General features: G+C 43.4%; 46 protein-coding genes and 1 other RNA gene (1 of these 47 running past the window's edge). 14 read left to right on the plus strand and 33 right to left on the minus strand.

All coding sequences use genetic code 11. From position 1 onward, the window contains the following. A partial coding sequence (gene nudC, locus BN161_RS21605; RefSeq protein ID WP_052356390.1) for an NAD(+) diphosphatase occupies positions 1–801 on the plus strand: 801 nt, incomplete at its 5' end. A 477-nt stretch (positions 802–1,278) separates the two neighbouring features. Here the strand turns inward: nudC and BN161_RS21610 are convergent. The 3 genes from BN161_RS21610 to BN161_RS21620 all read right to left on the minus strand — a co-directional run bounded on the left by BN161_RS21610 (position 1,279) and on the right by BN161_RS21620 (position 6,550). Next, a complete protein-coding gene (locus tag BN161_RS21610) occupies positions 1,279–3,021 on the minus strand; it encodes a phospho-sugar mutase (protein WP_044270175.1) in 1,743 nt (580 codons plus the stop codon). Between the two features lie 169 nt (positions 3,022–3,190). After that, positions 3,191–4,834 carry a C69 family dipeptidase gene (locus BN161_RS21615; RefSeq protein ID WP_044270177.1) on the minus strand — a complete coding sequence of 548 codons (1,644 nt, stop codon included), beginning with the start codon at positions 4,832–4,834 and terminating at the stop codon, positions 3,191–3,193. 51 nt (positions 4,835–4,885) lie between these two features. Next, positions 4,886–6,550 carry a M23 family metallopeptidase gene (locus tag BN161_RS21620; RefSeq protein WP_044270229.1) on the minus strand — a complete coding sequence of 555 codons (1,665 nt, stop codon included), beginning with the start codon at positions 6,548–6,550 and terminating at the stop codon, positions 4,886–4,888. 118 nt (positions 6,551–6,668) lie between these two features. Between BN161_RS21620 and BN161_RS21625 the strand changes: the two genes are divergently transcribed. Together BN161_RS21625 and ald are read left to right on the plus strand one after the other, a co-directional pair. Further along, positions 6,669–7,352: a fimbrillin family protein gene (locus BN161_RS21625; RefSeq protein WP_044270179.1), complete on the plus strand. Its 684-nt coding sequence runs from the start codon at positions 6,669–6,671 to the stop codon at positions 7,350–7,352. A gap of 195 nt (positions 7,353–7,547) precedes the next feature. Continuing rightward, a complete protein-coding gene (gene ald / locus BN161_RS21630) occupies positions 7,548–8,654 on the plus strand; it encodes an alanine dehydrogenase (RefSeq protein ID WP_044270181.1) in 1,107 nt (368 codons plus the stop codon). Between the two features lie 94 nt (positions 8,655–8,748). Here ald and BN161_RS21635 read toward each other — a convergent pair whose 3' ends face one another. From BN161_RS21635 to BN161_RS21655, 5 genes are all read right to left on the minus strand, one after another. Further along, a complete protein-coding gene (locus BN161_RS21635; RefSeq protein ID WP_044270182.1) occupies positions 8,749–9,525 on the minus strand; it encodes a LytR/AlgR family response regulator transcription factor in 777 nt (258 codons plus the stop codon). After that, on the minus strand, positions 9,522–10,559 hold the full coding sequence (locus BN161_RS21640) for a sensor histidine kinase (protein WP_025835767.1): 1,038 nt from the start codon (positions 10,557–10,559) through the stop codon (positions 9,522–9,524). The genes BN161_RS21635 and BN161_RS21640 overlap by 4 nt, the downstream gene beginning before the upstream one ends. Before the next feature lie 71 nt (positions 10,560–10,630). Next, the gene (locus BN161_RS21645; protein ID WP_044270231.1) at positions 10,631–11,536 is read right to left on the minus strand and encodes an efflux RND transporter periplasmic adaptor subunit; all 906 of its coding nucleotides are present in this window, start codon (positions 11,534–11,536) and stop codon (positions 10,631–10,633) included. Positions 11,537–11,546: 10 nt separating this feature from the next. Beyond that, entirely contained in the window at positions 11,547–15,863 is a 4,317-nt protein-coding gene (locus BN161_RS21650; RefSeq protein WP_044270184.1) for a CusA/CzcA family heavy metal efflux RND transporter, read from the minus strand. Between the two features lie 125 nt (positions 15,864–15,988). Then, positions 15,989–17,230: an MFS transporter gene (locus BN161_RS21655; RefSeq protein WP_044270186.1), complete on the minus strand. Its 1,242-nt coding sequence runs from the start codon at positions 17,228–17,230 to the stop codon at positions 15,989–15,991. A 458-nt stretch (positions 17,231–17,688) separates the two neighbouring features. On the opposite strand from BN161_RS21655, the gene BN161_RS21660 reads away from it, so the two are divergent. Further along, the gene (locus tag BN161_RS21660; RefSeq protein ID WP_044270187.1) at positions 17,689–19,134 is read left to right on the plus strand and encodes a glutamate decarboxylase; all 1,446 of its coding nucleotides are present in this window, start codon (positions 17,689–17,691) and stop codon (positions 19,132–19,134) included. An 89-nt stretch (positions 19,135–19,223) separates the two neighbouring features. After that, entirely contained in the window at positions 19,224–20,189 is a 966-nt protein-coding gene (gene glsA / locus BN161_RS21665; RefSeq protein ID WP_007216361.1) for a glutaminase A, read from the plus strand. A gap of 600 nt (positions 20,190–20,789) precedes the next feature. Here the strand turns inward: glsA and BN161_RS21670 are convergent. Further along, a complete protein-coding gene (locus BN161_RS21670; protein ID WP_044270188.1) occupies positions 20,790–21,518 on the minus strand; it encodes a potassium channel family protein in 729 nt (242 codons plus the stop codon). A gap of 190 nt (positions 21,519–21,708) precedes the next feature. On the opposite strand from BN161_RS21670, the gene gadC reads away from it, so the two are divergent. Further along, complete coding sequence (gene gadC / locus BN161_RS21675; protein ID WP_007216359.1) at positions 21,709–23,298, plus strand: putative glutamine/gamma-aminobutyrate antiporter GadC; 1,590 nt, start codon at positions 21,709–21,711, stop codon at positions 23,296–23,298. A 142-nt stretch (positions 23,299–23,440) separates the two neighbouring features. Here the strand turns inward: gadC and BN161_RS21680 are convergent, their stop codons facing one another. The 9 genes from BN161_RS21680 to BN161_RS21720 all read right to left on the minus strand — a co-directional run bounded on the left by BN161_RS21680 (position 23,441) and on the right by BN161_RS21720 (position 30,351). After that, positions 23,441–24,382: an NAD(P)H-dependent flavin oxidoreductase gene (locus tag BN161_RS21680; protein WP_044270189.1), complete on the minus strand. Its 942-nt coding sequence runs from the start codon at positions 24,380–24,382 to the stop codon at positions 23,441–23,443. Between the two features lie 181 nt (positions 24,383–24,563). Further along, entirely contained in the window at positions 24,564–25,247 is a 684-nt protein-coding gene (locus BN161_RS21685) for a DUF4858 domain-containing protein (protein ID WP_044270190.1), read from the minus strand. Between the two features lie 12 nt (positions 25,248–25,259). Continuing rightward, the gene (locus BN161_RS21690; protein ID WP_007209683.1) at positions 25,260–25,802 is read right to left on the minus strand and encodes a DUF4943 family protein; all 543 of its coding nucleotides are present in this window, start codon (positions 25,800–25,802) and stop codon (positions 25,260–25,262) included. An 18-nt stretch (positions 25,803–25,820) separates the two neighbouring features. Then, on the minus strand, positions 25,821–26,951 hold the full coding sequence (locus BN161_RS21695; protein WP_044270191.1) for an outer membrane beta-barrel protein: 1,131 nt from the start codon (positions 26,949–26,951) through the stop codon (positions 25,821–25,823). Beyond that, the gene (locus BN161_RS21700; RefSeq protein WP_007209685.1) at positions 26,938–27,489 is read right to left on the minus strand and encodes an RNA polymerase sigma factor; all 552 of its coding nucleotides are present in this window, start codon (positions 27,487–27,489) and stop codon (positions 26,938–26,940) included. Before BN161_RS21700 ends, BN161_RS21695 begins: the two co-directional genes overlap by 14 nt. Positions 27,490–27,597: 108 nt before the next feature. After that, positions 27,598–28,296: a hypothetical protein gene (locus BN161_RS21705; RefSeq protein WP_044270192.1), complete on the minus strand. Its 699-nt coding sequence runs from the start codon at positions 28,294–28,296 to the stop codon at positions 27,598–27,600. A 6-nt stretch (positions 28,297–28,302) separates the two neighbouring features. Next, complete coding sequence (locus BN161_RS21710; RefSeq protein WP_044270193.1) at positions 28,303–29,013, minus strand: hypothetical protein; 711 nt, start codon at positions 29,011–29,013, stop codon at positions 28,303–28,305. A 104-nt stretch (positions 29,014–29,117) separates the two neighbouring features. Beyond that, a complete protein-coding gene (gene nadC / locus BN161_RS21715) occupies positions 29,118–29,966 on the minus strand; it encodes a carboxylating nicotinate-nucleotide diphosphorylase (RefSeq protein ID WP_044270194.1) in 849 nt (282 codons plus the stop codon). Beyond that, positions 29,959–30,351 (minus strand): DUF4783 domain-containing protein, encoded by a 393-nt coding sequence (locus BN161_RS21720; protein ID WP_007209689.1) that lies wholly within the window; start codon positions 30,349–30,351, stop codon positions 29,959–29,961. The genes nadC and BN161_RS21720 overlap by 8 nt, the downstream gene beginning before the upstream one ends. Positions 30,352–30,445: 94 nt before the next feature. On the opposite strand from BN161_RS21720, the gene rlmH reads away from it, so the two are divergent. Beyond that, positions 30,446–30,919 (plus strand): 23S rRNA (pseudouridine(1915)-N(3))-methyltransferase RlmH, encoded by a 474-nt coding sequence (rlmH, locus tag BN161_RS21725; RefSeq protein ID WP_033160743.1) that lies wholly within the window; start codon positions 30,446–30,448, stop codon positions 30,917–30,919. Positions 30,920–30,928: 9 nt separating this feature from the next. On the opposite strand, the gene BN161_RS21730 is transcribed toward rlmH, so the two are convergent. The 10 genes from BN161_RS21730 to BN161_RS21775 form a co-directional block, all read right to left on the minus strand. After that, positions 30,929–33,763 (minus strand): bifunctional fucokinase/fucose-1-phosphate guanylyltransferase, encoded by a 2,835-nt coding sequence (locus BN161_RS21730; protein ID WP_044270195.1) that lies wholly within the window; start codon positions 33,761–33,763, stop codon positions 30,929–30,931. Positions 33,764–33,874: 111 nt separating this feature from the next. Further along, a complete protein-coding gene (locus BN161_RS21735) occupies positions 33,875–34,237 on the minus strand; it encodes a MarR family winged helix-turn-helix transcriptional regulator (protein ID WP_044270196.1) in 363 nt (120 codons plus the stop codon). 35 nt (positions 34,238–34,272) lie between these two features. After that, entirely contained in the window at positions 34,273–36,771 is a 2,499-nt protein-coding gene (locus BN161_RS21740) for an FAD-dependent oxidoreductase (RefSeq protein ID WP_044270197.1), read from the minus strand. Positions 36,772–37,026: 255 nt separating this feature from the next. Next, positions 37,027–38,214, minus strand: a complete 1,188-nt coding sequence (locus tag BN161_RS21745; protein WP_044270198.1) for a clostripain-related cysteine peptidase — start codon at positions 38,212–38,214, stop codon at positions 37,027–37,029. 55 nt (positions 38,215–38,269) lie between these two features. Continuing rightward, positions 38,270–38,674, minus strand: a complete 405-nt coding sequence (locus BN161_RS21750; protein WP_022210741.1) for a hypothetical protein — start codon at positions 38,672–38,674, stop codon at positions 38,270–38,272. 196 nt (positions 38,675–38,870) lie between these two features. Continuing rightward, positions 38,871–39,731 (minus strand): sigma-70 family RNA polymerase sigma factor, encoded by an 861-nt coding sequence (locus BN161_RS21755; RefSeq protein ID WP_007209697.1) that lies wholly within the window; start codon positions 39,729–39,731, stop codon positions 38,871–38,873. Positions 39,732–39,919: 188 nt separating this feature from the next. Further along, positions 39,920–41,494 (minus strand): trypsin-like peptidase domain-containing protein, encoded by a 1,575-nt coding sequence (locus BN161_RS21760; protein ID WP_007216346.1) that lies wholly within the window; start codon positions 41,492–41,494, stop codon positions 39,920–39,922. A gap of 344 nt (positions 41,495–41,838) precedes the next feature. Then, the gene (locus tag BN161_RS21765; RefSeq protein ID WP_044270199.1) at positions 41,839–43,173 is read right to left on the minus strand and encodes a transglutaminase-like domain-containing protein; all 1,335 of its coding nucleotides are present in this window, start codon (positions 43,171–43,173) and stop codon (positions 41,839–41,841) included. A gap of 58 nt (positions 43,174–43,231) precedes the next feature. Further along, a complete protein-coding gene (locus BN161_RS21770) occupies positions 43,232–44,398 on the minus strand; it encodes a dipeptide epimerase (RefSeq protein ID WP_044270200.1) in 1,167 nt (388 codons plus the stop codon). Between the two features lie 111 nt (positions 44,399–44,509). Next, positions 44,510–45,712, minus strand: a complete 1,203-nt coding sequence (locus BN161_RS21775; RefSeq protein WP_044270201.1) for a C40 family peptidase — start codon at positions 45,710–45,712, stop codon at positions 44,510–44,512. 320 nt (positions 45,713–46,032) lie between these two features. Between BN161_RS21775 and rnpB the strand changes: the two genes are divergently transcribed. Beyond that, an RNA gene (gene rnpB, locus BN161_RS28275) (RNase P RNA component class A) lies at positions 46,033–46,434 on the plus strand. A 111-nt stretch (positions 46,435–46,545) separates the two neighbouring features. Then, complete coding sequence (locus BN161_RS21780; protein ID WP_007209704.1) at positions 46,546–47,862, plus strand: YihY/virulence factor BrkB family protein; 1,317 nt, start codon at positions 46,546–46,548, stop codon at positions 47,860–47,862. Between the two features lie 80 nt (positions 47,863–47,942). On the opposite strand, the gene BN161_RS21785 is transcribed toward BN161_RS21780, so the two are convergent. From BN161_RS21785 to phoU, 3 genes are all read right to left on the minus strand, one after another. Then, on the minus strand, positions 47,943–48,479 hold the full coding sequence (locus BN161_RS21785; protein WP_044270203.1) for a nitroreductase family protein: 537 nt from the start codon (positions 48,477–48,479) through the stop codon (positions 47,943–47,945). Between the two features lie 97 nt (positions 48,480–48,576). Continuing rightward, positions 48,577–49,179 (minus strand): riboflavin synthase, encoded by a 603-nt coding sequence (locus BN161_RS21790; protein ID WP_044270208.1) that lies wholly within the window; start codon positions 49,177–49,179, stop codon positions 48,577–48,579. Between the two features lie 425 nt (positions 49,180–49,604). Next, the gene (phoU, locus tag BN161_RS21795) at positions 49,605–50,300 is read right to left on the minus strand and encodes a phosphate signaling complex protein PhoU (protein ID WP_007209708.1); all 696 of its coding nucleotides are present in this window, start codon (positions 50,298–50,300) and stop codon (positions 49,605–49,607) included. Positions 50,301–50,813: 513 nt separating this feature from the next. Between phoU and BN161_RS21800 the strand changes: the two genes are divergently transcribed. Both BN161_RS21800 and BN161_RS21805 read left to right on the plus strand, forming a co-directional pair. Then, positions 50,814–51,110: a MerR family transcriptional regulator gene (locus tag BN161_RS21800; RefSeq protein WP_025867487.1), complete on the plus strand. Its 297-nt coding sequence runs from the start codon at positions 50,814–50,816 to the stop codon at positions 51,108–51,110. Positions 51,111–51,115: 5 nt separating this feature from the next. Beyond that, positions 51,116–51,445: a hypothetical protein gene (locus tag BN161_RS21805; protein ID WP_044270211.1), complete on the plus strand. Its 330-nt coding sequence runs from the start codon at positions 51,116–51,118 to the stop codon at positions 51,443–51,445. Positions 51,446–51,834: 389 nt separating this feature from the next. On the opposite strand, the gene BN161_RS31100 is transcribed toward BN161_RS21805, so the two are convergent. Both BN161_RS31100 and BN161_RS21820 read right to left on the minus strand, forming a co-directional pair. Next, positions 51,835–52,278, minus strand: coding sequence for a hypothetical protein (locus BN161_RS31100; RefSeq protein WP_394332310.1), 444 nt, complete (start codon positions 52,276–52,278; stop codon positions 51,835–51,837). 314 nt (positions 52,279–52,592) lie between these two features. After that, positions 52,593–53,882: a DUF3945 domain-containing protein gene (locus BN161_RS21820; protein WP_044270214.1), complete on the minus strand. Its 1,290-nt coding sequence runs from the start codon at positions 53,880–53,882 to the stop codon at positions 52,593–52,595. Between the two features lie 299 nt (positions 53,883–54,181). Between BN161_RS21820 and BN161_RS30875 the strand changes: the two genes are divergently transcribed. From BN161_RS30875 to BN161_RS21830, 3 genes are all read left to right on the plus strand, one after another. After that, positions 54,182–54,310 (plus strand): hypothetical protein, encoded by a 129-nt coding sequence (locus BN161_RS30875; RefSeq protein ID WP_262483935.1) that lies wholly within the window; start codon positions 54,182–54,184, stop codon positions 54,308–54,310. Positions 54,311–54,404: 94 nt separating this feature from the next. Next, positions 54,405–56,492, plus strand: coding sequence for a S1 RNA-binding domain-containing protein (locus BN161_RS21825; RefSeq protein ID WP_044270217.1), 2,088 nt, complete (start codon positions 54,405–54,407; stop codon positions 56,490–56,492). A gap of 7 nt (positions 56,493–56,499) precedes the next feature. After that, positions 56,500–57,671 carry the beginning of an AAA domain-containing protein gene (locus BN161_RS21830; protein ID WP_167332563.1) on the plus strand. The gene runs 2,632 nt beyond the window's last position, so 1,172 of the gene's 3,804 nt are visible here — the first part of the coding sequence; the start codon lies at positions 56,500–56,502; its stop codon lies beyond the right edge, outside the window.

Here is a 57,671-nt window from a genome sequence, read left to right on the forward strand (position 1 = left end):
AAGAATAGTAAAAGCCAGAGCCCTACACAGTGGTTCGTCTTTTTCAAAGACCAACTGTTGCTGAAAAAAGAGAAAACAGAAAAAGGAGAGATTAAATACAGTGTACCTTATGGTACAGAATCACCGTTGGCCCCCGGCTCAGGTAGTACGATCCATGAAGTCTTTCTGCCCACGGATGAAATAGTACATGCATTCGCCATTGAACAGCTCGTTACTGAAACTGAAGAATGGGTTATGGTCAACCTCCGGGGTTCCTACGAATACATCACTCTGGACGAATATAAAGCTGCCGGAAAAGCATATCAGATACTGTATTGGGATCAGCATAGCCGTTTTTGTCCTGCGTGTGGTATGCCTACGGAACATAAGACCCCTATCATGAAAAAATGCCCTTCGTGTGCTTACGAAATATATCCACCTATTTCTACAGCTATCATTGTACTAATACGCCGCGGGGAAGAAATCTTGCTGGTGCATGCCCGCAATTTCCGCGGAACATTCTATGGTTTGGTAGCCGGTTTCCTCGAAGCAGGAGAAACTCTGGAACAATGCGTACAACGCGAAGTGATGGAAGAAACCGGATTGCGAGTGAAGAATATCACTTATTTCGGCAACCAGCCCTGGCCCTATCCCAGCGGACTGATGGTAGGCTTCATTGCTGATTATGAAAGTGGGGAAATCAAGTTACAGAAAGACGAGCTCAGTGCCGGAGCATTCTATTCAAAAGAAAATATGCCGGAAATTCCACGAAAACTGAGCATAGCACGAAAGATGATAGACTGGTGGCTAAGCAATAATTAAAAGACGGAAATCATTCAAATAAAAACAGATTGCGGAGGACATGCATTCAACAAACGAACAACTACGAATGAAACGACTCTCATTCACATCAACCAATTAGCATGCAACCGCAATCTGTATATTTTCTCATCTCCCGGTCATTCGACCTTCATCAAGTAATTCTAAAATATATCCATCAGAAAAAAGAGGATAGTAGCAATTTATCTCAACCGATGCTTTCACTATTGAAAACGCTCTTACGCCACTAATTGCCAAAATCCCCTTTTATCATCCTGATGGATATTACTAAGGTTTAGGTTAGGTTTATACGTTGCATATAAAACGGCATTTAACAGAGAATGATTTCAGAGTTGACTTAAAGAAAGCAAAAGAACCTTAAAACGGGAAGAATGTCCACGCTAACGGATAAAAAACAAAAAAGGTGCAACCCTTCGCAGGATTACACCTTTCCTTCTGCCTTACAGCAGTTTATCTTTCTCAGATACCAAGTGACTTACGTACTGCCACCACTTTCTCTTCTGCTTCAGCATCAGCACTGGCGTAGCATTTCGGGCAACCCATTTCGCCCTTCACCTCGATATAGAACTTGATTTTCGGTTCTGTACCCGACGGACGAACAGAAATCTTTGTACCATCTTCCGTGAAATACTGAAGAACATTTGAAGTCTCCGGCATATCCAGATCAACAGCATTTCCCTGAGCATCGATCATCTTCAATGTCTTATAATCCTTGATCAATTTGACAGGTGAACCTCCGATTTCTTTCGGCGGGTTAGCACGGAAGTTATCCATCATGGCTTTGATTTCATCCGCACCGCTCTTACCGGGTTTCACTACGTTTACAGTCGTTTCTTTAGAGAAACCATACTCTACATAGATATCCATCAGCACATCATACAGCGTCTTGCCCTGATCCTTAGCCCAGGCACAGATTTCAGCCAACAATGAACAGGCAGAAACGGCATCTTTATCACGAACAAAGTCTTCTGCCAGGAAACCGTAGCTTTCTTCACCACCACCAATATATTGCTGCTTGCCTTCGCTCAAACGAATTTCACGTGCAATCCATTTGAAACCGGTGTAGCAATCACGCATTTCAATCTTATTCTTATCAGCGACAGCCTTAATCAGTTCAGTAGTTACAATGGTCTTCACGATGAAGTCGTTGGGCTGCATCTTGCCCATTGCAATACGGTTCTTGATGATGTAATACAAGAAGATCAGACAAGTCTGGTTACCGTTGATAAGTACCCACTCACCTTTATCATCTTTGCAAGCCATACCTACACGGTCAGCGTCCGGATCGCTCGCCATTACGATGTCGGCATCGAGTTTCTTCGCCAATGCGATAGCCATAGAGAGTGCTTCGGCATTTTCAGGGTTCGGAGATACCACTGTCGGGAAATTACCGTCCTTCACCATCTGTTCGGGTACGCAATTTACATTCTCAAATCCCCATTCTTTCAGAGAAGAAGGAATGAGCACACGACCTGCACCATGCAGAGGAGTATAAACAATGCTGAGATCTTTCTGACGCTTGATAACTTCCGGATCTATAGAAATAGAATGAACCATGTCCAGATAAATCTTATCTACATCAGCACCAATGATCTGAATCAGGTCTTTGTTACCTTCAAATTTGATGTCGGCAACAGTCACCTTATTTACTTCGTCGATGATAGCGGTATCGTGCGGAGCAAGTACCTGAGCACCGTCATCCCAATAAGCCTTGTAACCGTTATATTCTCTCGGATTGTGGCTGGCAGTGATATTGATACCACTCTGGCATCCGAAGTGACGGATAGCAAAAGAAACTTCCGGTGTAGGACGCAAATCGTCGAAGAGATATACTTTGATGCCGTTTGCAGAGAAGATGTCGGCAGAGATTTTAGCGAATTTGTCGCTATTGTTACGGCAGTCATAACCTACCACTACGGAAATCTGCTCTTTGTCCTTGAAACACTTATTCAGATAGTTGGAAAGGCCCTGTGTTGCAGCACCTACGGTATAGATATTCATACGATTGGTTCCAGCACCCATGATGCCGCGCAGGCCACCCGTACCGAATTCCAAATCCTTATAGAAACAATCTATCAACTCAGTTTTATCTTCGTTTTCCAACATGCGTTTTACTTCAGCCTGAGTTTCGGCATCATAAGCCGGGGTGAGCCACATTTGGGCTTTCTCAGTTACCTGCTTGATAAGTTCCTGATTTTCCATACAATTATTGTTATTTTAGAGGTTAAAATATATCTATTAGTTGTAAGACACAAATGTAGGCGAATAAGTTCAAATATCCTACTTTTTCATTAAAGATTTACACTGTATTGTACAGATTTCACAGGCTTCTTATTGTTCCTGCGAAATCTACAAAGACTGCAACAGGGTATTACTCTGGCATCTTATAGCGATCACCGGTTTGCTTCACGTATTCTTCCAGAAACTCTTTCGGATATCCGGGACGTATCACACCAGCCGGCTGACCAATGGAATTACGTTCGAACTTACCGTCTTTCATACGTTTCACCACACCATCATTGTATTTTACGATAAGGAATTCGCCGAGACGTTTCCAGGTATCGAGCGTACTTTGCGCGGTCATGTTCGTATAATTGGTCAGGAACGCTTTTGCCCGGGCAGGATCTTTTGAATAGAGTTTGGATGCAGCCGATTCGATTCCTTCCTGCGCATCATTGAAAGTAGTTTCCATCTCCGACTGGCTTGCACGTACATCGCCAATCATCAGATCATAGCGGGGATAAACCATATTTGCCACCCAATTGAAAATCCAGAAAGAAGAATTCCAGGAGAAGGTGATATAGTCGGCACCATCTACACGAGAGTAGCATACAGGCACTTTATCAGTACAGCAATATACAGGGGTGAAAACAGTCATGTTGGCATCATCCGTACCGAACCACAGCACGCCACCGATAGCATCGGGCATGGTAGAGCGCATCTGAGATACGAAAACGAAACCTGACTGCTGGGTAGAGATGGGACGTTCGTTGAAATATTCCTGGTCGTTCACCTTGAAGGACAGCGGAGAAAGACGGTAAGGGGTGTGATAAGGACCGGCACCAAAATCTTTGCTGATATCCAGCGGAGTACCTTCGTAATGATCGCGCATGGCATTCTTCACATCCTGTACGGAGATTTTGCGGTTGGCTTTCAGGTAGAGAGGCATGGGTTGATTGGTTTTACCTTCTATATAAGGAAGGAATTCCTCACCACGGTCGGTAAACATATTGAAGTAACTCCATACGCGGGCTTCGCAGTAACGACGTGCACCGAAATCCAGAGGAGCGTATGCATCAGCAAAGCTGAAATCCTTGTTCACACCGTTGAAGTAACCTTTTTCGCGGGCAAAGGAGATGACATCGGAAGAATACATACAGTTGTTCTTATCATTCATATCGAACTGGTGGATGCGCGACTGGTTGGCATGTGCCGAGATGCAATCATCGGGGATGCGCACAGCCACCCACACGGCACCACGCACACCGGGGCCTTTGCCAATCATTTCCATAATCCAGATCTCGTTCGGATCAGCGATAGTGAAAGACTCGCCACTGCTGTAATAGCCATATTCCTGTACAAGGTCAGTCATCACCTTGATAGCTTCACGGGCGGTACGGGCACGTTGCAGACCGAGATAAATCAGACTTCCGTAGTCGATGATACCGGTGGTATCTACCAGTTCCGGACGACCTCCGAAAGTGGTTTCAGCAATGGTAAGCTGGAATTCGTTGATATTGCCGATGACGTTGTACGTCTGGCGTGCCTGCTCAATCTGTCCCAGATACTTGCCGGTGTCCCACTCATGCACATCCATCAGGGTACCTTTCTTATGTATGCCCGCAGGATAATGATATAACTCGCCGAACAACCCGTAAGAGTCGGCAGAATAAGAAACGATTGTAGAACCGTCTGTGGAGGCATTCTTACCAACAATAAGGTTGGTACAAGCCAGTGCATTCATTACTGCAACAGCCACAAATAAGACGGAAAGAGTCAGTCTTTTGCTTTTCATACTTTAGCTATTTAAATTATTAATTCATGTGTCACATATATACAGACTTGTTTACCAGACAAACGTAAACTGTTCTGTTGCCCGGTTGCCGCAACCATCCGTCACGGTGATTTCCACCACATGCTTACCCCGTTCCACCCGTTTAGGATCAATCTCATAGACCAGGTTCCCACTGATGGAATTAGGTTTGCCAAACAAGGCATACTTCCCGTCGATGGTGCCGCGATAACTGCTTATGCCGGTTTCTTTATCCTTCGCCTTGAACGTAATGCGTCCCATGCGTCCCCACTGTTGCGGGTTCAGCGGAGTGATTTCAGGAGGCACGGTATCGATGGCAACGGTATACGTACCCAACTCCCGGATGGTCGTCTTCATGAAACCGTCCTCGTACTTGCCACCTATGCTATACTTCCCGCCCCGGGAGTTCACGCCTGCCACATAGTATTTCGACCTATCTTCCAGAGGGTGGCGACGCAAGCCGATGCTCAACTCGCAACGGCCATGCAAAGGGATGCGTGTGTCATTCAACTGATAAGTAAAGGCAACGTCCCCGCTATCTGCACGCACGGCATAATTCAGGTACGCGTCGTCATACAGCATCCCGCGAGGAATCACCAGCGACAGACCGGGTTCCTGTAGATAGTTCACCTTGTCCCAGCGGAAGATGTACTTCTCCCGATGTTCCACAGGAGCTATCTCCGCCCGCTTTCCATGCACGGTGAAGCGCACTTTCGAAGTGTTTCCCAGGGCATCTTTCAAGGTGTAGACAAAGCGGTACGGACGCTCTTCGTTGATATCAATCAGTCCCCGGTTATCATTTGAAGCATGCAGCATCCTCAGCGTATTTCCCGGTTCGATGAACGATTTCATATATTGCCCGTATGTCCACGAGTTAATCATGCGGTTCTCGTTCTCCGAGAAGCGGTCCACCACACTGCGGAACACTTCCATGCTGTCCACTTCCAGGATAACCGTGTGCACACCGTAACGGTTGTGCACGCCATCCATATAGTCGTATGCACGGATGCCCGCTCCTATCAGTCCCCAGGCAGTGATGGGCTGTTTAGGGCTGAGAGGAAAGGCCTGACGTTTCTGGGTTCCGTCCACCATTCCCTTGCCGGGTTGTGGAAACAGCATGATGCCTTCGGCACGCGGGGCGGTGTTGTCCTTCACTTTCTTCTTGAAGAAGGGCAAAGGATCCACGTAGTCATCCGTATCTGCCTCAAACACATCAAGATGCAGGTGCGGTCCAAAGGAATATCCGGTATTACCGCTCAGAGCGATAACCTGCCCGGCCTTGACGATATATTCGCCCGGTTCGGGGATAATCTCTACTTCCCATGTCTCCTTTTCGTATTGCAGGTCTTCTACCCGGCGGGCTATATCGCCCACAAAAGCGCTGAGGTGGCGGTTGATTGTTTTATATCCGTTATTATATGCCACATCGAGCACATAGCCCGAACCATGAGTGACACGGATACGCGAAATGTATCCGTCGGCCAGCGCCCGCACGGGTTTACCGATGGTGCCGCCCGTCTTGAAGTCAAGTCCGCCGTGAAAATGATTGGCACGTATTTCACCGAAATTACCGGAGAAAACAATAGGGAAATCGAAAGGAGGAGTGAACGTTGCCTGAGATTGCACATCCCCACCCGCTTGCGGATAGGCCTGCACTCCCCATGCAAACAGTATAAGGGATAATATAGAATGTTTCATATAGGTCAATAAACAATTTGTCGGGCAAATGTACATTATTCCGGGTAGATTATAAAGAAATGCAAGCAAATATTACCCGATAAATGCCTACCTTTGCCACGACAAATACCAAAATAATATGCAAATCACCTACTATTTCCGCACCTCCATCCTCGTATTGGCGTGTATTTTACCGGCTTTTACGCCTGCCCTGGCTTCCGGAGCAAGCACCGTTCCGGACAGTCTGCTGACAGAAAAACACATCCGCAGCATATACATATCTGCGCCCGACAGTGCCCTCCACCTGCTCGACGAGGCCGAAAAACACCGCCTCCCCTCCATGCCTGCGTTCCACATCGACATCCTGCGCAGCATGGTGTACGAAAGCCAGACCATGTATACCCTTAAAGAGCGTTGCCTGCGGCGTGCCTTGCAGAGCGACTCCGTGCGACTGGTACCTGCACGCCGGCTGCGCCTACTCTCACAATTGTCTTCCACCCTCGACCGCCTGAACCGATACGAAGAAGGTATCAGTATCGCCTCCGGCACCACCCGCGCCGACATCACCCTCAGCGGCACCCGCGACCGCCGCCACGCCCTGCTTCTCCCGCAAACCATAACCGCCGGCAAGCCCCTGCTCCGCCTCACCATCGGCGAGCAAACTTACCGTCTGGATGCCACCGACCGGAACGGCACATTCGAAGCGGGCAAAAGCTACACCCTCAACGTCACCGTGAGCAATGCCGAAATCACCGCCACCGTAAGCATCACCCCCTGGCTGGAAGGAGGCGAAAGCGAAGGAGACGCAGGAATGGAAATCTGAGAGAAAGGAAGGAAAAGTATAGGACTTGCATAAAAATACTGTTGTAAAACACTCCACCCGCATGAACATCGGAACCGGGAAATCGTTATCTTGCGACGTCTTTCGAGGGTATGCCGACAACCATCCGCCTACATACAGGCAGTACTTCCGGCAGCCCCTCTATGTTTAACCCCCAAAATTAAAACTGTTAAGGTTATGATTATCGGAGTACCTAAAGAAATCAAGAACAACGAAAACCGTGTAGGAATGACCCCTGCCGGAGTAGCCGAGTTGGTGAAACAAGGTCATACAGTGTATGTACAGGCATCTGCCGGTGCAAACAGCGGTTTCGCGGATGAAGAGTACACTGCAGTGGGTGCGAAAATGCTGCCAACCATCGAAGCGACCTATGCCGCGGCGGAAATGATTGTGAAGGTGAAAGAACCTATCGCCCCCGAGTACAAACTGATTAAAAAGGGTCAGGTGGTATTTACCTATTTCCACTTCGCCGCCGATAAAATATTGACCGAAGCCATGATAGAAAGCGGCGGTATCTGCATCGCCTACGAAACCGTGGAGAAGGAAGACCGCTCTCTGCCCTTGCTCACCCCTATGAGCGAAGTGGCGGGACGCATGGCTACCCAGGTAGGCGCCCGCTTCCTCGAAAAGCCCCAAGGCGGAAAAGGAAAACTGATGGGTGGCGTGACAGGTGTACGCCCCGCACGGGTGCTTGTTCTGGGTGGTGGCATCGTAGGAACCAACGCCGCGCAGATAGCCGCCGGCATGGGTGCCGAAGTCCTGATTACAGACATCAACCTCTCCCGCCTCCGCTACCTCAGCGAAGTGATGCCGAAGAACGTGAAGACACTCTATTCCTCCATGCACAACATCAAGATGGAGCTTCCCAATATAGATCTCGTGATAGGTTCCGTCCTCATCCCAGGCGATAAGGCCCCGCACCTCATTACCAAAGAAATGCTGAAAATGATGAAACCCGGAACAGTCCTCGTAGACGTCGCCATCGACCAGGGCGGATGCTTTGAAACCTCCCACCCGACCACGCACAGCGAACCGACGTATGTAGTGGACGGCATCGTTCATTATGCCGTTGCCAATATTCCGGGTGCCGTACCGTTCACCTCCACCATGGCACTGACCAATGCAACGCTGCCCTACACCGTAGCACTGGCAAACAAAGGCTGGCGGAAAGCGTGCAAAGACGATCCCGCACTGGCCCTGGGATTGAATGTGGTAGAAGGACAGGTGACGTATAAAGCGGTGGCTGATGTGTTCGGGCTGAAGTATGAGCCGATAGAGTTGTAATAGTTACGAGTTACGAGCTACAAGCTACGAGTGGCTGCGCTATCACGCTGCAAAGTACTTGTAGCTCGTAGCCCATGAATTCTTCACGACATGCTCAATGTGTCTTGGAAAACCAATCCTTAAATTCCTGTACACGTGCCTTGCTTACCAGCACTTTCTCATCCGAAACCTTACAACGAAGATTAATAGACAGACGATTGTTGAACCATAAATCAATATCCTTGATAGCCTCACGGGAAATCAGAAATTGCCGGTTGACACGGAAGAACAGGGATGGATCAATACACTCTGTTATTTCATCCAGCGTTTGTGGAAATGTATATTCCTTACCATCGGCAAGAACAACCTTCACTTTACAGTCCTGAATATAAAACAGCAGAATCATATCCACCGAAACCGGTAGCAACTTGTCACTCTTCACCGGAATGAGAAAATGCGTTTTATAACTTTCCCGCTTTTTCAGCGAATGAATTAATTGCAACAAAGCATTGTCAGGGGATTTCCCTTGTTCCGAACCATGCAACTGCTCCAACTTATGGAAAGCCTTCTCAATATCATTCTTTCCAATAGGCTTCAACAAATAATCCACACTGTTCACTTTGAACGCACGAAGAGCATATTCATCATAGGCCGTAGTGAAAACAATAGGGCAGGTAATATCTACATGATCGAAGATTTCAAAGGCTGATCCGTCAGCTAAATGAATATCCATAAAGATCATGTCCGGCATAGAGTATATGGCAAACCAATCCAATACAGCCGCAATACTGTCCAAAGTAGCCTCTACTTCCACTTCCGGCTTCACTTCCTGTAACAAAGCTTTCAGGTTGCGGACTGCCGCTTTCTCATCTTCTATAATAATTACTTTCATGAAACACTCGGTATTAAAGGAATACGTATGGTAAACTGCTCGTTCTCGCTGATTTGTATCTCCCGCTTGTAAAGCAAATGATAGCGTTTTGCAAGATTTGCCAGTCCTATACCAGTTCCGGTAGTAGCAGTCAGTTTAGGCTGCACCGGATTGGTAACGATTAATTCTTCCCCTTCGGTATAAATACGGATATTCAATGGATGCCTGTCGCTTATTTCATTATGTTTCACTGCATTCTCTATCAGCATCTGGACTGCCATAGGAGGCAAATAATAATTGGCATATTTATTATCAATACAAATATCAAAAGAGAGATTATCTTCAAAGCGCATCTTCAACAAAAAGATGTAGGCTGACACAAATTCTATTTCATCCTTCACACACACACTTTTCGAATCATTTCCCTGCAAGGTGTAGCGCAATACACGGGAAAGTTCCTGAATGTATTCCTGTGCTTTATCCTGGTCTTCGCGTACCAGTGACCGGAGAGTATTCAGAGAGTTAAAAAGCATGTGCGGATTCAATTGATTCTTCAAAGCCTCATACTGGTTCAGGATGTTCTCGGCCTGCAACTGCTGGTTTTCTATAACGACTTCCTGCTGACGCCGGATAAGGTAGGATATATAACAACTTCCCGATACGGTACAGGTTATTATAAAATCACGCAGAGGATGCAGATAATGATGTACCATGGCATCAATGGCCGGAATATCGAAAGTGTGATGCAGGAATACAAAACATTTCCCTAACAAACTGCTTAAAATCCAAGTCAGTATCAATGACAATATCATCTTCTGCCAGGTAATTTTTACAGCCGGCTGGTTAAAGTGGAACAGCAAAATGTTCACCTCAAACAGAATCACAAGAGAGATGAAAGTGAAAAACACTTCACTTGCCACATCAGCAGGCCTCATCCCCGGAAACAGTGTCTGGCTCTCGAAGACATCAAAGAGAGAAACCAATTCCGGAAAATGAATCAATGTTGCCACGGAAATGGAAACGATGAGTATAAACAGAGTATACCGGTTTTTCATGCTTGCAGTATTTTACATACAAAGATACATTTTATTCCATCACATCCTTATTTTTTCAAAGATAAGGAACCTTATTGTTCAGCCGAAGCCTGCTCTTTCATAATCCTTGCTGTGACGTACATACCGGGACGGAATTGATTGTCCACAGTATCTACCCTGGCATAGACTTCAACAGAGCGTGTATCTTCATCCACTTTCTGCCCGATAGATATCAAAGTAGCCTTAAATACTGTTTTTCCCATTCCGTTTACACGAAATTGTACCGGATTTCCCACTTTCATATCTGCCAGATCCTTTTCATAGGTTGTCAATCTGAGTAAAGTCCGACTTTTATCTACTATTTCACAAAGGGCATCTCCTACATTCATATATTTACCAACATTCATTTTCACATCTGCCACATAGCCACTGATCGGAGCTTTAATCTGCAAAAAAGGTTGAATACCCTCCTTCAGCAAGACTTCAGGTTCCACTTCCAGTAATTTCAACTGTGCAGCCGCCGCCTCCACACGGCTTTTCATTGAAAGGTAATCTGCCTTGCTTTGCTGAAGTTTCTTTTGGGAGGCTGCTTGTTCGGCAGAAAGAGCTTGCTGGCGAAGGTATTCCGCTTCCAGAAATTCAGTCTGTGCATGACTGTCCAGATATGTCTGTTGTAAAGTTATAAAGTCGGGATTTTCCAGAGTAGCCAATACACTCCCTTGCCGTACAGGTTCACCGGGCAACAAAGAAGTACTTTTAATAACCCCACCCATCGTAAGCGAAACCGTCGCCATCCGTTGTGGAGGAATAACCATTGTACCGTTAAATGATACCTGATTGGGTTTAGAAGTAGCTGAAGTGATAGCATCTACCTGAATGCTATCTGTCACGTTTTCTGCTACGGCAACAGTAGTAGCCTCTTCTGCCGGTTGTACTTCTTTGTTCTCGCCGCATGCTGTCAGCACCAGCAGAATTAAGGGGAAAGTTATCTTTTTCATCGTCATCATTCTATTTAAAAAGTTCGTATTCAAGGGCTGCTATATTGTATTGATATACCGTTTCGAGGTATCCGCGACGAATGTCACGCGCCACATTAACGGCTTGTATAAATTCAGTTATATTAGTTTCGCTATGTTGCAACTGCAGGTTAGCCACCTTCAACAGTTCATCCGCTTCTTTCAATGCCGATGTTGTATAATAGCGCAGACTTTCAGACTGGCGGCGCAAACTGGCAACAGCTTCCGAAACTTTGTTATATAGATTCTGTGTATTAGCCTCAGCTTCAGTTCTTGCTATGACGGCAGCCACTTTCGCTTGCTTTATCTTGCTATGCCGCGGCAAGAAATAAACCGGAAAGGAAACTCCAACCATCCACGAATTCAATCCTTTCAGTGGAAGTATATCCTGACGTACGTAACCGAAGGAAAGTTCAGGGAAAAATCGGCTTCGCTCCACATTCAATTGTGCTTTAGCCTCATTAGCCTGACTCTGAAAATAATTCAGATGGACTTCCGAAAAAGACGGCACCTGATAATCTACCGGAAATTGTACCAACGCCGTATCTGCCGGAATCAATGGCCGGTCTGCATAACAGACCCAATTCAGGCGTGACAAAGCCAGTTTTTCCTCTTCTTGTGCCTGAAAAAGGCGATTCTTCATATCCACAGCCATACTGGTGGTCATGTTTTTCTCCAGCAAAGTTATTTCTCCCTGCTGATAACGCAACTCACCCATACGCTGTAATTGCCCGGCCAATTTGTTCTGGTCATTGTATAAAGCACGAAGATTGCAGGCATATAGATAATATGCCCATGCACGCTTCACTTCCGCCACTACCTCTTTTTCAACAATCTGCCGGTAGAAAGTCCCCGTTTCAACCTGCCTGTTCACCAAGGCATTCTTATAAAAAGGAGTCAACAGCGAGCCTAAGCCTTGGGTTACTTCCCACTGCTTGTCTTTTCTAAGTTCACCATTCAGTTGTCCCCATGAATAGTTCATCTCGGTAGGAGACAATTCCAAAACTTCTCCCCTGCCCGCCTTTACCTGGCGGATTGCCGCAGAAGCTATTTTCAACCGGGGATGGTTCTGCTTTGCCAGTTCTATAGCCTGCTCCATCGTCACTTTCTCCTGAGCTTTCGCCGTAAAGGGCAACATAACAGCCAACAACAGAAAGAAGAACAAGAACTTTTTCGCAGAGAAACGACGTTTCCATACCACTGTATAGCTTACAATCTGATAGAAAACAGGAATAATAAGCAGTGTCAATACAGTAGATACAATCAACCCGCCAATAACTACAGTAGCCAACGGACGCTGCACTTCGGCGCCGGCCGAGGTGGCAACGGCCATAGGAACAAATCCCAAGGAAGCAACCAGTCCTGTCAAGAAAACAGGCCGCAACAGATGAGCGGTTCCACGGGCAATCACCCGTCTGGTAGAAAGAGCATACATAGTTTCTTTTCTTATATCATTAAAGTGATTAATCATTAAAATACCATTGAGAACCGCTACGCCGAAGAGGGCAATGAAGCCTACTCCCGCCGAAATGCTGAATGGAAGACCGCGTAGCCATAGTGCCAGAATACCGCCAATCAATGAAAGAGGCACGGTAGAGAACACCACCAATGTATAAGTAACATTCTTGAAAGCGAAAAACAATAGTAACAGAATCAGCATCAGAGCTACCGGTACAACAACCAGCAAAGTGTTGATGGCATTCTGCAAATTCTCAAATTGTCCGCCATATTCGAAATAATATCCGGGCTTCAATTGAATATTCTTGTCCAGCGTCTTCTGTATATCCTGCACCACCTGCTGAATATCCGCTCCACGCACATTGACCCCGATTACAATACGACGTTTGGTTGCATCCCGGTTAATCTGTAACGGACCATTCACCAAATCAATGGTAGCTACCTCACTGACCGGTATCTGAATGCCTTCATTGGAACGGACAAAGAGTTTATCCAGATTCAAATCAGCCACTTTATCCTGATCCAGACGAACCACCAAGTCAAAGCGACGCTCATTCTCAAAGACTACTCCACTAGCCTCTCCGGCATAGGCTGTACGAATAATAGTATTCAATTCTTCTATATTGATACCATAGCGGGCAATCTTTCCACGATTATACTTTACTACCAACTGAGGTAACCCCATTGTCTGTTCCACAATCACATCCGATGCCCCAGGTACCTTTTCTACAAAAGCAGCAGCTTCTTTTGCCTTCTGATAGAGTTCATGTGTATCTTCTCCATAAAGTTTAACAGCAATATCTGCTTTGGCTCCTGTCATCAACTCATTAAAACGAAGTTGGATAGGTTGGGAGAAATTAAACTCCGCACGGTTAGCTAACGGTTCAAGAGCCTCTTTCATCTTCTCTACCATTTCGGCACGACTGGCAGCACTGATCCACTCCTTGAAAGGCTTCATGACAATCATTACGTCGGCATCTTCCACTGCCATCGGGTCTGTCGGAACTTCCGCCGTACCTATTTTAGCTACCACATGTTTGATTTCCGGGAGTTTATCCATCAGGAGTTTCTCCGCTTCATTGGATACTTCGATGCTTTCGCTCAACGAACTGCCGGCCGGAAGCGTCATCTGCATGGCAAAATCCCCTTCATCCAACGTAGGAATAAACTCCGCTCCCAGACGGGTGAAAAGAAAGAGAGAAATAACCAGAGCCACAAACGCAGTTGCAACAGTCTGCCACTTAAAGCGCAAGCAGAATGACAAGGCACGGGCATAGAGTTTATTCAGTGCTTCAAAGAATTTATCAGCAAAAGTCGATTTTGTCACAATATGATGTTTCAGGAACAGGGAAGCCATCATCGGAACGTAAGTCAATGATAAGAACAGAGCACCGATAATGCAAAATACCAGGGTTTTAGCCATCGGCGTGAAATACTTCCCTTCTATTCCCGTCAACGTCAGTATAGGGAAAAAGACGATCAGAATGATGAATACAGCAAATGTCGCAGACCGTACCACACTCGAAGCACCTTTCTCTACTTCCGCATCCATTTCTTTTGCCGATAAAGTACGTCCTTTAAACTTCTTACTGTAAATATGTGCCAATATACCTTCCAATATAACAATAGAGCCATCGACAACAATACCGAAATCTATCGCCCCCAGGCTCATAAGGTTGGCAGAAACATTAAAGATACGCATCAGAATGAATGCAAACAACATTGCTAATGGAATGACGGAAGCCACAATCAGTCCAGCACGTACATTACCCAGAAAAACAATCAATACCAGAAATACGATGATCGCGCCTTCTATCAGATTGTAGATAACAGTAGAAATGTTGCGGTTCACTAATTCAGATCGGTTCAGATAAGGCTCGATAGTAACACCTTCCGGCAATATCTTCTGTATCTTTTCCACCCTTTTCTCCAGTTCTCCGGTTACGACATTGGCATTGGCTCCTTTCAGCATCATGGCAATGCCACCCACACATTCGCCCTTGCCGTCCATTGTCATGGCTCCGAAACGTTTGGGTGCTCCGAAGCGTACCGTACCGATGTCACTGATACGGATAGGAATACCATTGCGATTAGCTACTACTACCTGTTCCACATCTTTAATGCAGCTTATCATTCCTTCGGAACGAATATAATAAGCACGATTTACTTTCTCGATATAGCTGCCACCCGTATTCTGATTATTCTTATTTAAAGCTTCGAACACCTCTCCGATGGTGATATTGAGAGAGAAAAGTACATCTGGATCAACCGCTACTTCATATTGTTTCAGATAGCCTCCGAAACTGTTTATCTCAACAATTCCTGGAATACCTGACAATTGCCGTTTCACAATCCAATCCTGAATGGTACGAAGCTCCATGGCATCATATTTATCTTCATAATCCGGCTCCACTTTCAATACATATTGGTATATCTCACCCAGCCCGGTGGTGATAGGCATCATTTCGGGCATACCCAACTCGGAAGGAATCTCACCGGCCACACTCTGTATTTGCTCGTTCACCAGCTGGCGGGCATCCAGAGTAGGTACACTCTCTTCAAAGACTACCGTCACCACCGACAACCCGAAACGGGAGACAGAACGGATTTCAGTGACATTCATGATATTGCTCATGGCGATTTCCACGGGCATTGTGATTAGTTGCTCCACCTCTTGTGGAGCCAAGGTTGGTGACACGGTTACAATCTGTACCTGATTGTTTGTAATATCCGGAACAGCATCTATAGGAAGTGTCAACATGGAATAAATTCCACCAATCAAAAGAAACAAAGTGGTAAGCCCCACAAAAAGCTTCTTCTTTACTGAGAATCGAAGGATAGCGTCGAACATGTTTTATACTTTTGGTTTTTGCACAAAAGTAAACTATCCGAATTATACACAGAATGACTGTGTGCTGAACCGGCTATTTTAGCAATTCAACCATCGATATCAGTCATTGAAGTGAAACTACCGACTTACAGCTTATCGCCGAACAGAAAATCTTTCTTCCTCCTATACGCCCATATCAATGCAAGTATCGTAATGCAAAGGTTAAAGATAAACGGAAACTCCTGCGAACGTACATGAAACAATGATTGGAAGAAATCTACGATAAACGGACAAAGCAGCACGGCCAGATAATTCATTGCCATCACAAAAGCCAATGCCAGCGTGGTTTTCTGGGGAACAGCCGTATCCACCGTTTTATCATAAATCAACGGTTGGATAACCCCATAGCCCAATCCCACCAGTATGCAGCCGGGTATAATCAGCCATTCTTTGGGAGAAATCCATATCAGTGCCAACCCCAGTGCAATACACAGCAGACTGTAAAACTTAGTCTTTTCCTTCAGATACTTTACAACATGCCCCAGAAAGAAACCGGGTGCCATGATAGCAAGGAAGAAGAGGGAAATCATCATCCCCGAGTTCCCACTGGAAAAGTGATGTTCCTCCATCAGGAACGGAAGGTTGAACGTCACGATCAATACGATATAAGTGGTAAGCCCGTAGAAAAGCATCAGTTGCAGCAGATGACGGACATGAATACCATACTTACCGGGGATAGCGGGAACAGTCGTTTCTGCCGATGAAGAAGTATCAGCAGGAGATTTATCCGATGACGTGATTTGTGCTTCACAATCCGCATTTTCGTCTTTCAGATGGATGGTGAGTATGATGGCTACCAAAGGTAGTAAATAGACCAGGAAAGGCAGATGCCAGTTCACTTCTGCCAGATAACCGGTAACAGCAGTTGCCACCACCAGCGTAACATTTGTAATAGCGGAACTGTATCCAAACTGTTTCACCCGGTAGGTTCCCGTGAAATAGCGGGATATCAATCCGGTAGAAAGCGGAATAATCAGTCCCGCACCAATTCCCAGCAGGGCGCTGACAGCTATTAATTGCCACATTTTTGTGGAAAACAGGTACAGCACCCCGCTCGCGGCGAACATCCAGAGCCCCGCGCGTAACAGACGGACGAAGTCGCGTTTCTCGGCCAACTTGCCCGCCAATAAAATAAAAGGTATAATCAATAACGAAGGTAAGGAACTAAGCATCTGGATGTCCAACTCCGAAGCATCCGGAAAAGTGGTGGAAAGCTGTCCCAGAATAGGAGAAACAGCCAATCCCGGCAAAGAGGTCAATGCAGAGATAGACCAGATGCCGATAAGCGTAATTAAGGGAATAGTCCCCCGTCCGGTATTGATTTTCATATATACAATATTTATATAGTTTGAAACAGTGCAAGAAAAACAAAAGTACAAAGAGAAAGTTCAAAGAGTGAAGGAGAGTATAAATGATAATTTACCAGCGTAGCGCTGGAGCAAGGTTCTCCTTCGGCGTGCAAGTAATCTTTCAGACGCGGATGACACGGATGACGCGGATTTTTAAAGCTGCGCTATACATATCGGCATATCACACCGAAGGAAAAAAAATCCGCGTCATCCGTGTCATCCGTGTCTGAAAGATTAAAGTCCGCATTCGTCCGCCTCATCCGCGTCGTCCGCGTACCAATTCTTTCACCCGCTAAATTATCATTTACCTCTCCCTCCCTTTAATAAACGCCAAAATATGTAAAACCCCGGAACTTTCCTCTGCAAACGCCGTTGTTGTGGGAAATTCGACGGGGAAAATCCTCGCCGCCTAAACCTAAACTAAAACAATTAGTAAAATGGAAGATGTAAATTTCAGAAAAGGTGATGCCAAAACAGAAGTGTTTGGATCAAACAGAATGTTGCAACCCTCTCCGGTAGAGAAGATCCCTGACGGACCTACTACTCCCGAGATTGCTTATCAGATGGTAAAAGACGAAACTTTCGCTCAAACTCAACCCCGTCTGAATCTGGCTACATTCGTTACCACTTATATGGACGACTATGCCACCAAGCTGATGAACGAGGCGATCAACATCAACTACATTGACGAAACGGAATATCCCCGTATCGCCGTGATGAACGGAAAATGTATCAACATCGTAGCAAACTTGTGGAACTCTCCTGAAAAGGATACTTGGAAAACAGGTGCGCTGGCCATTGGTTCAAGTGAAGCATGTATGTTGGGCGGTGTGGCAGCTTGGCTGCGTTGGCGTAAAAAACGCCAGGCTCAGGGCAAACCATTCGATAAACCTAATTTCGTTATCTCAACCGGTTTCCAGGTAGTATGGGAAAAGTTCGCTCAGTTGTGGCAGATTGAAATGCGTGAAGTGCCTTTGACCCTTGACAAGACTACTCTTGATCCGGAAGAAGCATTAAAAATGTGTGATGAAAACACCATTTGTATCGTACCTATTCAGGGTGTGACATGGACCGGACTGAACGATGACGTAGAAGCACTGGACAAAGCTCTCGATGCTTACAACGCCAAGACCGGTTACGATATTCCTATCCATGTAGATGCTGCCAGTGGTGGTTTCATCCTGCCGTTCCTCTATCCTGAAACGAAATGGGACTTCCGCTTGAAGTGGGTTCTTTCTATCAGTGTCAGCGGACATAAGTTCGGTCTCGTTTATCCGGGTCTGGGTTGGGTTTGCTGGAAAGGCAAAGAATATCTGCCCGAGGAAATGTCATTCAGCGTAAACTACCTCGGTGCAAACATTACTCAGGTCGGCTTGAACTTCTCCCGTCCTGCTGCTCAAATCCTGGGTCAGTACTACCAATTCATTCGCTTAGGATTCCAGGGATACAAAGAGGTGCAGTATAATTCGCTGACCATTGCGAAGTATATCCATGACGAAATCGCCAAGATGGAACCGTTCGTCAACTATTCAGAAGAAGTGGTGAACCCGTTGTTCATCTGGTACATGAAACCGGAGTACGCCAAGAATGCTAAATGGACGTTGTACGACCTTCAGGATAAACTGTCGCAACACGGTTGGATGGTACCGGCTTATACTCTGCCTTCTAAACTGGAAGACTATGTTGTAATGCGTGTGGTAGTACGCCAGGGCTTCAGCCGCGACATGGCAGACATGTTGCTGGGCGACATCAAGAATGCTATCACCGAACTGGAGAAATTGGATTATCCTACTCCTACCCGCATGGCTCAGGAAAAGAACTTGCCGGTGGAAGCTAAGATGTTCAATCATGGTGGACGCCGCCATAAAAAGGCTGTAAAATAATTGAAGTGATAGGGTGATAGAGTGATAAGGTGATTGAGCAATATCACCCTAACACTCTATCGCCTTAACACTCTAACACTTTATTAACTATGGATAAAAAGATTTCAATCTCTCAACTAAAAGAGGTTGCCCAGGAAGCCTATGAGCAGGTGAAGGGTAACACCGGGGGAAAAAATGCCGATTACATCCCCTACCTTGCCAACATCGACAAGAATCTGTTCGGCATCAGCATCTGTCTGATGAACGGACAAACTATTAATATAGGTGACACTGACTACCGTTTCGGTATAGAATCTGTGTCCAAAGTGCATACAGCCATCCTTATCCTCCGTCAATACGGAGCACAGAAGGTGCTGGATATGATTGGTGCAGATGCTACAGGATTACCTTTCAACTCAATCATCGCCATCTTACTGGAGAATGATCACCCTTCTACCCCCTTGGTAAATGCAGGTGCCATCTCAGCATGTTCCATGGTTGAGCCTGTGGGTAATTCAGATAAGAAATGGGAAGCTATTGTTCAGAATATTACTGATTTGTGCGGTTCAGCTCCACAATTGATTGATGAGTTGTATAAGTCGGAAACGGCTACGAACTTCAACAACCGCTCTATTGCATGGTTACTGAAGAACTATAACCGCATCTACGATAATCCGGATATGGCACTCGACCTGTACACTCGTCAATGCTCATTGGGTATCACTGCCGGACAACTGGCGATTGCTGCCGGAACCATCGCCAACAGTGGTGTAAACCCTGTCACCAAGAAAGAAGTGTTTGAAGCTTCATTAGCTCCGAAGATTACTTCCATGATTTCTACCGTAGGCTTCTACGAACATTCAGGTGACTGGATGTACACTGCCGGTATACCTGCCAAGAGCGGTGTAGGTGGTGGAGTTATGTCTGTACTGCCTGGTGTATTCGGCGCAGCTGCATTTGCACCTCCTTTGGACGAAGCAGGGAATTCTGTTAAATCACAACTCGCCATCAAGTATATCATGAACAAATTGGGTTTGGGCGTGTTCAATGGTGACCGTGTGACCATTGTAGAATAAAGAACAATCTCTCTTTTTCATAAATAAAAGGCGTCGTCAGTCCGGAGAGGATAGGCGGCGCTTGTACTTTTCTTTTGTCTTAAGACAAAAGAAAAGATACCAAAGAAAAACTCAAGGCTGCACTTCCGGTGCTACTCCGGTACTGCCATCCGCAGACGGGGCTCGAACTCGCTTCGCTCAAACAGATCGCCCCTTACCTGCGTCTGACAGCACCTACGCTTACGCACCTACAGTGAGGCCGGGAGACCATGCGGCGTAAAGTAAGTCACTTCCTATTATGGAAATTCTGTTTACCCCAAATGGTAACTTTGTTAACCCCACACAGTAACTCCATTTACATGCCGAGGTAAAGGTCGTTACATACCGAGGTAAAGAGCGTTACAATAAGTGGTAAAGGTCGTTACATACGGCAGTAAATGCTTTTACATTAGGCAGTAAACAGTCGGTAAATGTTATCTATTGATTATCAACAAACTAACAAAATCTCATCAGTAATCTATCATCCATTTCCGTACAAACACAAACTAATCCCCCACCGCGCAGCCCTCCGGCATAGGCGCAGGTGCGTAAGCGTAAGCACTGTCAGGCACACACACAACATTACTTTATATCCCCTCCCTGCAACTCCTTATAATACTCTTGTTTCTCCTGGTTCCTCCTCTGCACCAGACTCGTCACATACACCGTAAATATCGGAAACATCATCATCCCCAATGCTGCCAGCAGAACTGACAGTACACGCCCCGTCACCGTCACAGCAATAATATTGGAACCAACTGTCGTTACATCCATAAACGCCCACCACAAAGCATCCCCATAGCCTGTAACTAATGTATTCGCCCCATGCTCCATAACATAAAAAGCCAGACTGGAGAAATAAACCGTAGCAAGCAAAGTCGTAAGGTAAGTAACAAACAGACCGGATGCCTTATTATACGTCAGCCACCCCACCACAATGGCCAATGCATAACCACCGCGCACTAAAGGAATAAAACGCAATAAGTAAGTGATTTCTTCTGAAAACGTCCATCCTGCCCAGGAAATAATGCTCTGGTAAGGAATGGCTACCAGAAGAAATACGAAGTGAGTGGCAAAATAACGTCCTTTATGCTTTGCTAAAAACCACTCCAAAATGAAGTCCAGCAAAAACAATACGCACACGGCAAACTGAACCTTCATAAATACCGTCTGAGTATAGAAAGGAATACCCTTGAATGTATCTACTGAAATACTAACCACTAAAAATAACGAAAGTAACAGAATCACAATGTGTAAGACACCATAAATTCCCTTCTCTCGTAATGCAAATTCTGAAAGAGCCATTTTCATAATAATACCTATTATTTATTCTGATTTAATATATTACTGATTTCTGCCTGATTGCCCTAAAACGTCTTGCACAAGGCATTTGTTTAAGTGTTAATTTACCAACTTTCACTTTATCCTCGAAAACAACTCCACCGGGTCGTTGTTATAGAGACTGATTTTAAAACATATTTTTCACCTAAAACCTTAACTTATGGCAAATATTAAACAAACAGTGAAGCTGGGTGTGTTCACCCTCGCAATCATGAATGTAACGGCAGTAGTATCCCTACGTGGACTACCTGCCGAGGCCGTGTACGGAATGAGTTCGGCCTTTTACTATTTATTTGCAGCTATCGTATTCCTTATACCGACATCACTTGTCGCTGCGGAATTGGCTGCAATGTTCCAGGACAAACAAGGTGGTGTGTTCCGCTGGGTAGGAGAAGCCTACGGTAAGCGGCTCGGTTTCCTTGCCATCTGGGTGCAATGGATTGAAAGTACCATCTGGTACCCCACCGTATTGACATTCGGTGCCGTATCCATCGCCTTCATCGGAATGAACGACGCGCACGATATGTCGTTGGCAAGTAACAAGTACTACACACTCGCCGTAGTGCTCATCATCTACTGGCTCGCCACTTTCATCTCATTGAAAGGTATGGGATGGGTAGGTAAGGTAGCCAAAGTCGGCGGTATGGTTGGTACCATTATTCCGGCAGCCTTACTGATTATCCTGGGCATCATTTATCTGGCTACAGGCGGACATTCCAATCTGGACTTCCACAGCAGCTTCTTCCCCGATCTGACGAACTTCGACAACGTCGTACTCGCCGCAAGTATCTTCCTCTTTTATGCCGGTATGGAAATGGGCGGTATCCACGTTAAGGATATAGAAAACCCCTCCAAGAATTATCCGAAAGCAGTATTTATCGGTGCAGCTATCACAGTTATCATTTTCGTACTGGGTACTTTCGCACTGGGTGTTATCATTCCGGCCAAAGACATCAGTCTGACACAAAGCTTGCTGGTTGGTTTCGACAATTACTTCAAGTACATCCATGCTTCCTGGTTATCACCGATCATCGCTATTGCTCTTGCATTCGGTGTGCTGGCAGGTGTATTGACTTGGGTTGCCGGTCCGTCCAAAGGTATTTTTGCCGTAGGTAAGGCAGGTTATATGCCCCCGTTCTTCCAGAAGACAAACAAACTGGGTGTACAGAAGAACATCCTGTTCGTACAAGGTGGTGCTGTAACAGTATTAAGCCTCTTGTTCGTAGTAATGCCTTCCGTACAGAGTTTCTATCAGATCCTGTCACAGTTGACAGTAGTTCTTTACCTTATCATGTATATGTTGATGTTTACAGGAGCTATCGTATTGCGTTACAAGATGAAGAAGTTGAACCGTCCGTTCCGTATCGGTAAGGGTGGTAACGGTTTGATGTGGTTCATCGGCGGACTCGGTTTCTGTGGTTCTCTGTTGGCATTCATCCTGAGCTTTATCCCGCCCAGTCAGATTTCAACGGGTAGCAATACAGTTTGGTTCTCCGTATTGATTATCGGTGCCATCGTTGTAGTGGCAGCTCCGTTCATCATTTACGCTTGCAAGAAACCGACTTGGGTTGATCCGAATACTAACTTCGAGCCCTTCCATTGGGAAGAACAACCAAAAGTTGCAGCAAACGCAGCAACAGCCACTGCAACAGCAGCAGGCACAACAAGCACAGCTACGGCAACACCAACTGCAAATCCTACCGTAAATCCAACTAGTACAACAAATAATTCCGGTACACCTAAATCATAGGGGCGTAATCGGAAAACATGAAAATGGGACTGTACAGATTGACGTACAGCCCCATTTTTTATTTTGGATGGTAAGAAAGCGGTTTGTTTGGGACGAATTTCATTCCCTCTATTCAAAAAATTCGTCCCATATAGCTAAATTCTTATTCCTTTAGCGCATTCCACGCTCTTCTATATCCTTCCGTCAGTTCCTGCATGACCTCAGCAACCGTCTCTATCTGTTTACCGTAAAGTAGTGCAGAAGCCTGGCCAATCTCCAGTTCTCCCTCTTCCAGATCTCCATAGAAAATACCTTTCTTGGCACGTCCATGAGCCAGAAGAATACGAAGTTCATCTTGTGTAGCCCCCACGGCTTCGGCTGCCTCTACAGCGTCACGGAAATTATTCCGCACCAAACGTACCGGAGCAAGCTTCTTCAACAATAACCGGGTATCCCCCTCCTGCAAACGCAGACAATATTCCTTGAAATATTCATGAGCTGAACTTTCCTGAGTCAATGCAAAACGCGTACCTATTTGTACTCCTTCTGCTCCCAGCACACGGGCAGCAAGCATAGCCTCACCCGTAGCAATTCCTCCGGCAGCAATCAATGGTAAGGTAGTAGCGGCACGCACGGCAGGTATCAGGCACAAAGTGGTAGTCTCTTCCCTTCCGTTATGCCCACCGGCCTCGAAGCCCTCAGCAACAACAGCATCCACACCCGCCTCTTCGGCCTTCATCGCAAAGCGGGAAGAACTGACCACATGCACCACTGTCACTCCCCGCTCTTTCAGCCATCCCGTCCATTTGGCAGGGCTTCCGGCGGAAGTGAAAACTATATTGACTCCTTCCTCTACCACTATCTGCATGATTTCTTCAATCTGTGGATACATCAATGGAATATTGACTCCAAAAGGATTATGTGTAGCAGCATGGCATTTACGGATATGCTCACGTAACGTTTCAGGATGCATGGAACCTGCTCCAAGCAAGCCCAGTCCACCCGCATTACTTACTGCCGACGCTAAGCGCCAGCCACTGCACCAAACCATACCACCTTGGATTATTGGATATCGAATTCCGAAAAGGGAAGTAATTCTGTTCATAGTCTCCTACATTTAGGTATTATTAAGGAAGAAACAAGAAAAAAGGGCGAAAGGTTCGGAAGAAAAGGCGATATGTCATAAAAACTACACCCGGAAATACGAATATACAATATACGCAGAACCGGGTGCACAAATTATACAATGAAGAATTAGACAATTATCCCTATCATAAATCTTTTCCTTAATTCTTAATCGCCTTGACAGGTTCTTTACCCCGCACCGTTACCGAGTCCCCGTATGCACGCAACACTTCCAGCGTACGGGCACGGCGCTTACGCCCCTTGACGTTCCAGAATTCTTTTGTAAAAGGTGCCATAAAATCACCGGAGAAGCCAGAACCGCCACTGGCACCCTGCCAGCTCCCTACGGCCATATTATTGGCCCGTTCCGTTACGCGGTAGCGCATTCCGGTTGCCTCTATTTCATCTATACTTTTCCGGAGACCTTTATCTAAAGGACTCTTTGCCCAATCGGAATAAATGCGAAGTATTTTAAGTTCATAGAAAGGATCCCCTCGCCACGTGTCCTTATCTATTTTAATCTTCTTCTGATACACCGGGTCCCAATTGTACTTCGTAGTTGCAGTATACGGGCGCAAGGTAAGAACAACTTTCTTCTTCGGTGTATTTGGTATTTCGGGAAGTGTTGTGTTGAAATCCAGCCATTGTTTCTCCATCGATATCTGCTGTTTGCCCAGAGGTTCCTGTACTCCCATCTCTTTCAGAACTTCCGGATTCAGCTTAATCTCTCCTTCTCCATCCAGCAGACGGTGCAATCGCAGAGAGTCCTGAGGTGTCCAGTTCTGAGCGCAAACGGGAAGGACTACTACTAAAAGCAGTCCGATTATAGTGCAATATTTTCTCATTTATTTATTTTCTTACCACCACATATATCCGCTTCCACAAAGCGGTTCATCATAACAAGGGTCTATGGTCCACATCGTACGGGGGTATTTGCGGTTTTCCCACCAGCGGCGATAACGGGCGGAAGCATCCAGAACTTCATCATCCGATAAGAAGTAAATGCCTTCGTAATTCTCTGCATCCACATGTACCATTTTGCACCCCATCGAAGCATTCTGCCCCAGACGGATTGTTTCTACTGTCCACAAAATACACTCGCCTAAACGAAGCTTGCCACCTGCGGAATAAGAAACCGGAGCCAACGGGAAAGAAGGGATTACCGTTAAATCTTCGGCATACTTCAACAAGTCCCCTATGTCATCAACAGTAAACCGGGGAATAGTGTTCAGACCTTCCGGACTTTCGACAGAGTATTTTCCAGCTTTTAGTTGCTTGACGAATAAATCCACGTCAGGATTATTGTAGTCCAACGTCTCTTCCGTACATGATACAAAAGAAAGAGAAAAAAAGAATATCAAAATGGCCATTACGGCACGTATATTAGAAATTGCTTTCATTGTTGCATTGTATTAAGGTTAATATGTCATACGAACACCGCAAAGTAGATTAAGGTTCGTTGGACGCTCCGTTCGCAGCGTTTTTGTTTGCGAATCCGTATCAAAATGATGAGATACCGTAGGCTCTGCAAACAGAGCAATCCGGTCGTTCAACTTATAACGGACTCCCAGACCTGCCGCAATGGAAAGTTGTATAGGCTCTGCTCCAAAACCATTGTCCCCGGCTCCGGCTATGCATTTCTCGGCAGCACCACCCAATGTAGCGTAAAAGTCTACTTTAGAATTGCTTGCCAGCACCGCATTCAGTTTTACCGGAACAGCCAGTGTGTGTATCGTATGGTCTCCGTCAAGACGGTTGTATTGCAAACCTGCCTCCAGAGAAAAATGTTTGTTCAAACGACGTTCAGCAGAAACTCCTGCGGTGAACGGCATCCCGAAATCCCCCTTTGGCAACGCTGTACCTATACCTGCTTTGAAAGCCCATTTTTTAGCAGAACCACCCGCATTGGCAATGGGGAGCGCCTTATCGGAATCTGAGCCAAGCTCTGTATTTGTAGCTGCGGGATCAGTAGCCGTGGCACGATGATTATTTTCATTCCTTGATGAAGCTGTTTGACCATACATTCCGTTACCTTGGTGGTGATTGCCATATACGCGTTGGGAAATTGTAATGGAGACAGTGACTGATACAGTCTCTTCATCATCACCATTCGCAGCAAGTATGCCTCCGGATGATACTGGTACAGGATTCTTATGACCAGGATTTTGCGCTGTAGGTTTAGTCTCATGAATAGAGGGGAACTTTTCCTGCACCACATCTCCATTCAAGTTACCTTCCGGTGTCAGCGTAGCCACCTTGGTGAATGCTTCCTGAATCTCATCTTTCGGAGAGAAATACCAGAATGCAGCGGAAGCAGCTCCAAGCACTAATACTACAGAAGCAGCCGCAGCCACCCGGTAGAAGCGTGGAGTAAGGACGGAACGTTTCTGCTTCTGTCCGAAAGCAACAGCTGCAGAAGTATTGGTTGCATCGGTTCCAACTCTTGACAGGTCGCCTTTCAGCTCCTCCCAAAAGCCATCCCGCACCGTCATCTCTGCACCAGAGAGGCGACTGCGGAACAAACCGGTTATTTCATCATTTCCTTTCATACTCTGTATATTCTTTAATTCTTTTTGCTAACAAATTTTTGGCGCGATGCAGTTGCGAGGTGGATGAATGTACTTTAATCCCAAGCATTTCCGCTATCTCCTTGTGCGATTTCTCTTCAAACACGTACAAGTTGAAAACGGTTCGGCATCCATCGGGTAATTCTGCCACAAATGCCATCAACTGCTGTTCAGAGAGGCGGCTACCACTGTCGGCTATACTTGCCTCGTCGGGTATGTCGGGCAATTGTTCCTCGTTCACCACCAGCTGGGTGATGCGTTTCTGCTTTCGCAGATAATCTATTGCCTGTGTCACCATTACTCTTGTCACCCACGTTGCCAGTGCACATTCGCCCCGGAAAGTGAAATGGGTGAAGATTTTGATAAACCCATCGTGCAGTACGTCATGCGCGGCATCTTCATCGCCCGTATAGCGGTAGCATACCGCAAGCATCTGCTTGGAATAAAGGGTATACAATTCCTTACGTGCGGAATCCTTTCCTGCCCGGCAGCCCTCTATCAGTTCTATTTCATTTTCCAATGTCAGTGCTATTTTTTACGGACGCCTCTTCGCGTCGTTTGTTAGTTAGACGCAGCTTTCCGTAGAATGCTGCAATGTTATATCTAAAAAGAAGTTAAAGAATGGAGATTATTTATACTTTGCTTTCAATGTCTGTATTTGCTTGTCAAGCACCTCATCCAGTTCATCAAATTCTTCCCAGTATAAGAAGCCGGGTACCATTATGACAAAATTGACAAATTGATCATTACTTATAAGAAATGAGATTTGATCCAGCAGGTTATTGTTAGTTTTTAAAGCAAACTTAAAATTCCTGGACATGGCAAGTTTCATAATGACATCCGTTTTTGCTGCATAGTAATCACTGACATCTTTCTTCCGCCTTCCCAACTCAAAATAGGTTTGCAATACATCCTGCAACAAACGCTTGTCAGAAATATACTGCATCAACGAAGAACCTTTCAAGACATCCAATGCATCGGTTTTATAAGAGAGTTCACTCATATTATTGAAAAGCTTGTCATACTTACTTAAAGTATCCGCCGGTATTCGCGATATATCCATTTTATGCTCTATTAGCAAAGAACTCATGTTCCTGTCTATATCCAACAAGTGCTTTATATTGCGCAGTTCCTTTCTGTTATACTCCAATTCTTCCGTCACCAGTTGCATCGCGGCCCGCACCTCTTTTTGACGACTATGCTCCGTAACCTTATCGCTTCCCCAAAAGGTAACGATAATACCTGCCGCCACAATACTGAACTGACGGAAATAGTCTCCCAATCTCCAGCCTTTAATCGTAGACTTTATCTTATCTATATTTCCCATAAGTATTTATTTTGAACCATATTTCTGTTCAATGGTTTGAATCATCTTATCAATCTTTTGCTCTATACGTTCTTGATAGCCGGGAATAAAATATCCCTGTGGAATTTTCAAAAAGTTTCGCAACTTCCTATCTGAAAGATATATTTCCCATGCTTCCCATTTTCCCTCATTAACCGTATTTGTCTGTTCATCAGTCAAAGTCAAATAAAAGGGAATAGCCGCATCTTCCTTCATATCATAATACCCATTCATTGATATTTTGAATCCTTCTAATGCTTCATAAACATCAATCAATGAAAGCAAAAACTCTTTATCGGATATTTTCTGCATCAGCATAGAGTTCTTAAGTATGTCCAGCGCATTCCGGGTATAATAGAAACTGCGAATCTGCCCTATAGAATAACGAAATTGCTTCAGCGAATCTTCCGGTATCAGCCGAACATTCATATCATGTTCCACCAACAAAGCAGAAAGGCGCTCATCTGTGCTGAATTCAGACACAATACCTTCAAAGTTCTTCCGATTACTTTTCAGTTCATCCTTAATCAGCAACATAGTAGATTTAATATCCGCCTGTTCCGAACATCTGGTGACTAGTTCACTACCGACGAAAGTTATCAGCACACCAATTACAACAATGGAAGTTTGCCGCACATACTCGCCAGGCTTCCATTTTCTGATAGTAGTTTTTACTCTATTCCAATCTATCTTTTCCATACTTTCCAAGTATCTATGAAAAAAGCCTCTCATTAAGATTGCAAAATGATGGCAAACTTATGAGAGGCTTCCTGCTATTTCCTAAATACGGCCTTCCGCCCTTGTCAACATGCTTTAAAACTCATATCCAATCCTTTTACAGAATGGGTCAGAGCACCTACAGAGATAAAGTCCACGCCACATTCGGCATAGTCGCGCAGCGTATCGAACGTAATGCCACCCGAAGATTCGGTTTCATAACGACCGCCTACCATATCCACAGCCTTCTTTGTCATTTCAGGCGTGAAGTTGTCGAACATGATACGGTCTATGCCACCAAGATCAAGCACTTGTTGCAATTCATCGAAGTTACGTACTTCAATCTCTATCTTGAGGTCTTTTCCTTTTTCCTTGCAATATTCCTTGGCGCGATTAATAGCCTTGTCAATGCCTCCGGCAAAATCCACATGATTGTCTTTCAGCAAAATCATGTCGAACAGTCCGATACGATGATTTACACCACCGCCAATCTTTACAGCCATCTTCTCAAGAATACGCATACCGGGAGTGGTCTTACGGGTATCGAGCACACGCGTATTCGTACCTTTCAGTTTCTCGGCATATTTATGCGTCATGGTAGCAATGCCACTCATGCGTTGCATAATGTTCAGCATCAGGCGTTCTGTCTGCAACAGAGACTGCACCTTGCCTTCCACTATCATTGCTATATCGCCCGGCCTCACCTCAGCCCCATCATTGATGAAGACTTCTACCTTCATAGTAGGGTCGAAACGACGGAACACTTCTTTGGCAACCTCGATACCGGCCAGGATACCCGGCTCTTTTATCAAAAGTTTGGATTTACCCATCGCCGTAGCGGGGATGCACGAAAGGGTTGTATGGTCTCCGTCACCTATATCTTCTGCAAAGGCGAGATCTATCAGCCTGTCAATCAGTTCTTCTTCCTTATTCATTCGTTTTATCTATTCTTATTTGATGTATAACATATTTGTTCTGTACTTTTCTGAAGAAACAATTCACCCGAAAGTTTCCATTTGCGGTTCCCAAAGTGCCGATGATGAAACTTGATTCATCCCGTTTTCCTTCGTGATTCACATTGAAGCTACTGACTTTGTTCTCGGCAAAAAAATTAGCCATAGTTCCTTCTGCCGTTTGCTTGTCAGCATTGGTCGTGCGATTATGGATAATCAGATCCACTTTATCACCCAGATACCTGTTTAGTTCCTGAGAGTTTCCCTTCTTGAAGGCCACAACCACCCCCACAGGTACGTCCTGAGCAAAGATCGAGGACACCCATAAGAAGAGGCAGGTCAACAATAAAACTACTCGTTTTTTCATAATCACAAGTATTAATGATACGCAAAGGTAAGCATTTATTGTAAAATACAATAAAAAAGCGCTAATTTTGTGCACAAATCAGAATGTAAGCAGCATGAAAACAACATTACTCGTCGTAGGAAGAACTGTAGAACAGCACTTTATAACTGCCATTAATGACTATGTACAGCGTACCAAACGCTACTTATCCTTCGAAATGGAAGTTATCCCGGAATTGAAGAATACGAAAAGTCTTTCAATGGAAGTTCAGAAAGAAAAAGAAGGGGAATTGATATGCAAGGCATTCCAGCCGGGCGACGTGATTGTATTGCTGGACGAAGGGGGAAAAGAAATGCGCTCCATAGAGTTCGCAGACTATATGAAGCGCAAGATGAACACCGTAAATAAACGGCTTGTATTTGTTATCGGCGGACCGTATGGTTTCTCACCCAAAGTATATCAGGCAGCACATGAGAAAATGTCCCTTTCTAAAATGACTTTCTCGCATCAGATGGTGCGGCTGATTTTTGTAGAGCAGTTATACCGGGCCATGAATATACTCAATGGCGGTCCTTACCATCACGAATAACGGTCTTAATTAAGATCTTGACACCTGGAATCCTGTTCCCGACAACGTCATTTCTACAAATCGTGCACGAGGGTTCGGTACATCCTGCGTCAGTATCTCCCGGATGCGCAATGCAGCCTGCGGATCTTTCGCCACCATATACAAGTAACCTCCCCCACCTGCACCCGGCAGTTTATATCCCAGTGTGTAGTCTTTAATCTTATTGATAATTTCTTCTACCGCCGGAGGATTAGTACCACAATCCAGAGCTTTGTTCTGCATCCACGTTTTACCAATCAATGCGCCATAGGTTTCAAAGTCGTTCCTTTGAATGGTTTCTGCCATATCCAATGCATGCGCTTTCATATTTTCCAATATAGCCAAATGCGCAGATGAGTTTAGGAACATGGAGCGCACAATCTCTGCCAGGATACCTTTAGCTGTACGTGTAATTCCCGTATAATATAATAGATGGCAGTCACGATATTCAGGATGCGTAAAGAGATGTTCAGGCAACCAGTGTATTAACGGATTCTGTACAAACCCGGTTTCTGTTTGCAACAGTTTGATGCCTTGTAACACTCCGCCATACTGATCTTGCCAACCACCACCCGTTGTCAGTAACTGTTCCAGAGCAAGTGTACGACGGCATATTTCATTCTTATCCCACATCAAGCCACAGAAATCGCTCAAAGAGCCTAAAACCGTAGAAGCTAATATAGAACTGGTTCCCAAGCCCGATCCTGCAGGAATAGCAGACAATAAAGTAATCTCTATACCTGTGCCGAATGCCTGCAACTGTTTCTCCAACGAAGGATAAACCACTTCTGAAAACGCCGGACCAAAACCAGCCAATGTCAACGCTGCTTTCGGAATAGAGAAAGGAGAACCTATCTTACAGTAATCCTGCAACTCCTCGAAAGTATTCACTACTTCCATCGCTCCCATATCAATAGAACGCAACACAACGCGATATTCTTTGCAAGGTTTCACATAAACCTGCAAAGGAGGTTGTCCATTCAGTTCAATCGCCAGATTCACTACGTTTCCACCGGCAAAAAGAGAATATGGAGGAGTATCCGTCCAACCACCTGCAACATCAATACGCACGGGACTGCGCCCCCAAACAATCTGATCGCTGTATACATTCAGATATGGGCTGCTTTTCTTTTCATACAAATCAGAAAGTAATCCTTCGCGCAGTAATCCGAAAGCCTCTTTTTCATCATCCTTAAAGTCTTTTCCGTTCAGTTTATCTATCTGAGCCCGAAGCATCCGATTATGAATACGCTGCATCTGAGGTGCATCAGCCGGTAACACATCCGGTTTATCTATCTTCAAACAATGGAAATCTTCGGCAACATCAGCCAAATCTAACTGATAGAAGACACTCTTCTCATAATTGCGTGCCAGCAACTCCCAATTACCTTTCCGGAAACTCTCGCGCTGGGCATATAATTGACGTAAATCAGCTTTCGCTGAGATTTCATCGGCAGAAAGACGTTGACTGTTCAGCCAGATTTTCTTACCTTCTGTCAATCCCGGCTCCGAAGTCATCCAGCGAAGTACTTCGCCCATCTGCTCAACACCTTCTACCACAGGGAAGATTCCGGCAGCCTGTAAGTCATCTTTTCTTCCAGTTACATCATCCGGAGTCAGTCCACGCTCCGCCAACCAATTAGGGAAGGAAATCCCCAGATACAAAGTCTTTTCATCCCGGATATCTCCTTTAGATACATCATCGAAACCATACGGACGAACTGCCCAATGCTTCTTTGCAAGAGGCACAATATCTATACAAACTCCATCCGGTAATTCTAACGTCCAGTCATTTTCCGGTACTCCCGTAATGATTTGCCGGGAACCTATCTTCCATGATGCACCGACAAAGCTATTTTCAATCCAAAGGTTATCATTATTGGAAGAAAGAGAGATACCGACTTCTGCATTCTGTACAAATATTGCAGGATTGGGCTTTACTTTCCGGTGCATGATCTGACGCTGATCGTACACCCTATTTTGTAAAGTAACAGTTGAGGAAAGTAATTCACGACTCGTTCCGTAGTGGTAGAATTCTCCACCGGGTAATGGCAATATAGCTACAGACAGCCTATTCAACTCATCATCAGTAATGCGTGGATGATTACCAAGGGATAAGCCGAAATCTGAATACAAGTCATAGTACTTTAAATCAGAACCCGGACCATCTTTCTGCGAACGCTTCATCAATAGCTCTACAGCCCGATCACTCAGTAACCAGATTCCTATATCCATCAGGAAGAGATGGGTCTTTGAAAGATTCTCCAGTTCCTGCAATGACGGTTTCTGCAACATAAAATCCAATGCTTCCGGTTGTTTCCGATCAGAAACAAACACTCCATGATGCGTCGCTAATACCGGATCTACCCAAAGTCCGTAACATACCACATCTGCATCCGGTATGTCCTGTAAAGGTTTCTCAGCACGAATATACACATCTCCACTCGCAATCAAAGTACGCAGTTTTTCCGGTGCCCGTTCCATGATTTTCTCATAAAGTGGAACTTGCAAAGACAATAAATTCTGTCCCAACTTCTGTCCACGTGCCCAACGAAATACAGGTATCGGAGTTAATATTTTCCCAGAGGGAGCGTATCCAGGGAGGCGGCGGCTTTGTCCACCGGCATGCAGCAGAATACGTTTCTCTGTTGAGTGTTCTGTTTGTTGGTTTCTATACCATTCCCGCAGAAGCCAAGTGGTTCCTCCACCCGACCCCAGTTTCATCCCTATAGGGTCAGATGTACAAAACCATTCCGTACGGTCTACATTTTCTAATTCATAGAATGCCGACACAAGATTAGGCGGCAAGGATAATAATTTTTGCATATCCAATTGCTATAATGCTTAATATATTAGCTGCAAATTAAAGCAATCTTAAGCAAAATCCACGAAAAATTTTAATAATTTTGAAGATGGAGATAAAAATATCTCCATCTTCTATTTTTCCAGCAAACCCACTATTTGCTGTAAGAGTTCAGGCATCTCATGAGTAGTACTTTTGATCGCGGTGATTTGTTCTTTTCCTTCTGCAGTCAATGAAAAATGCATTTGGCGCTTATCCACTTTACCAATAATACGGGCTATTAACTTCTTTTCTTCGACAGAACGTATCAACTTGGAAGTACTAGAACAAGTTAATCCCAAGGCTTCTGCTATTTCCCCGGAAGTAAGCCGGGGAGTATTCAGAAGTGTACAGAGCAACATTCCTTCATTCAGCGAAAGATTGTATTGCTGCATAAATTGGGTTTCAAACTCAGCTATCGCCCGGTAAACATCACGTATCTTACATAAGTCTTCCATATATTTTTCTTCTTTATTTGTTAAATAACAAATAACTATATAAAAAGGTTGACATTGGCTTTATCTGCGCGCTCCATATAAGTTGCAACACCACCGATAGTTACCTCATCCAACAACTCTTCACGACAGATTCCCATCATGTCCATAGACATCTGACAAGCTATAAATTCTACTCCTTGGGCAAGCGCCTGCGAACGAAGTGATTCCAAAGAATCTACCCCTTTACGCTTCATTAAAAAGCGCATCATGCGACTTCCCATACCGAACATATTCATCTGAGACAATTTCAGTTTCAAAGAACTGGAAGGGAGCATCATACCGAACATCCTGCCGAAAATATCTTTCTTTACTTTCGGTTTCTGCATTTTTTTCAAAACATTTAATCCCCAGAAAGTGAAGAATACCGTAACTTTTTGTCCGGTTGCCGCAGCCCCGTTTGCCAATACAAAAGTAGCTAAAGCTTTATCCAAATCATCACTAAAAAGGATCAATGTTTTTCCCCTACCCGCTGCTACAGTTCCGGTGGAAGAAGGGCAGACCATATTCAAATTACCTTTTTCTATAACTACCGTATAACGTCCTTTATCCTCATGGCTTCCCACCAAACGATTACCCGTCGTATCACACCAGGCAGAAGCATCACGTGCAAATCCGGCATCAGTTGCCACAATCTCCACCTGTTCTCCCGGTTCAAGAGTATCCATTGCCTTCTTCACTTGCATGATAGGTCCCGGACATTGTAAACCACAGGCATTGATTTTCAATGGTTCTTTAGATGAACCTCCAGCTGATAATATAGAATCGGATTGCACAACAGTTCCCGAAGTTTCAGTAGAGCCAAAAGTTACGCGAGCATCAACTGAAGCATCCGCTATAGAAGGTACCGGTACCGGAGCAACCGCAGCAGAATACAGTTTATATCCTCCCGAAAGATTACGCACATTCTTATATCCATTTCCCATCAGAATACGTTGTGCCAGATATCCACGCAAACCCACAGCACAAAACAATACAACCGGCTTATCAATAGGAACTTCGAGCATACGCTCTCTTAAATCATCCAACGGAATATTAATTGCTCCCGGAATAGTTCCAAAAGAAAATTCTTCAGCCGTACGGGTATCTATTAACATTACTTCATTCTTATGCTGTACCAGTTCTCGCCAAGTTACGACAGGCATTGCACCACTGATAATATTAGAAGCAACATATCCGGCAATAGCAATAGGATCTTTTGCAGAAGAAAACGGAGGAGCGTAAGTATGTTCCGTTTCCATCAAGTCATATACCGTTCCACCACGTTTGATCAAGCCGGCAATCTGGTCAATGCGTTTGTCCACGCCCTCATAGCCAATACCCTGCGCACCATATAATTTTCCTGTGACAGGATGAAATGTCAATTTTAAAGTCAAGGGCAATGCATCCGGATAATACCCAGCATGAGAAGACGAATGAGTAACAGAACTTTGATATTCCATCTCCCATTGCTTCAGACGCTTAGCAGCAAGTCCCGTAGAAGCAACCGTCATATCAAATACTTTTGCGATGGAAGTACCGATAGCACCTTCGTAAGCAACCTTATTACCAAATACCATATTATCAGCCACAATACGTCCCTGACGATTAGCCGGATTTGCCAGATAATTCAACCACGGTTTCCCGGTCAATGGATGCGGATATTCAATGGCATCCCCTACAGCATAAATATCCTTTGCAGAAGTTTCCAAATATTCATTTACCCAGATACCACCTGCTTCACCTATCTTCAGTCCGGCTTGTTTAGCCAAAGCCGTCGCAGGGCGTACTCCGATAGAAAGCAATACCATATCTGCCGGAATCGTTTTTCCACTTTTCAAAAAGACGGTAATACCTTGTTCTGTACGCTGGAAATGAGTTACTCCTTCTTCCAGATAGAGCGACACACCTTTCTGTATCAAATGTTGATGAATAGGTGCAGCCATCGAAAAATCAATAGGCGCCATCACTTGATTACCCATTTCCACAACAGATACGGCAACTCCGGCATGATGCAAATTTTCTGCCATCTCCAGTCCAATAAAGCCCGCACCTACTACAACCGCGCGCTTTACGGAGTTTTCCGTAAGATAAGACTTTATATGATCGGTATCTTCAACATTACGGAGAGTGAAAATTCCTTCAGAATCGATACCTTCCAGTGGTGGTCGAACAGGTGTAGCACCCGGAGACAACAAAAGTTTATCATAGGTTTCTTCATATTCGCGACCGTCTGCAGTGCGAACAGTAATCGTTTTATCTTTAGGATGAATAGCAATAACTTCATTCTCCACACGTACATCTATACGAAAGCGTTGGCCGAAAGAAGTCGGCGTTTGCACCAGCAATTTCTCACGCTCTGCGATGACACCACCTATATAATAAGGCAAGCCGCAATTTGCATACGAAATGTATTTCCCTTTCTCAAATAAAAGAATATCAGATTTCTCATCAACTCTTCTTAAACGTGCTGCCGCCGTAGCTCCCCCGGCAACACCTCCAATAATTATATACTTCATACTTCTTTATTTTAGTTTTGATAGTGCAAAGAAAAGAATATTTTCTAAAATAAAATAATTTCCAATGGAAAATAATATTAAACCACAATATAACAACGCAATAACGCACATTAAATCCATTAGAAACATGTTACATATTCAAAGAGAGAAAGTTCATATACCCTTAATTTAAGTGTATGAGAAGAGCACAGGCATCCACTTTGAGGCTAACTCACAGACTCAAACACTACACTATCATATCTTAAAAAGAGAATGTCACCAGCCTAATGCAGCAAAGCCGGCAGATGTATACCACTCAGTAGAACGATATGCTTTATCAGTAACGGTATTAGATACTGAAGGGATATAGCAGGACACTCCATTAGTACCTTCCATAGAAAACATATCAGCATAAGCGGAATAATTCATAGAAGTAGTCGCCCAATATGCTACAGCTACATCAAAAGCCTGCCTCCATATTACATAAGCACTATCATCAGTGATTTTTTTCATCATATTTGCCATATCATAGTAACCTACAGCCCCCTCCCAACTAGAACGTTTATCATAATTAAAAATCAAACTGCGCAATTGTGCATTATCAACTACTCCAGATAACACCTGTTTCGTAGCTCTTGCCAGATCAACCAATTTATCTGTTCTCAGCGCACACACAGAGGCACCCGCTGTCCAATTGCTATTTGATAAGCCTTTACCTTCATTATATTTAGCCGCATAAGGTTCATAATAGGCCTTAGCAACATTCACTGCCGCATCCTCAGCAGAAAACATAGCAGGAACAACTGCATCATACGAAGCACCAGGACCTGGAATTTCAGTCGGAGAACCAATACAATAATCCGTATAATCACGCAACTCATAGGCAACCTCCACTGCTTGCATGAAACAAGCATCGAACAATATAAAATCAAAATGAGGAGCAGACTTTAATATCTCAACAAATTCAGAGATATTCATTCTGTTATCACCATTACCTTTATCCTGACCTACCCAACGAGTACCGGCGCGCAACGGATAAGGCAACCATCCATCACCATGTGACCAATAAACCAATCCATAACTGTCAGCCTGATATTTGGAATTCGAAAAGACTTTTGCAAAAACTTCCTGCGTTTCAGATACACCTACAGAGTTACGACTCCCATAAGTTTCCACCACCGTCTCCACTACCGATCCTTTTTCATTCTTCAGTTCAAGCAGACGAGGAGATTTACCATCATCTATATAAACCAGAAAATGTACATTGGAATCTTGAACTTTCGCCATACCCGCTTTCATCTCCGCTAAATCCAAAGAAGCAAATGAAGCAAGGGTATTATCCGCCGCAATATATGCAAGAATCGTACGAGTTCCTTTGAAAGACGTATCCGATTCCTCATGTTCACATGCAATCAGCAATGTAGAAAGACAAACCCACAAAAAGAAGTAAAGTTTCGTTTTCATGACTACGGTCTATTATTTAAGTAAATTCCTTAACCTCTTAAGGAAATAAAGCAAATTACTCTTCCGGCTTCTTGAATCGGAAAGCTTCAGGAGCAATAGGCATCAATACTATCGTTTTATTCTTCTTATACTTGCTCTTCACTTTTGCAGCCTCCTTTTCTAACTTCTTCTTGTTTTCAGAAAAGTAAATCATGCACGTATAATCAAGAGATTTCAAATCATATTCCAGATAATTCTTCAACTGATACGTATAAAGATCACGCTTAGGCAAGAAGCCACCCTTATCCAGCTTCACACTGTCCAATACCTGAATATCGGTAAAATACACCACTGTGTCGTTGAAAGAGGCAGCAACACCAAATGCATACACAGCTTTTTCTCCTTTACCCTTCTTGAATGAGAATGCCGAGCACACCATAAAAACTAAAGCTACAGCAAAAAGTATACGAACGTATTTCATAATCTGTTTTTTATTAATATTGTTGGCGACAAAGATAATGCAAACCGAGAGCAAAATAAAAAGAATTCATTCATTTTTTATGCTGAGATACAGCTTATCTTCACTTTTATAATAAGGATAACAAAAAAACCGGTGATCAGATCATGACCTACCGGTTTTTAATTCCTTCTATTTGTCGGAAATTGATATTTCTTACTTATCCTAAATAAGACTTGAGCAATTTACTACGATTACTTTGTCTTAATCTTCTAATTGCTTTTTCTTTAATCTGACGCACACGTTCACGGGTCAAACCGAATTTGTCGCCGATTTCTTCTAATGTCATTTCTTGTTGTCCGATACCGAAAAACATCTGTATGATTTCTTTTTCCCTATCGGTTAACGTAGAAAGTGCTCTATCAATTTCCCTCGCAAGAGACTCGTTCACCAAAGAGCGATCCGCCATAGGAGAGTCGTCGTTTACCAACACGTCCAGCAAGCTGTTGTCTTCTCCCTCTACGAAAGGTGCGTCCACCGAAATGTGGCGTCCGGATACCTTCAGTGTATCGGAGATTTTATCAACAGGGATTTCCAGTTCATCTGCCAACTCTTCGGGAGACGGGCGACGTTCGTTTTCCTGCTCAAACTTGGAGAATGCTTTGCTGATTTTATTCAGCGAGCCTACCTGGTTCAACGGAAGACGCACAATACGCGACTGCTCTGCCAAAGCTTGCAAAATGGACTGACGTATCCACCATACTGCATAACTGATGAACTTGAAACCACGTGTTTCATCGAACTTTTCGGCGGCCTTGATCAGTCCTAAATTACCCTCGTTAATCAAGTCGGGCAAACTCAAACCTTGGTTCTGGTACTGCTTGGCCACAGATACAACGAAACGCAGATTGGCACGTGTCAACTTCTCCAGTGCGATACGGTCACCCTTGCGGATGCGTTGAGCGAGCTCTACCTCTTCTTCGACAGTTATGAGGTCTTCGCGACCGATTTCCTGCAAATACTTGTCAAGAGAAGCGCTCTCTCTGTTAGTGATACTTTTTGTAATCTTTAGTTGTCTCATTCTTCTAAAACAGATTTGGGTTGCAAAGTTACGACAAATTATTTTGTTACAAGCAAACTTACCCTAACTTTTTTATCTTATTCACTATACAATATAAACAAAAAGAATGCCGACAAGTTAGTTGCCGACACCCTTTTTCTTCTTTGTTAGCTAATATTACAATCTTCTTACCTAAAAATCATACCTTATTATTCTTGAGTCAAATCTACCGCATAGTTAGCACGCTTACCTGACGGGAACATACCTGTAATAAAGAGTACTTGATCCGGAGATTTCGTAGCTTCCTTCATTACTTTTTCCAGGTCTTCTACAGTTCTCATCTGCACACCATTGGCTTTTAAGATGATGAAGCCTTTACGAATGCCGGCAGCTCCCATTTTACCACTGTTTACACCTGTCACTTCAAGGCCATAACCAAGATTCAATTGCTTCTTCAATTCATCAGGTATAGGACGGAAGGCTGCACCAAGGATATCCATTCCGGCATCTTTTACTACTTTCGTAGTACCTTGCTCGTTCTTCAGTGTCACTTCAACGGTCTTTTCCTTCTTATCACGTATCAATTTCACTTTTACCTTATCACCGGGGCGATGTTTTGCCAAAGCTTCCTGTAAATCGGCAAATTTATGAATAGGTTTATCATCAATACCGATGAGTACGTCATCAACCTTGATATCGGCACCTGCAGCAGAACTACCTTCAACGATTTCTCCTACTAAAAGACCGTCAACAACACCTGATTTTTCACGAGCTTCCTTTTTAAATTCACTCAGCTTCTTACCACTCTTATCTATCGCACGTTGAGTATCACCCGGTTCTTCTACAAGCGGAGTAACAGCAACACCCAGTTTCACACGTTGAACTGTACCAAATTGCTTCAAGTCAGCAACAACTTTCTTCATGATACTGGTAGGAATGGCAAAACCATAGCCCGTATTTGATCCCGTCGGGGAGAAAAGAGCAGCATTGATACCAATCAACTCACCACGTGCATTAACCAAGGCACCACCGCTGTTACCCTGATTGATAGCAGCATCAGTCTGGATGTATGATTCTATACTTTCAGTACCGGTCTGCTGACCCATTCCTAAAGAACGTGCCTTAGCACTGACAATACCCGCAGTTACCGTAGAAGTAAGATTAAACGGATTACCTACAGCAAGCACCCATTCACCGACTTTCAATGCATCGGAGTCACCTACCGGAATCGTAGGAAAGTCATCTCCCTCTATTTTAATCAAGGCAAGGTCCGTTACTTCATCCGTACCAATGATACGTCCTTTAAGCTGACGGTTGTCATTCAACGTCACACTGATTTCATCTGCACCTGCAATTACGTGATTGTTCGTTACGATATATCCATCTTTAGAGATGATAACGCCGGAACCAAAACCTGTACGTTCAGGGGTCTGTACCTGACGTCTTTGCGTACCGCCCCGACCACCGAAAAATTCACCGAAGAAATCAGAGAACGGATCTCTAACTTCTACTTCCTGAACTTTGGAAGATTGAGTAGAACGAATATGCACCACAGCATGAACTGAATTTTCTGCTGCTTGCGTCAAATCTACAGGTTGCGCATCAACGGCATTATAAGAGGCCAAACGTACGTTCGGATTTTGCTGGAACATTTCATTGAATGCACTGGTACTATCAGCAGGCATATTTTTTTGCAGCATCTTATAGGTGGTTAAACCTGCTACTCCTGAACTGAGAAGTACGATAGCTGCAACCCCGAGAATGTTTTTTGTTGTCTGTTTCATACTAATTTTCTATTCTTTTAATTGTTAATATTCAAGTTTCGTTTAACATTTCGACGTTAAAATAACGACAAAAATCGTTCACTTATTCCGCTTGTCACTCTTTTTTGTTCTCTTTTAACAGTGAACTTTTAGGGCTTAACAGCGGTTAACGGCAGAGCCTGACAATTTTACATTTATGCACGTTTACTGACGTGAAAATAAGGCAGATAGGTGTTAATAAGAAACAGACCGTCTATTCAATAAAAACAGATGATCTGTCAGAGGCAAACAGATGATCTGTTTACCCCAAACGCATCATCTGTTTGCCCTCAACAGATCATCTGTTTTCAGGAGGTGATATTTACTTAATTATCAAGGTATTCTATATCCATGTGATAATCCCACTTCGGGAAATAAAGATTGCCTCCCTCCCATTCCACTTCACCACGCTGAAAATCCACCGTTTCACTACGAGGATATTTTTTCTCGGGCATCAGTGGCATACCGTAATCGCTGTTCACTATCATACGCCAGGAGTCAATGCCACCCAGGAAGAAATATTCTTCATCCGCATTACGGGCAAAAGTAGGGATGCCAAATGATTGGTCTACAGGAACCCAGCCAATGCCTTCAAAATAGATTTCCGCCCAGTCGTGCAGGTTCCATGCTTTAGGATGCATCATAAAACCACTCTGGAAATGGGCAGGAATACCACTGATACGACAAAGCGTAATAAACAGCAAACTAACCTGACCACAATCACCTTTATGGTTATCTAATACGTATTCGGGAATATTTTCTATAGTAGAATATTCTCGGGCAGAAGCCCAAGGAAAGTTATCATTCACCCAACGGAAGATGCGTTTAGCTTTCAACAAAGGATTAGTTTCCCCAGCTGTCAATTTGGCAGCAAGTTCGCGCATACGTGGTGAGAAAATGACATGCTTCTCACGTTCAGCAGTATATTCCTTATATATAGAAGAAGTTGTATCATAGGGCTGAATATCTTTCGGTTTCAGATTATGCCATTCAGCATTAGCTGTATACTCAAAACTTTCAGAGAATACGGTTGGTTGATCTTGCACTGTACGTTTTTCCATGTAGAGAGTGCTATGAAGGCAATCCTGTGGGGATAAAGTATACTTGGATTCGCTGGCAGAGATGAATTTTACATCTTGCTGACGTGACTGGTCGGTACGTGGGTAAGGAAGCCAGCAACGGATGAGCTCTCCGGCAGGAACGGCATTACTGTCTACCGTGAGCGTATAGGTGACTCGCATTCGTTTGGGAGCAGTGATAGGATTACCACCCTTTTTCACACTTGCAATGATTTCGGGCAGATTCTCCATATTTACTTTTTCACTGCCACTGAAAGAGACACCATCTTTGGCAGCCTTTATCTGATAGCAGACAGAGTCTACACGGAATAAATTAGGTGCGGCATTACGGAAATAACGCTTCTCACCATCCAGAGTCATATACTCCAATGCTTTGGTGGCTTCCCATTGGCACATTTGCTCATCGGAAACATCAGGGATATACTTACGAATATACTCTTTCACTTCATCTTCCGTACGAGAGAAATCAGTGAGGAGGCGTTGGTGCAAATCATCTTCCCAAGTATAGGGCTTGCTTTCCGGTTTTGGAGTACAGGCAGTTACAAGGAGAAGCAAGGCAGCAGCATACAATACTTTTTTCATAATAAACTAATTTATAGATGATAATTGAGAACGGAAATTGAATTACGATTCAGTATCCTTACAGTTTCACAACTCCGATGCCAGGCAAATCAGGTAACGTGATCTTACCCTTTACGACCTCCATTCCCTTGAAACGGTCGTTGGCAATAAGCAGATTGCCATCCAAATCAGCAAAGTCAACCACAGGAGAAAACTGGGCAGCAGCAGAGCAAGCACAGGATGTTTCCGTCATACAGCCCACCATCACTTTCATACCCAAAGCACGTGCTAATGTCACCATTTTCCAGCCTTCACGCATACCGGTACATTTCATCAACTTGATATTGATGCCATGAAATGCACCTTTCAGACCGGCCACATCACTCAAACGCTGCAAAGATTCATCAGCAAAGATAGGCAACGGACTTTGTTGTGTCACCCAGGCAATATCATCCAACTGGGTTTTAGGCATCGGCTGCTCAATCATGACAATCCCTTTTTCTTTCAGCCATTGTATCATATCAATGGCATAATGCTTATCCGTCCAACCTTGATTGGCATCGACGGCAATAGGCAGGTCGGTCACCGAACGGATTGTTTCAATCATCTCTTTATCATTCTCACGCCCTAGCTTTACTTTGAGAATATTGAATTGTTCGGCACATTCCTTCGTTTTTTCCCGTACCACATCCGGCGTATCGATACCAATGGTAAAAGTGGTCGAAGGAGCTTTTTCCTTGTCCAATCCCCATATCCTATACCACGGAGCTCTCAGCAATTTGCCCACAAGATCGTGCAAAGCAATATCTACAGCAGCTTTAGCGGCGGCATCTCCCGGTGAAAGCTTATCTACATAAACCAGAATATCCTCCAATTGGAAAGGATCGGGAAACTGTCCGATGCTCTCCTGAACTTTTTTCAGGAAAGCCAATACACTTTCCATCGTACCCAGTTCTTTCTGTAAATAAGGCGGCATGGAAGCTTCACCATAACCGATAACACCATCGTATTCAATCTCTACTTGCACATCAGGAGTGGTAGTGCGTGAGTAAGTAGCCACTGTAAAAACATGACGTAACTTCAACTCATATGGAAAGAAGCGCAATTTCATCCTGGCATTCACACCACTTTTATTGATATTGAACAGCTTCGGAGCACTTTCTCCTCCAAACACATCATTGATAACCACACCGGAACCCAATGCGGCAAAAGCAGCTGTTTTCAGGAAATCTCTTCTGTTTTGCATAATATTTGTTTTTAAGTTAGAAGCTACGAGCTACGGAGCTACAGACTACAAGAGCTTTGCAGAATGAGAGCATTGCTACTTGTAGTCTGTAGCTTGTAGCTCATAACTTTATTATTTATAATAAGGATTCGTTTCCGTAGTATTCAAGGATGCTTCCTTATTTATATAAGGTAACACGCGCGTAGCAAACAGAAGGCGCCCGAGGTTATATTCATCAAAAAGCTCATCGGCAGAATCAAAACTGCTGACGTGTACATCACCTTGCGAGTGAATGAAACGTTTGTTCCCAATATACATTCCTACATGCACCACACGTTCTTTACGATCTGCTGTAGCTTTACGTCCGAAGAAGATCAAATCGCCCGGTTGCAGGTTACTGAAATCAGGAGCGATATCAATATGCTCGCCTACATACGCTTGCTGTGAAGCATCTCGGGGAATGATGATATCATGAATGAAAAGAATAGTACGCATAAAGCCACTGCAATCTATCCCTTTGGAAGAAGTGCCTGCCCAAAGATACGGAACTCCCATCAGCGTATGTGCCGTGCGAATAATGCTGGCAGCATCCTGTTTCAAAGCGGCACGCCATTTCTTTTCCGGCATGGAGATAGATTTGGAAATATAACCGGTCCGCCCGTCAGGATATGCAACCTTATAGAATGCACCTTTCGTTCCCTCCCACTTCAAGCGATTGCCTGCAACTACATCCGAAACAGTCTGCGAAGCCTGATTGGGTTCAGAATACACAAACCCATAATGAGAAGTCACCACAATCTTCTCGGCTGCGTTCCAGGCATGAAGCTCTTCTTTCGTTACCGGATGAATACCTACACGATGTACCCAAGCGATATAATTATCCGGTGTCTGAATGCGATACCAACCGTCGCGCTGTAATACGCGGACAGGCATTCCCATCAATCCCTGGGTCATCATTTCGGATGAGAAGTCAGGATCAACCCTAAGATTGGACACCGATACATTTATGATACCATAAGTTTTTCCTTCCAGTGAAGCCTCATCCGGCAACACCTGTAAGCAGTCCATTACTTGATAGGCAGCTTTCGACAGTCCGTTCAGTAATGCAGCTTTCGCCTCGGCCGAAGTAGTCACACCACGTAACATCACATTTTTACCGGAAAAGGAATAATCTACATCAAAGAGTGCTACCCGTTTATCAGGAGCATACTGACGCTTCAAGCTGTCGGACAACTGTGCTACATCCGCAGGAATAGTCCTGTCCCCGATTTCCGAAGCTACCGAATACAACGAAGCAAAAAGGAACAGAGATACGATAGGAATAAGTTTCTTCATTAGCTAAAATGATTTGGGGGTTATTAAGTGTTAGCAAAGTTAGAAATAATTTCTACTTTGGTTATATATTTTCAGGAATATTAAGAAAGTGTTTAAAAATAGAAGCTATCCGGAGGTTATCTACCCCGCATCCGGTCCGTGTCAGGTCCGTATCAGGTCCGTGTCTATAACTACGGAGAAGATACGGAGAAACTACGGAGGAGGTACGGACCGGATACGGAGATAGTACGGAGAAGATACGGAAAAAGCCCTCCCTTACACAAAAACTCTACAAGTTTCTGTGTCCGCTGGCATAAAAATCGTATCTTTGCCGGACAAAAGCAGTTGGTCGGTCTGTCGCTTGCGCTTCGGCGTATGAGGAAAGTCCGGGCAACATAGAGCATCCTACTTCCTAACAGAAAGCTGTCCGCGAGGGTAGAGTAACGTAGAAGAAAATAACCGCCGGTGTCCTTGGGCATGGGTAAGGGTGAGAAGGTAGGGTAAGAGCCTACCAGTCTTGTGGTGACACAAGGGCTGTGCGTCTTGGGAGTTGTAAGGTCATGTAAACCGACGCTATGAGAGCTGCTCGCTCCATGTCGGAGGGTAGACCGCTAAAGTCTGTATGGTGACATGCGGCTCAGATAAATGACAGACACTTTGCTGAATGAAGAATGATGAATGAATAATGAAGATTTCTTCCTGAAAACAGAGAACAGAACCCGGCTTACAGACCGACTGCTTTTTTTAATTTAAGAACTGAGAATGAGGAATGAAGAATTTCTGCATGATACAACAATTTGATAGAGTTCTCCGTTCTATATTCATAATTCTTCATTCCTAATTCTTCATTGATTATGAATAAACGTATTACTGCTCTTTGGAAATTTCTTACATACGACATCTGGCGTATTACAGAGGATGAAGTCACCAAAACGACTTTTTCCCTCTACAATATAATCAAAACCATTTATTTATGTATCAACCGCTTCACCAAGGACAGACTGGTAAACAATGCCTCTGCACTGACTTATAGCACTTTGCTTGCCATTGTCCCTATACTTGCCATATTATTTGCCATAGCACGTGGGTTCGGCTTCTCCAATCTGATGGAGAATCAGGTGCGAATGGGATTCGGAGGGCATAACCAGACCACAGAAGTCATCCTCCAATTCGTAGACTCTTATCTTTCTGAAACTAAAAGCGGCATATTTATCGGAGTAGGTTTAATTATGTTGCTATGGACGGTTATCAACCTGATCACCAATATTGAAATAACCTTCAACCGCATCTGGCAAATAAAAAAGGCACGAAGTATGTACCGTAAAATTACGGACTATTTCTCCATGTTCCTGCTGATGCCTATCTTGATTGTAATTTCGGGTGGTCTCTCCATCTTCATGAGCACAACACTGAAGTACATTGAAGACTTTGTACTACTTGCCCCTATCCTAAAATTTCTGATCCGCCTCATACCTTTTGCCCTGACCTGGTTCATGTTTACAGGACTATACATCTATATGCCGAATACTAAAGTGAAGTTCAAGCATGCGCTCATTGCCGGGGTTCTTGCAGGAACGGCACACCAGGCATTCCAGTTTCTATACATCAGTGGTCAATTGTGGGTATCGCGTTACAATGCTATTTATGGTAGCTTCGCCGCCCTTCCTCTATTCCTGCTATGGTTACAAATATCATGGACAATCTGCCTGTTTGGTGCAGAACTGACGTATGCGGGACAAAACATACGGAACTTCAGTTTTGACAAAGACACCAAAAATATCAGCCGGAGGTATCGGGATTTTGTGGCTATCCTTATCATGTCCCTCATTGCCAAAAGATTTGAGGAGAATGCAAAACCATATACAGCAGAAGAAATATCCGAAGAGTGTCAGATACCGATCCGGTTGACACACCAGATTCTATATGAGTTACAAGAAATAAATCTATTGCATGAAGTAGTGGACGAAAATAATGAAGATATCGGCTATCAACCCTCCATGGATATCAATAAGATGAACGTCGCACTGTTGTTAGACAGACTGGACACGCATGGTTCGGAGGATTTCAAAATAGATAAAGACAAGGAGTTCAGTGAACAATGGGAAGTATTAATGAATGCACGGGAAGAATATTATAAGAGTGCAAGCCATGTGCTACTGAAAGACCTTTAATTTAGAGGGTTAGTGATTAGTACCATGCGGTGTCATAGCGCAGTCTGTTAACCACTTATCACTAACCCTTTATCACAGAATCAGTATTTATTGTAAGAAACCACCTTTTCCTTCGGTTTCCTCGCCTTCTTTCTCTTCTCTTTTACAGAGTAGCCGATGGTGATAACCAATAGCAAGCGCTTAGAAGATGGAATACCGGTCAGCTTCTTAATCTCTTTCTCATCAAACCAGCCAAGAATACAAGAACCTAATCCCTCACTCTCGGCAGCTAAAGTGATATGAGCAGTGGCAATACCTATATCTATCAAGGGGAAATACTTATCCTTAATCTTTGCACCCAGAAATGAAGTGACATTCATCGATTCTTCCACAACCAGAATATGAACGGGGGCATCCTTAGCAAATTTATTCATCCCCAATCCGGCAGTAGCTTTGCCTACCTTAACGGAAAGTTCCGGATCATTGATTACGACAAACTTCCACGGTTGCACATTACAAGCCGATGGTGCCAGACGGGCAGCTTCCAGTATCCGTTCCAGTTTCTCGGGCTCTACAGGACGTGTCATATCATAAGCGCGGTCACTCTGACGGGAGGCTACTAATTGTAAAAAGTCCATTTGATATATGTTTTTATTGCACCACAGATTACACGGATAAACACTGATTATAAAAGGATAATATTTCTGTGCTATTTGTGTAATCTGTGGTGAACTATTATTTAAACTGGAGCATCCGGCTGATATATTTGCCGATAATGTCAAATTCAATGTTCACTACGCTATCAACTTTGATATCGTGAAAGTTGGTATATTCGAAAGTATAAGGAATGATAGCTACCTGGAAAGTATCGTCCGTTGGATTACACACCGTCAGACTAACACCATTCACCGTTACAGAGCCTTTGTCCACAGTAATGTATCCCCGCTTTGCCATCTCCTTATCGAAAGCATACCGGAAAGTGAAGTAATAACTTCCTTCGGCATCTTCTACACTGATACAGGTGGCAGTCTGATCTACATGCCCCTGCACAATATGTCCGTCGAGGCGACCGTTCATCATCATGCTGCGCTCTACATTCACCCTGTCTCCTACGCTCAGCAACCCGAGGTTGGAGCGCTCCAATGTTTCTTTCATGGCTGTAACCGTATAGGTATCCTCTGTCATGCTGACTACCGTGAGGCATACACCGTTATGAGATACACTCTGGTCTATCTTCAATTCATTTACAAATGAGCACTTGAACGTGAAGTGTACGTTCTCTTGTTCTTTTACTAATGCCACAAGAGTGGCACATTCTTCTACTATTCCGGAAAACATAATTCAGTTTACGATTTAATGATTTATAATTCCTTATTTGGAGAACACAAAGATAATGCAAATTGATCGCAGAATTTTCATGCTTACATGAAAAAGTTCTGCCGAGATGCAGCTTATCTTCTCCAAAGATACGAAATAAGGGGAATATAGGTACAAAAAAATGGAGCTTTTCACAAAGCCCCATTTTTCAGTTTTCAATAGGTATTAGTTTTTTTTAAGGTAAAAAGATTGTTTTCAGGATAACGCTGCAAATATAGCGGCTTTTCAGGTTACTTACCAAATTAAAAAACATGTCTTATAACATCTTTTTGAAATTTCTTTGGTTTTATTACCAATTATGCAGCCTTTCTACATCCGCAATCGTTTTCAATGGACAAATATATAGCATTTTTCTAACAAACGCTAAATTTTACCTAAAAAAGAACTCATTTCTTGCTTAAAGGATAATGTTCGTCCGTTTTTCCGCTATGTTTTAACACTTTCGCATCGATAAAGAAGACTATTTCTTCGGCAATGTTGGTAATATGGTCGCCGGAACGCTCCAACTTACGGAAGACACTTACCAGGTTCAGGCAAGGAAGAACACTGTCCGGATGTTTAGCAATATAACCTGCCAGAATCGTAGTAGCTTCAGCATTAATTTCATCCAACAAATTGTCTTTAGCAAAAACTGAAGTTGCCAGATCCTGACTTTCTTCCTGAAGAGCCTTTTTGGCAAGTTCCAGCATGGCAAGTACTTGCGCCTGCATTTCTTCCAGACGTAATTGCTTCAAAAGATCCGGATCGAGGACAGGCTCTTTACAGTTCAGCACGAAACGGGCTATACCTTCGGCAAAGTCCCCCAACCGTTCCAGGTTTGTATTGATCTTCAGCATGGCAAGCACAAAACGCAGATCAATGGCTACGGGATTGTACAGGGCAATAATATCTTCTACGTCACTGTCTATTTTCAATTCCAAGGCATTCACGCGACGTTCGCGCACCAACACTTGCTGCGCCAGTTCGCGGTCGAAGGTCAGGACCGCCTCCCCTGCCCGGTCGAGCTGGTTATACACTAAGGTCCACATTTCGTCTATTTCCTTTTTAAGTAAGACGAGTTCCGATTCGATAAACTTTACCATAAATTTCTATTTTAAGATTACTTGTATGATTAATTAGAGGAAGCCGGCGGTTCCTTTTTGTTTCTCCACAGGAGACCTTTTGTTTCATGATTTGAAACTGTTTGTTTCATGCCTTGAAACAATATATTTTGATGTAACTCTCTGAAGATAAATTAAATATAGAGAGTTTAAAAGATGCAGGTAACGATTTGGATATGGAAGTCCTGCTTCGGGTTACACTGCTTTGCATAGTTTCAAATAACTCATGTACAAATGTAGGCAATATTTGGAATATAGCAAAATATACTGCTATTTATTTTTGTATAAATCTGATTATTAATATATTAAGAATTTAAGGTATAACTTATTGATGCCTATTTATTATTGGATAGCCGGGAATAGTATCTCCTGGCTATTTTTTGTCCCAAATTGGCGTTTTCTGTCTTTTTTTGGCGGTTGCTCAACGGTTGAGTAACCAACGACCTTATAATATCTCCGTAATATTGCATCATAAACAATAAAAATAAGGTCATTATGAATAACAGAAGAACTGCACCGGGTGGACAGACAGCCCACATGCTTAGTGCCATACTCGCCAAAGTAACCAACATTGAAAAGTTATTGGCTCCTGCCGTACATAATTTGCCTGACAGTGAGATACTGGATTCAAAAGGCGTGCGCCTGCTCACCAAGATGTCGGACAGGACACTTTTAAGACGACGCAATGACGGGACACTCCCCTTTCACAGAGACAAGGGGAAGATATATTACCGCCGTTCAGATGTACTCCGTGCCATGCTGCTGGAAAAAGAAGAACACTCTAAAAAATAAGCGTTATGAAGAAGATGATTAAAATTGAAAGCGGTTCTTTCGCTGCACTCGTGAGAAGTTATAAGAAGTCGTTGAACATGCTTGCCGTCCTGCAACATATCTGCCAGGAAAATGACGTGGCGCTTTCCATGCTGCCCGATGAAGTCTGCGAACTGATAAATCTCGATCCGGCAGAGATTGAGAAACAGCGTTTGAGCGGAAGGCTACGTTTTGCAGAAGAAGAGAACGGGACAAAGCATTATTCGATTGTGGACATTATCAACCTGAAAGACTCGATTGACTGGAAGGTAATCAACAGGCAGGTGGAAAGCCTTTCCTTCGAGGAAGAGGAATGATGTGATTTGCGGCTGACAGACAAGGGTACGGCCGGCAAGGTCGGATTTATCCGGGCGCCGGCCGTACCTTTGTCCGTTCCTGAAAAGCGGCTCTTTGCTGTAACCTGCGGAAGTGGAGCTTGCGTAGCTTCCGGGGATTACAGCAATGTGCCGTGGGAAACATACCTATATTAAGGTTATCTTTTGCTGAGATTGCAACAATCAAGGGGATTCGGATTTATTTTGTTTTTCCAGTATTCGTAATGTTCCGTCACATCTTCACAAACAGTCAACTGCTTAAATCCGCTGATTTGTCCGAGGTATTTAATCTTCAGTTCTAGCGGCAGGTGCTGATAACCACTTTGTTTGAAAGTATATTCTGAATAGTCAATATTGAACCATTGTTTTATTCAGGTATTCACTCTTAGAAATTCTACTAATATTTTGTCACATTTGATTGTATTCAATTTCTTGAAATCTATGTATTGCGGAATAAAAGGTGATAATCTTAAAGATACGTCAAAATTACATTGCTGTAATTTTTCAAGCGCATTTATTCTTTGTGACGGCACGCAGGCCCTTTCATATGTCCGTGACAGGTCATCGTCCATCGTTGTTATGGATATTTGGATATGTGCAAGTTTTTTATCCATTAATCTGATATATTTATCATCCGCTACCATTGATGACTTGGTGACTATCAGATAGCCGATACCTTGTTTGTTCAGTTTTTTTATAGCCTCATAGGTTATGTGACAGCGGCTTTCAATGGGCTGGAAACAATCAGTCATACCTCCAAGCCTGACAATGGAACCGGATGGAATTTTACGGATAACTTTTAACACCTTGTCAATATCCGCGACTGCCGGATGTTCCGCATCTCATAGTTTGCGAAAATTCAACAAGGATTTTGCATAGCAATAGGAACAATCATGATAACAGCCTTTCCCATAAAGGTCTAAACGTGTCGGATAATTACATTTTTCTCCTTCATTTCCTCCGACTGATTTATAAAAGGATTTATATTCGGAATACCCCGGAGAAGGTTGGGTATTCTTTTGTTTTTTCAATTCCATAATTATTAAGTTATTAGATGATACATTAAATATATACCCGACATCCATAACGACAATCGGGTATATAATAGAGTAAGCCGGTTCCCTGTCGGCTATGCGACAGAAAAACTATTTTTCTTGCCTTTAGGCTTGAAGGCAGTAGCATGCCGGGGCGTCTGCCTGGTCTCTTGTTGTTTGCCCTTTTTCGGTTCATCCAACTTCGGTTTGTATTCACGGGCATTGCGTCCTATCAGTAGTTGGTTGCTCTTGTTGCTGAAACGTACATCATCGGAAAACACCCTACCTTTGTAGCGCATATTTTCAACGAACACCATTTCATGGCTCTGGAGCATCTTCTTTTGCTCAGGCGTGATTTTGGCACCCATGATAGTGTCGTTGACCTTCAGTTGTTCACCGGACTGCTTGAATGCGATGTCCATTATTCTCGGATCGACGAAAGCAACCCCGGAAAGCAGCGTATCGTTTTTGCGCTGTATGTCGTTGATGGGAAGCTGGCCTCCTGACGCAAGGATTTGCTTCTGTTTGTCATCCAGCCTTTTCCCGTAGATATAATCGGGTATCTTGATGGCATCCACGGGCATGGTAATGATACGGTTGCTCGGTTCATGGAAAGATACATAACAGTTACAGACGGTTCCCGTATGGGTATCCTTCATCTCCTTGATTGCCCCCAAAGTTCCGGTGTCTTTAAGCGACTGCTTTTCCTCGTCTGTGAATACTCCTTTATAGGCAGGCAGGTCATACTGCGGTTTGTCAAGCCTGCTTAAAGTTTTCAGTTGCACCTTGCCGTCCTCCCCTTTGACACAGAGGAAACAGGCTTCCCCCATATCCTTCTTTTCACCGTTCACTTCCTTACTGATGGGGAAAGCCATAGAGGTAATCCTTCCTTTTAGCATCTCACCCATGCAGTGGTTATCAAACAAGAGTTGCTTGTCAACTCCCAATGCGGCAAGTTCTTTCCACGGAATCTGGTGTTCGTCAAACTTATACCGACGGGCAAGTTTGGCGATACGTCCTTCATCGTTGAGTTCGCTGTTCTCCACCAGTTTTTTACCTTCTACTCCGGGGTCTTCCCCTTTTCGGATCTGGACTACGGCATTCAGTGTCTTTTCCAAAAGGACAAGAGGTACGAGGAAGAAACTGAAACTTGTGGGATTTTCGTACTGGTTCTTGAAATTGGTGAAGAAAAGTTCCAGCGGTGAGGTACGATCCAGTTTGAGGAAACTGCTGCTGTTCTTCTTGTCGGGTGGTACGATTTCGAGACTGCCGTCCTGCTCGTTCATTTTGGAAACGACTGCGGTTTTGTTCGTCCGCTTGTCAAGGATGGCCATTACATGCTCGTCCTGACTCTGTTCTTGTTGTTCTTGCTTTTTCTTAGCCATAAAATCAATAATTTAAGTGATACAATAATTAATCAATACCGGGTAAACTTTAGTCCGTCGGTGCGAATGTAGAGGTTTAATTGATAACATATTATAGTTTTTCTACCAGCAGTAATGGATGGCGGTGATTGGCGGGAGTTATCCGTAAGTACAATCCTCTTCATAGATTATTGTTTGCTTCAAAAACATAATCTGCAATTTTTCGAAAACAATTTTTCACATACCGATAAATCTCCTTACCTTTGTATAGAATAAAATAATGCATCTCCTTGAGTACTTGTAGCAAAGAAAAAGTTTCAATGATAGAATGTCACTTGAAGGAAAAAGCTAAAAGTGCTTCATGGAATGTAATTGAAAGCGCATGGTATATGAGCCGTGGCTCTATCAGTGGTAATAAAGTGTTTGAGGTACCGGTGGGAGATTATTAGTTCTCAATCGGTGTTGATAATGCACAACGGGAATATAGAATATCTGCTTTATACTAAGTAACCAGATACATTTTCATTTATAAAACGAGTAATTATGACTTTACTTGAATTAGCACATTACAAAGGAATGACAATCCAAGCCGTATGCGAAGAAATAAAGCGTGTGACTGGACATGAGTTACCTTGTACACGTAATGTTAATGTAGTAGATTCCATTATCAAAAAAGTTGCTCCTGCATATTTCAATAGAAAGGTGAATACTGAAGCTGCATATGAAAGAAAAAAGGAGAAAAGAAATAAAGAAAAAGGAAAAGAAAAAAGATCGCAAAAAGCAAGAGAATCTGAAACCCATAAAGAAATAGAATTTTTTGCCTCTGATGAAGATGAGATAATCACAATCGTGCATAAAGAAATGAGTGATTGTGTTATTCTTGACTTCTTAAACGGTGGTACACTCACGTTGCAAAAGTCAAATTTCAGTAAAAAACCTGTTATTAACAAGGGTGATATTGTGGGCCTTAAATTTATAGATTCACCTGATTACAATGCTGATGAACGCTTTAAGGTATGCTATATTCTTCCGAAAGTACAATGGCAGAAAACTAAGATTGAGAAAGCTTATAATGAGAAGGAAGTTATATTAGGAAGAATTCTATATCCATTTAAGGATCAAGGTTACTTTGTCAATATATATGGTATACAAGCCATAATGTTCAACAATCAAATATCTGAAAATACACAACTTTACGAGGGAGCGGAAGTAAATGTCGCCATTTCCTCTGCAGAAGTCGAAGGAATAAAATTCCGTGTGAGTGTATCTCAAAAATGGGCTGAAAGTCTTTCGAAACAAAAAGAAAAAAGAGGATATGCCAAAGCTGTAAAAGATGATTACGAAAGCATTCATGTAGACGAACACTTAGATACAATAATAGATAGAATTGATGAAAATTATATCATTGTAAAATATAATAATCTTCTAGGGATAATATATCGAAACGATTTGTTTTGGTGTAATGTAAAGAATATTAACGATCATCTTGAAGAAGGTAGTCCGATTAGAGCAAGAGTAGTATCTAAGGAAATAAAAGAGGATGGAAAGTTTAATGTGCGACTGAGCCACAAAGAATTTTCACTTAACCCGTGGGAAAGCACTGTGTTTAATGAACTAGATGAAGTCAGTGGTCCAATAACTGCCGTTTATGACAGATTCATTACTATAAAAATTGCTGAAGGGGTTGAGGGAGTACTACATGCAAACAACATGACGCGTATGGAGTTCGAGGCCTTAAAAAGCTGGACATATGATGATGATGATGTCAATGTGATTATTAAGTCCATAGACAAGGATAACAAGCGAATAGAGTTATGTACTCCTGCTCTCGAAGAAATAGATGAAATATGGAACAACATTCATCTGTATTATGAAGTTGATAAGTCATATAAAGGCAATGTAATATCATATGAAGATAATCAATTATGGGTTCAACTTGAAGAAGGTATTGAAGCTTCCATCAACAAAAATGAGATGAGTTGGACAAACAGTTCATTAATAATTCCAGAGACATTCAGTTTTGGTACACCCATCAATGTGTTTATTACCCATATAGATAAATCAAAGAGAAAAATAATTGCATCTATTAAACGACTAACTCCAAATCCATGGGAAACAGCTGAAGTATCCATAAGTGTAGGAAGCACATGTATTGTGAAAGTCATTGATAGGAAAGAAAAGGTATTAATTGTAGAGACACAAGATAGCTTCCACCTCATCGGTAGGATAAAATTATCGGAAATTTCGTGGTTCCCATTAAAACCAAATGAAGAACCTCAAATTGGGTGGAAATTAGAAGCCAAGGTTATGGTGTTTCAGCCTGAAAAGTATGTTCTTAAACTTAGTGTAAGACAACTACAAGAAGACCCTTGGAATAGTTTATATATAGGTGCAGAAGTAAATGGTACGATTCAAACCAGAACAGATTCTGCATTTATTAATGTACAATTAGAAAATAAACTATTAGCGAAAACTTCTGAATTAGAGTTCCTTTCTCAGATTGGAAAGATATATACTTTCAAAGTAGTTAGCTGTAATAGAGCTACCCAAGAAATAATTGTTAGTCACAAAAGTCTAGTTTTTGACCAAAAGACTGAAGAGATAGTTAAGTCATTCTTTAATGTTCAGTAAAGAAGATATGAGTTATAAAGTAAACGAAGCACATCAGAATTTTCTTATTATAGATGGAGAACCAGAGTTCTCCAAGGGGTTGTTATTCCCACATAATATAATTTTTGATGGGGAAGAAATGAGCCTTCCATTTGCTATGAGTATAATGAAGCAATTGCGAGAAGACACTTCCCTTCTGAAGGAACTGAAGGTCATTACTCGTTTTGGTTCGAATCAGGAGCATGTCATCTTATCATATGATTGTAAAGGTATACTACATATACCTGACTACGATACTACACTTAGTGAGAATACTATCTACAAAGGGAAAGTTATAGCCAAAACAAACAACAGAACAATAATTGCTGTCAATGGATGTTATGGATATTTAGATGAACCTAATGATAACGAACTTGACAACATCATAAATGTAACTATTATAAGAAATTGCAGAAATAAGTTTGGATTCAGCCGATTTAGTATAGCCAATAGTATAGAAGACACTTCTATAAGTTCCGGTGTCTCAGAAAGTATTGAGGAATTCCTCACAAAAGAAGAATTAGCTGCTATTGAGGATGATAACAAAGAGACCATTGAATGGGTTTTAGACAACATTGATGGGATTACACGTAAGAATGTAAATGTGGTAAGAGAAGTTTTACACCTTACTTATAATCCCAATACCCAATCAGATTTAGCTCGTTTTCTATCAGAGAATCCACAATACTTTGTTGAGAATAATTTCTGGATAGGAGGTTATAGAGATGCCGAGACAAACGATGCTAAACTCATTATGTATGACTGTAACGATGTAGTTCTTGAAATACAAGTAAACGAAAGTGGTTTATGGATTCAGGAATTCTCACATGACAAAATTAAAAGCAACGCACAATATCTCCTAAATAATAATGTAAAAGCTCTTGTTATATCTGGTAGCAATGTTATTCTTCATGAGAATAGTTACTTATGTGAAGATAATATAGAAATAGGAAATAAGATACTGAATCAACTATCTGTAGCCAAAGACATTATTCCTAAGTTGAAAGTAGCTATCAGAACTCTCAAAGAGAAAGCTGGAGTGGAGTATCTGATCTTAAAGGAATATCTGACTTATCAAGAAAATAAGGAGAAAGAATACAATAGAAACAATGTAGTTAAGATTGCTGGTAATGAAGCTGCTATAACGGCTTCTACAAGCAA

The organism is Bacteroides timonensis (assembly GCF_000513195.1).
GTDB classification, from domain to species: domain Bacteria; phylum Bacteroidota; class Bacteroidia; order Bacteroidales; family Bacteroidaceae; genus Bacteroides; species Bacteroides timonensis.

Coding starts and splice junctions, on each gene's coding strand:
- BN161_RS21740 (WP_044270197.1), bottom strand. CDS start 36,771: ATGAAGTATATAATTATTGGAGGTGTTGCCGGGGGAGCTACGGCGGCA.
- BN161_RS21685 (WP_044270190.1), bottom strand. CDS start 25,247: ATGAGAAAATATTGCACTATAATCGGACTGCTTTTAGTAGTAGTCCTT.
- BN161_RS21750 (WP_022210741.1), bottom strand. CDS start 38,674: ATGAAATACGTTCGTATACTTTTTGCTGTAGCTTTAGTTTTTATGGTG.
- BN161_RS21695 (WP_044270191.1), bottom strand. CDS start 26,951: ATGAAAGGAAATGATGAAATAACCGGTTTGTTCCGCAGTCGCCTCTCT.
- BN161_RS30875 (WP_262483935.1), top strand. CDS start 54,182: ATGATAGAATGTCACTTGAAGGAAAAAGCTAAAAGTGCTTCATGGAAT.
- BN161_RS21660 (WP_044270187.1), top strand. CDS start 17,689: ATGGAAGATGTAAATTTCAGAAAAGGTGATGCCAAAACAGAAGTGTTT.
- BN161_RS21790 (WP_044270208.1), bottom strand. CDS start 49,179: ATGTTTTCCGGAATAGTAGAAGAATGTGCCACTCTTGTGGCATTAGTA.
- BN161_RS21745 (WP_044270198.1), bottom strand. CDS start 38,214: ATGAAAACGAAACTTTACTTCTTTTTGTGGGTTTGTCTTTCTACATTG.
- BN161_RS21645 (WP_044270231.1), bottom strand. CDS start 11,536: ATGAAAAAGATAACTTTCCCCTTAATTCTGCTGGTGCTGACAGCATGC.
- BN161_RS21760 (WP_007216346.1), bottom strand. CDS start 41,494: ATGAAACAGACAACAAAAAACATTCTCGGGGTTGCAGCTATCGTACTT.
- BN161_RS21780 (WP_007209704.1), top strand. CDS start 46,546: ATGAATAAACGTATTACTGCTCTTTGGAAATTTCTTACATACGACATC.
- BN161_RS21635 (WP_044270182.1), bottom strand. CDS start 9,525: ATGAAAGTAATTATTATAGAAGATGAGAAAGCGGCAGTCCGCAACCTG.
- BN161_RS21625 (WP_044270179.1), top strand. CDS start 6,669: ATGCAAATCACCTACTATTTCCGCACCTCCATCCTCGTATTGGCGTGT.
- BN161_RS21825 (WP_044270217.1), top strand. CDS start 54,405: ATGACTTTACTTGAATTAGCACATTACAAAGGAATGACAATCCAAGCC.
- BN161_RS21720 (WP_007209689.1), bottom strand. CDS start 30,351: ATGAAAAAACGAGTAGTTTTATTGTTGACCTGCCTCTTCTTATGGGTG.
- glsA (WP_007216361.1), top strand. CDS start 19,224: ATGGATAAAAAGATTTCAATCTCTCAACTAAAAGAGGTTGCCCAGGAA.
- rlmH (WP_033160743.1), top strand. CDS start 30,446: ATGAAAACAACATTACTCGTCGTAGGAAGAACTGTAGAACAGCACTTT.
- phoU (WP_007209708.1), bottom strand. CDS start 50,300: ATGGTAAAGTTTATCGAATCGGAACTCGTCTTACTTAAAAAGGAAATA.
- BN161_RS21670 (WP_044270188.1), bottom strand. CDS start 21,518: ATGAAAATGGCTCTTTCAGAATTTGCATTACGAGAGAAGGGAATTTAT.
- ald (WP_044270181.1), top strand. CDS start 7,548: ATGATTATCGGAGTACCTAAAGAAATCAAGAACAACGAAAACCGTGTA.
- BN161_RS21785 (WP_044270203.1), bottom strand. CDS start 48,479: ATGGACTTTTTACAATTAGTAGCCTCCCGTCAGAGTGACCGCGCTTAT.
- BN161_RS21620 (WP_044270229.1), bottom strand. CDS start 6,550: ATGAAACATTCTATATTATCCCTTATACTGTTTGCATGGGGAGTGCAG.
- BN161_RS21765 (WP_044270199.1), bottom strand. CDS start 43,173: ATGAAAAAAGTATTGTATGCTGCTGCCTTGCTTCTCCTTGTAACTGCC.
- nadC (WP_044270194.1), bottom strand. CDS start 29,966: ATGAATAAGGAAGAAGAACTGATTGACAGGCTGATAGATCTCGCCTTT.
- BN161_RS21680 (WP_044270189.1), bottom strand. CDS start 24,382: ATGAACAGAATTACTTCCCTTTTCGGAATTCGATATCCAATAATCCAA.
- BN161_RS21820 (WP_044270214.1), bottom strand. CDS start 53,882: ATGGCTAAGAAAAAGCAAGAACAACAAGAACAGAGTCAGGACGAGCAT.
- BN161_RS21775 (WP_044270201.1), bottom strand. CDS start 45,712: ATGAAGAAACTTATTCCTATCGTATCTCTGTTCCTTTTTGCTTCGTTG.
- BN161_RS21805 (WP_044270211.1), top strand. CDS start 51,116: ATGAAGAAGATGATTAAAATTGAAAGCGGTTCTTTCGCTGCACTCGTG.
- BN161_RS21735 (WP_044270196.1), bottom strand. CDS start 34,237: ATGGAAGACTTATGTAAGATACGTGATGTTTACCGGGCGATAGCTGAG.
- BN161_RS21650 (WP_044270184.1), bottom strand. CDS start 15,863: ATGTTCGACGCTATCCTTCGATTCTCAGTAAAGAAGAAGCTTTTTGTG.
- BN161_RS21770 (WP_044270200.1), bottom strand. CDS start 44,398: ATGCAAAACAGAAGAGATTTCCTGAAAACAGCTGCTTTTGCCGCATTG.
- BN161_RS21730 (WP_044270195.1), bottom strand. CDS start 33,763: ATGCAAAAATTATTATCCTTGCCGCCTAATCTTGTGTCGGCATTCTAT.
- BN161_RS21610 (WP_044270175.1), bottom strand. CDS start 3,021: ATGGAAAATCAGGAACTTATCAAGCAGGTAACTGAGAAAGCCCAAATG.
- BN161_RS21755 (WP_007209697.1), bottom strand. CDS start 39,731: ATGAGACAACTAAAGATTACAAAAAGTATCACTAACAGAGAGAGCGCT.
- BN161_RS21690 (WP_007209683.1), bottom strand. CDS start 25,802: ATGAAAGCAATTTCTAATATACGTGCCGTAATGGCCATTTTGATATTC.
- gadC (WP_007216359.1), top strand. CDS start 21,709: ATGGCAAATATTAAACAAACAGTGAAGCTGGGTGTGTTCACCCTCGCA.
- BN161_RS21705 (WP_044270192.1), bottom strand. CDS start 28,296: ATGGGAAATATAGATAAGATAAAGTCTACGATTAAAGGCTGGAGATTG.
- BN161_RS21655 (WP_044270186.1), bottom strand. CDS start 17,230: ATGAAAATCAATACCGGACGGGGGACTATTCCCTTAATTACGCTTATC.
- BN161_RS21710 (WP_044270193.1), bottom strand. CDS start 29,013: ATGGAAAAGATAGATTGGAATAGAGTAAAAACTACTATCAGAAAATGG.
- BN161_RS21640 (WP_025835767.1), bottom strand. CDS start 10,559: ATGAAAAACCGGTATACTCTGTTTATACTCATCGTTTCCATTTCCGTG.
- BN161_RS21800 (WP_025867487.1), top strand. CDS start 50,814: ATGAATAACAGAAGAACTGCACCGGGTGGACAGACAGCCCACATGCTT.
- BN161_RS21615 (WP_044270177.1), bottom strand. CDS start 4,834: ATGAAAAGCAAAAGACTGACTCTTTCCGTCTTATTTGTGGCTGTTGCA.